Genomic DNA, 57,671 nt, shown 5'->3' on the forward strand with positions numbered 1-57,671 from the left:
CCGGCCGCCGGGGGGGGGGGGGGGGGGGGGGGGCCCGGCGGGGGGGGGGGGGGGGGGGGGGGGGGGGGGGGGGGGGGGGGGGGCCCCCCCCCCCCACCGCCTGGTCAGTCCCCGGCATTGAGCACCTTGCCGGCCGTCGTGTCGAAGGTGCCCGCGGCCTGCTTCGGCGAACGCGAACCGGAGGCGACGGACGAGAAGACCTTGTCGATGTCCTTGTTGCCCTCGAGCTGCGCCCAGTTCGCCGAGGCCGGCGTCGCCTTCGAGCGCAGCGCCGCGTCGAAGAAGGGGCGCAGCAGCGGATCGGCCTTCTCCCCGGCCGCCTTGACCGCGCCCTCGCTGTTCGGGATCCAGCCGTCGCGGCCCGCGACCCACTCCGTCTGCACCGCGGGATCCGTGGCGATCTTCACCCACTGCAGCGCCAGATCCTGGTGCGCGCTCTTGGCCGCGACGCCCCAGTCGGAGCCGCCCAGCATGACCGGCTGAGACTCTCCCGACGCGCCCGGGAGCGGGAAGGTCCCGAGATCCGCGTCCTTGATCTTCGGGTTCGCCTTCTTGATGAGGTCGATCGTCACGTTCGTCGCGCTGATCGCCGACGCCCTGCCGTCCGCGAAGACCCGCGTCTGGTCCGGGTTCAGCGTGTCGATCGTGCGCGTCGACGGCGCCGAGAACTCGTTCTGGAACGCCTTGTACTCGGCAAGCCCCTTCTGCGCCGCGCCGGAGCCGAGCGCCCCCTTCCACGCCTTGCCGTCCTGCGCGGCCACGTCACCGCCCGCGTCCCACACCCACTGCACGCCCGTGTGCCAGTACTTGCCCGGCAGGTAGAAGGGGGAGAAGTCCCGCGCGGGGTGCGCCTCGCGGACCTTGCGCAGCGCCTTCTTCAGCTCGTCGTACGTGGTCGGGGCGGCCTTCACCCCGGCCGCGTCCCAGAGCTTCTTGTTGTAGATCACGGCGCGGGCGCCCGCGAAGGACGGCGCCGCGTACAGCCGCCCGTCCACCGTCGCCGGCTCCTCCAGACCGTCCAGCCACTCCTGGCCCTGGCGCAGGTCCTTCGCGTACGGGGTCAGGTCCATCAGGCCGCCGCTCGCCGCGAAGCTCGCCACCTGGGTGTTGCCGATGTCGATGACGTCCGGCGGCGTCGACGTGGCGAGCGCGGTGGTGATCTTGGTGGTGATGCCGTCCCAGTTCTGCACCTCGATCTTCACGTCGGCGCCGGTCTGCTGCGTGAAGCGGTCCTTCATCGCCTTGCGCGTGGCCTCGGAGTAGTCGCCGTCCATCACCCACACGGTGAGCGTCTTGCCCTTCGCCTTCACGACGGGCACCGCGCGCTGCTTGCCGTCGCCGCCCCCGTCGCGTCCCGCCGATCCGGAGCAGGCGGTCGCCGTGAGCGAGGCGGCCACGACCACCGCGATCGTCCCGCCGAGCGGTACGCGCCTCGCGCGCGTCGTCCTACGGGTCGTACGGGCCGTACGTGTCATGGGAACTCCTGGAAGAGGTCAGGACGGGAAGTCTTCGTGCCGCGGTGCGTTCACCACACGCCGAGCTCGCCCGCGAGGACGAGGCCGGCGGCGCCGAGCAGGATCAGATCGGAGTCGCCGGCCAGCGACCGCATGGTCAGCGCGGCCCCTATCGGCGCGTACGTACGGGCCCGGACGGTCGCGGCGGCGGACTCCAGGAAGGGGCCCTCCACGAGGTCGGGCGGGCCGAGCAGGGCGATCTCGTTGAGGTTGAGCACGCTGCTGATCGGGGCGAGCGCGATGCCGAGGGCGCGTCCGGCGGCGGTGAGGACCTCGGTGCGCCCGGCCGCGTCCCGGCCCGCCAGCCGTTCACGCAGTCGCGCCGCGTCGATGAGGGGCTCCAGGCAGCCGCGGTGTCCGCAGACGCAGGGCTCGCCGTCCTCGACGACCGTCACGTGCCCGATCTCACCGGCCGCGAACTGCTCGCCCTCGACCAGCTCGCCGCCCACGACCAGGCCCGCGCCCACCCCGTGCTCGATGGTGATCGCCATCAGGTTCTGGGTCTTGGCCTCGCGGAAGCGCAGCACGGCGAGGGCCGCGACGTTGACGTCGTTGCCGACGTACGCGGGGACACCGAAGCGTTCGGAGAGCCGTGCGGCGAGCGGGAGTTCACGCCAGTCGAAGTGGCCCGCGAAGTGGACCAGGCCGTCCACGCCGATGATGCCCGGGGACCCGACCCCGATGCCGAGCACCCGGCCCGGTGCCAGCTCCGCCAACTCCTCGACGAGGCGCGTCACGCGCTCGGCCGCGGCCTCTCCGACGGCGTCGTCGTAGGGCGTGCGGGCGCGGGCGACGACCTTGCCGCGCAGATCCAGGACGGCACCTTCGAACTGGCCGTCGGCGGACAGGTCGAGCGCCAGGACGTGCGCCGCGGCGTCGTCGATCGCCATCAGGTTCGCGGGCTTGCCGAGCCGGTTGCCCTTGCGGGGGCCGATGTCGGTGAGCAGGCCGTCGCCCTCCAGGTCGGCGACCAGGGCCGACACGGTGGGCGCGGTGAGCCCCACCGTGCGGGCGATCTCCGACCGGCTCATGGCGCCCCGGTGATAGAGCGTCGACAGCACGAGCGCGCGGTTGTGGACCCGGCTGTCCGCGGCGCTCGCCTTGGTGCGCTCGGCCGGACGGCGGCGCGGGACGGTCACGTGTGCTCGCCTCCGATTAAGTAAATGGCCTTTAGTTAAAGGAGTTTGGATATCGTCGGGGTGGCCCGACGCGATCGTCAAGAGCCGTGCACGGACGGATCCGTGAAACCTCCGAACTCTGGCGCGCCGCACATGTCACGAACAGAACATCCCTACGCAATACGCCGGTTGGGTGTTTGACCACGCGCGGATGTGTTCAATGACTCCCCGTCAAGCATCAGTTGTTTCTGCGGTTCTGTTGGTTCTGTTTGATTTCGGAGGTGTGCTGTGTCTCGTGAACCTCGTGTGTCCCGGGTCTGGAGCAGATGCGCGGTGCTCGCCGCGGTGGCGCTCACGGCGGTCGGGGTGGCCCCGGCGGCGGGTGCCGCGCCGGTGCCGAGCCGTGATGTCACGGTCCTGACGTTCAACATCCATCACGGCGCCGACCCGGCCGACGCTCTCGATCTCGCCCGCACGGCGAAGGTGATCGCCGACTCCGGCGCCGACGTGATCGGACTCCAGGAGGTGGACCGGCACTGGTCCGGACGCAGCGACTTCGCCGACCAGGCCCAGTGGCTCGCCGACCGCCTGGACCTGCACGTCACCTACGGCGCCAACCTGGACGAGGACCCGGCCGAGCCCGGCGACCCGCGGCGCCAGTACGGCACGGCGATCCTGTCCCGCTTCCCGATCCTGAGCGCGCACAACACGCTGCTGCCGCGCTCGGCGACGGGCGAGCAGCGCGGGCTCCTGGAGGCCGACGTCATGGTGCGGGGCACGACCCTGCGCTTCCTCAACACCCACCTGGAGCACACCTCCCAGGCGGAGCGCCTCTCCCAGGTCAAGGCCATCGACGACATCGTGAAGACGTCGACCCGGCCCACCGTCCTGGTCGGCGACCTCAACGCCACTCCCGACACCCCGGAGGTCGTCGCCCTGACGGAGCGACTCAAGGACACCTGGCCGGAGGCCGGCCAGGGCGACGGCTTCACGTACGACGCCCTGAACCCGACGGAACGCATCGACTACGTCCTGGCCTCACCCGGCATCCGGCCCCGCGCGGCCGAAGTCCTCCCCGAAACGGCCTCGGACCACCGCCCACTCCGCGTGGAGCTGCGCCTGCCGTGACGGTCCGGGTACGCGGACGCCCTCGGGATGTCATTCGCGTACGTCTCATGGACTGGCCGCGATCGAAAGGGATCGATTGCGGTCAGTACCGGGAAGGTGGGTGTCTCGTGGCCGGGATTGTTCGTTCATGGATGCCATGAAGGACGTGAGAAGAATCGTTTCCGCCGAATCGGGTGCGCCGCCCCCTCCGGCCGCCGCCGGTGGATCGGAGGGCACGCCGGGCGGCGTCGCCTCCGACACACCGATCTACGACGCGCTCCTCGCCGAGTGGAAGCAGGAACGCAAGCACGCGCCCGGCGGCGCCCCGCCCGGAGGGCTGGGACGCCCGCAAAGGACCGCGCCCGCCCCGAGCCGGCCCCCGGCCCCGTACGTGCCGCAGCGCCGCGCCGCGTCCTGAGACCGGGGTGCCGGGCCCGCACGGCGGCCCCGCATGATCACTCGGACGGGTGGTTAAGGAGCCCGCGCGGCCCGTTACGCCCTGCCGCGCCGTCCGGGCGGACGATCATGCTCCGGTGAACCTGAACCCTCGAAGTTCCGTACGCCTCTGGGCCGTTCCGGCAGCCGCCGCCGCGCTGGCGGTCCTCTCGCCGCTGGCCGCGGGCCCCGCCGACGCACGGCCCGCCGACGCGAAGCCGGCCTGGTCCGCACCGCGGCCCGCGACCGCCGCCGAGGCACGCACGGACGCCTACCTCACCTCGCTCCGCGACAGCCCCGACCGGCTCCGCTCCTTCTTCCGGGCCCTGCCCAAGGGCGGTGACCTGCACAACCACCTGTCGGGCGCTGTCTCCACCGAGTACCTCATCGAGCTCGCCGCGCAGGACGGGCTCTGCATCGACTCCACGATGACCGCCGTGCCCCCGCCCTGCGGCCCCGGCACCCGCCCCGCCGCCGACGCCCGCACCGACCGCGCCTTCCACGACGACCTCGTGCGCGCCTGGTCCATGCAGGACTTCCCGGCGGACCAGAACGGCCACGACCACTTCTTCGACACCTTCGGCAAGTTCGGCGAGGTCACCTGGCGCAACCGCGGCAAGCTGCTCTCCCAGGTCGCCGACGAGTCCGTACGGCAGAACCAGTTCTATCTGGAGACCATGGTCAGCCCGGCGTCCGACGGCGCCAAGAAGCTCGCGAACGAGGTGGGCTGGGACGCCGACCTCGCCGCGCTGCACCGCAAGCTCCTGGCCGGCGGCCGACTCGACGCGCTCGTCGCCGAGTCCCGCAAGGAGGCGGACGACGGCGACGCCGAGTTCCGCACCACCTCGCACTGCGGCACGGCGCAGGCCCGCCCCGGCTGCGACCTCACCGTGCGCTGGATCTCCCAGGTCTCGCGCGGCAGTTCACCCGAGCGCGTCTTCACGCAGATGGCGCTCGGGATGCGGCTCGCCGAGCGCGACGGCCGCTTCGTCGCCGTGAACCTCGTACAGCCCGAGGACTGGGACAGCTCGCTGGAGAACTACAGCCTCCAGATGCGCATGCTGAAGTACCTGCGCGAGGTCTACCCGAAGGCCCATGTCACCCTGCACGCGGGCGAGTTGTGGCCGGGGCTCGTCAAGCCCGAGGACCTGAAGTTCCACATCCAGGAAGCCGTCGACGTGGCCCGCACCGAGCGCGTCGGTCACGGCGTCGACCTGGTCCACGAGAACAACTGGCAGCGCACCGCCCGCCGGATGGCCGACCGCGAGACCGCCGTCGAGGTCCCCTTCACCAGCAACGCCCAGATCCTCGGGGTCAAGGGCGCCGAGCACCCCTTCGAGACGTACCGCTCCTACGGGGTGCCGATCGTCCTGTCCACGGACGACCAGGGCATCTCGCGCATCGACATCACGCACGAGTACCAGTACGCCGCGAAGACCTACGCCCTGTCGTACCCGGAGCTGAAGGACCTGGCCCGCGCCTCCCTGGAGTACGCGTTCCTGCCCGGCACCAGCGTGTGGCGCGGGAACCCGACCGCCGACGGGTACCGGGCGGTCCCGGCCTGTCAGGGTGAGCGCCCCGGCCTGCCGGTGCGGACGCGGTCCTGCCGCGCACTGCTCGCCGACAGCCCGAAGGCGCGCACCGAGTGGCGTCAGGAAGCCGCGTTCGCCGCGTTCGAGCGGAACGCCGGGAGCTGATCCGGCGCCGGTGCGGACCCGGATCCGTCCGGGTCCGCACCGGCATCCCCGGCCGTGCCGGGGGAGGGGAAGTGCGGCAGGACCGTCTCGGCGAGCTCGTGGAGGACCTCCTCGACGGGCCGGTCACCGGGGCGGAGGTTGAACGAGACGTGGGCGACGCCCAGTTCGCCCATCGCGGCCAGATGCTCGACGAGAGCATGAGCGCCGGCCCGCAGGCCGAGCCGGATCGGCGTCGCGGCGGCGTCCGGGTCCCGGGCGAGATCCAGTTGCATGGGCGTCAGGTACGGCTTGGCCGTGTCGTTCCCCGTCAGCTCCCGCCACTCCCGCGTCTTGAGGCGCAAGGCCCCGAGCGGGCGCGGGTAGTTGAGCGAGGCGTCCGCGTTCCGGGCGATCCACTCGGCGGACTGCTGGGCGTGCCCGGCGACGGCGATCGGCACGCTCGCGCCGGTCGGCTTCGGCAGGACGTCGAGACGGCGGTCGGCGCCGAGCCCCAGCTCCGGCAGCTCCATCCCGGAACCTTCGGCGTGCCGTGCCCACGCGGCGCGCAGCGTCTCGACGCCCTGGCGGAACGTGGCACCGCGCGCGTGGAAGTCCTCGCCGAACAAGGGGTACTCGACGGGCCGGTCACCGCTCGCGAGACCCAGTACGAAACGGCCGCCCGACAGCACGTCCACGGTGGCCGCGGCCTTGGCGACGAGGATCGGACGGCGCAGCGGCAGCACGACGGCAGCGGTGCCGAGCACGGCCCGCCGGGTCACGGCCGCCAGATGCCCGAGGTGCGTGAACGTCTCGAAGACGGAGCCGGCGTCACCGAAGTGCTCCGGGTCGTACAGCGGAACGTCCCGCACCCACAGCCCTGCGAAACCCGACTCGTCGGCAAGGCGGGCCAGTTCGGCGTGGCGGGTGAGGTCGGGGACGCCGAACGGGGCGCCGGAGGTCTGGGCGGCGCGCAGCCGGGTCGGGCCCCAGTCGTTGTCGAGGGGCAGTTCGAGACCCAGGGTCGGCAGGCCCTCGGGGTTCACGAGCCGGTTCAGGGCGGTGGGGGCGGCAGACATCACACGTACGGCTTTCGGGAGTGAGGGGAAATGGTGCGGCCCGGGCGGGGCGGCGTCTGCTCCTGCGTGAGGGGTGCGCCGCCCCGTCCGGGCCGGGTGGGTCAGTTCAGCTCGTCGGGGTGCGGGCCGGTGCGCAGGTCGCGGTCGAGGCCGGAGATCGCGGTCATCTCGTCGTCGGTGAGGGTGAAGTCGAAGACGTCGAGGTTCTCGCGGATGCGGGCGGGCGTCACCGACTTGGGGATCACGACGTTGCCGAGCTGGAGGTGCCAGCGCAGGACGACCTGGGCCGGGGACTTGCCGTGACGGGCGGCGATCGTGGTGATCGCTTCGTCCTTGAGGACGGCGCCCTGGGCGAGCGGGCTCCAGGCCTCGGTGGCGATGCCGAGCGCGGTGTGCTTCGCGCGCAGCTCGCTCTGCTGGAGGCCGGGGTGCAGCTCGATCTGGTTGACGGCCGGGACCAGCTCGGAGCCCTCGATCAGGCGGTCGAGGTGCGCGGGCTGGAAGTTGGAGACACCGGCGGCGCGGACGCGGCCGTCGGCGACCAGCTTCTCGATGGCCTTCCACGTCTCGCGGTACAGGTCGCGGGCCGGGGTCGGCCAGTGGATCAGGTACAGGTCGACGTAGTCGAGGCCGAGCTTGGCGAGGCTGGCGTCGAAGGCGTCGAGCGTGGCCTGGTAGCCCTGGTCGGCGTTCCACAGCTTCGTGGTGACGCACAGGTCCTCGCGGGCGATGCCGGACTCGGCGAGGGCCTTGCCGACGCCCGCCTCGTTGCCGTAGATCGCGGCGGTGTCGATGGAGCGGTAGCCGGCCTCGAGGGCGGCGGCGACCGCGGCGGTGGTCTCGGCGTCGGGGACCTGGAAGACGCCGAAGCCGAGCTGGGGGATCTCGACGCCGTTGTTCAGGGTGACGGTGGGGATGCTGACGGGTGCCATGGTGCGTGGGGCCTTTCAGGCGGTGCGGGTGGTGAGGGTGTAGCGGACGGTCTGGGCGCTGATGAGTCCGTCGCGGAAGACGAACGTGTCGACGCCGTCGGTGACCTCGTGGGTGCCGGTGGTGGCGGTCCACTGGAGGAACAGCACGTTCCCGGCGAAGGTCGGGGTCAGCTGCCAGTCGGCGTCCGGGAGATCGGCCAGGAGGCGGCCGATGCCCCGCTGGACTCCGGCGCGTCCGGTGAGGACCCCGTCGGGGGTGACGAAGACGGCGTCCTCGGTGTAGTTCCGGCTGACGAGGTCGAGGTCGCCGGTGCCCAGGCGGGCGCCGTGGTCGGCGAAGACCTCCTGCGGGGTGCGGCTGGTCATCGGGCGAGCTCGGCGAGCGCGGTGCCGGCGAAGCCGTGGTCCTGGTCCGGGGTGCCGCCGCCGACGCCGATCGCGCCGATCAGACGGCCGTCGCGGTGCAGGGGGAGGCCGCCGGCGATGAACAGGAGCGGCTTGTCGAGGGCGGTGGGCAGGGAGTGGAACGGGCCCTCGGGCTTGACCAGGTCCACCAGGTCGGCCGTGGGGGCGTCGAGCTGGAGGGCGGTGTAGGCCTTGCGGGTGCTGGTCTCGCCGGAGATCAGCACGGCCCGGTCGTCGCGGCGGAAGGCGAGGAGGTGGCCGCCGGCGTCGAGGACGGTGACGCTGACAGCGACCCCGGCGTCCTCGGCGGCCCGGCGGGCTGCGGAGACGAGGCTCTCGGCCTCGGTGGTGGTGAGGGGGGTGACGGTGGGGGCGGTGGTGCTCATGGGTGCGGGTCCTTCTGGATTGGTGCGGGGTGTTGTGGTGCGGGTGCCGGCGACAGTGACCGGCCCCTGCGACGGGTCAGCGGGATGCCGGGACCTGGATGGGGGCCGGCTGGGCGGCACCCGTGATGAGGCGGCTCGACGCGCGGCGGGACCGGCGGTCGAGGTAGGCGGCGACGAAGGCGAGGATCAGGGCCGTCGCGGAGAGGATGGCACCGACCCAGTTCGGGGAGGTGTAGCCGAGGCCCGCGGTGATGACGATGCCGCCGAGCCAGGCCGCCAGCGCGTTGCCGAGGTTGAAGGCGCCGATGTTGGCGGCGGAGGCCAGGGTCGGGGCGGCCGAGGCCTGGTCGAGCACCCACTTCTGGAGCGGCGGCACGGTGGCGAAACCGAGGGCGCCGATCAGGGACAGGGTGATCGCGGCGAGGACCTTGTTGTGGGCGGTCGCCGTGAAGAGGAGCAGGGCGGCGCTCAGCCCGGCGAGGGCGGTGAACAGCATCGGCATCAGGCGCCGGTCGGCGAACTTGCCGCCCAGCAGGTTGCCGAGGAACATGCCGATCCCGAACAGGACGAGCAGCCAGGTCACGGCACCCTCGGTGAAGCCGGCGACCTCGGTCATCATCGGGGTGATGTAGGTGATGGCGGCGAACACACCGCCGTAGCCGAGGACGGTCATCGCCATGGCGAGCCAGACCTGGACGTTCTTGAAGGCGGCGAACTCGCGGCGCACGCTGACCGATTCGGGCCGGCCGGTCTCGGGGACCAGCTTGGCGACGCCGAGGAAGCCGATGATGCCGAGCGCGGCGACGATGAGGAACGTGACGCGCCAGCCCGCGGCCTGCCCGATGTACGTGCCGCCGGGGACGCCGACGATGTTGGCCACGGTCAGGCCCATGAACATCAGGGAGATCGCCGAGGCCTTCTTCTGCGGGGCGACGAGGTCGGCGGCGACGACGGAGCCGATGCCGAAGAACGCGCCGTGCGCGAGGGAGGCGACGACCCGGCCGGCGAGCATGAGGCCGAAGGTCGGGGCGAGAGCGGAGAGCGTGTTCCCGACGACGAAGAGCGCCATGAGGGCCATGAGCATCTTCTTGCGGGACACCTTGGTGCCGAGGACGGTCAGCAGCGGGGCGCCGATGACGACGCCGAGCGCGTAGCCGGAGACGAGCCAGCCGGCGGTGGGGATGGTGACGCCGAAGTCTCCCGCGACCTGGGGCAGCACGCCCATGATCACGAATTCGGTGGTGCCGATCCCGAAGGCCCCGATGGCCAGGGCCAAGAGCGCGAGAGGCATGGAGACAACCTTCCAAGTGATTGCGTGGAGCGCTTACGTTGGAAGACAATAATTGCATGCGCGGGATAAATTCAAGTGCACGAAGCTCTGGATGTATGTAGTCCGCGTGTGCAACTATTGGAGCAGAAGGAGGTCATCATGACCGCAACCGCCCCCGCACTCACCGCCCTCGCCCAGGGCTGGTGCGCCCTCTCCCTGCTCCACGGGAGGATCGAGGCCCACATCGAGCGCGCCCTGCAGTCCCGCCACGACCTCAGCGTGCGCGAGTACTCCCTGCTGGACGTCCTCAGCCGCCAGCACGACGGAGAGGGCGGCCACCTCCAGATGAAGCAGGTCGCCGACGCCGTCGTCCTCAGCCAGAGCGCCACCACCCGCCTCGTCACCCGCCTCGAGGACCGCGGCCTGCTCATGCGCTACCTGTGCCCCACCGACCGGCGCGGCATCTACACCAACGTCTCCGACCAGGGCCTCCAGCTCCTCGCCGAAGCCCGCCCCACCAACGAGGCGGCCCTTCGTGAAGCCCTCGCGGAGGCGGCCGGGGACGAGCGGCTCGCGCCGCTGGTGCGTGCCGTCGAAGGCGGACCGGTACTCGCCGCCTGAGGCGGCGCCCCGGCTCAGGCAGGCGTGAGCCACGTCCGGCACAGCCACCACGCCGTCATCGCGCCGAACGGGTCCGCCGGGTCGATCCCGGTGAGGTCGGCGAAGCGCTGGACGCGGTTGCGGACCGTGTTGGGGTGGACGAAGAGCCGCTCGGCGGCCGCCGTGACGTCGCGGCCGCACTCCAGCCAGGCCCGCACCGCCGAGGCCACCGGCTCCGCGTGCGCGCCGAGCGCCGTCCACGCCGCCCGGTGCCGGTCCGTGAGCATCGCCGCGAGGTCGGCCCGGTCGGCGACCGCGGCGAGCACGGCGACGTCCGCCACGTGCACCACTCCCGCACGCCCCGTCGACTCGGCCGCCGTGAGCGCGGCCAGCGCCAGCCGCCGTACCGTCCCCAGCTCCTCGGCCTCCGCCGGACCCGCGAGCCCCGCCCGGCCGTCGCCGCGCACCGCCCGCGCCCCCGGACGGCGCGCGAAGACGCCGACGAGGAGCCCGTCCACGTGCGCGAGCAGCGCCGGACCCTGATCCCGCACCGCCTGCTCGACCGCGCTGTCGTCGGGGCGCGCCACCAGGACCCACAGGCCGCCGCCCGCCGGCAGGCCCGCCTCGGCCGCCGCCAGCGTCGCCGCCGAACCCCCTTCGAGGAGCCGCCGCAGCACCGCCAGGTCCCGGCCGCCCGCCGTGTGCCGCCCGGTGTCGGCGGCCCGGTGCGCCGCGATCAGCCGGCCCCGCACCGCCTGGGCCCAGTCGTCGTACAGCTCCCGCGCGTCGAGCAGCACCCCGTCCTCGATGCCGCACGCGGCCGCCGACTCCCGGGCCCGCGACCAGATGGCCCGCTCGGCGACGTGGATCGCCCCGAGCACCGCCTCGATCGGCACCCCCTGCCGGGCCCGCGTCGAACCCAGCTCCTCCACGAACGACAGCTCCGCCTCCGTCGGCCCGCGCCGCGCGGCCAGCGCCCGCGTCGCCGCCACGAGCAGCGCCCGGGTGTGCCCCGCGATGTCCGCCGCGGGCAGCACCGCCGCCTCCCGCACCGTGCTGCGCACCCCCGTCACCACGGAGGGCAGCAGATCGTCCTCGCCGACGACCCGCTCGACGCGGGCGCGTACACCGGGGTCTGGACGGCGACCGAGGCGACCGGCACCGCCGTCGGTCCCTACGTGTACGCGGCCGTCCTCGCCGCGGCGGGCTTCGTCTCCACCGCCGAGGGCACGGCCGTCGCCCAGACGGACCCCGCGCTCCGGGCCCTGCTGTGGGGGTTCACGGCGCTGCCCGCCGTCCTCATGGGCGCCGCGCTGCTCTTCCAGCAGCGGTACGGTCTCGACCGCGCCGCCGGCCGGATCAGCGCGCCGTCCCGAACACCTGCGTCCACCACGGGCCGCCCGAGCCCTGATGGACACCGACGCCTGTCTCCTTGAACGCGCAGTTGAGGATGTTCGCCCGGTGCCCCGGGCTGTTCATCCACCCGTCCATGACCTGCTGGGGCGTCTGCTGCCCGCGAGCGATGTTCTCGCCGTACGTGGACCAGGTGTAGCCCGCGGCCGTGATCCGGTCGCCGGGGTCGTTGCCGTCCGGGTCGGTGTGGTCGAAGTAGTTCCGCGCGGCCATGTCCTCGGAGTGTCCGAGGGCCGCCTTGTCGAGCGTGCTGTTCTGCCGCACGGGCGCGCAGCCGTTCTTCGCCCGCTCGGTGTTGACCAGTGCGGTGACCTGCTGGCCGAAGGTGCCGGACGGCGCCTTCGGCGGGGCGGGGGGCGCGGGGCGCCGCGTCGTCGGGGTGGGCTCGGGGCGCGGTGGCGCCGAGGTCTTCTTCCTGTCCCGCGTCGGCCGGGCCGAACTGCGCGTCGGGGAGGCCTTGGGCGAGGCGGAGCGGGACACGGACGCGGAGGGGGACGCGCTGCTCGGCTCCGGTGTCTCGGACGGCACGGGCGCGGCCTGCGTCCGCACGGTGTCCGCCCCTTCGTCCGGGCCGAGGTGGGTGAGCACGCCGACCGCGCCGCCGCCCGCGACGAGCACCGCGACACCGAGCAGCGCGGTGCGCCGCCGCCGGGCCCGACGCTCGTGCCGGGTGCGGCTGCGGGGCGTCGTGCGTATCTCCCCGGTGCCGCCGCCGCTCGGCGTCTCGCTGTACGCGGCGGCGGCGAACGGGTCGGGTCCGGGGCTGTACGGCTCTGCGTGCAGGGGGAGGCCGAGCGTGTCCGGGGACGAGCCGTGCGCCGCGAGACCTGTCGCCGGGTCCGGCACGGCTCCGTAGGCGAGGGCGGAGGCGACCGGGACCAGGCCCAGGCCCGCGAGAAGACCCTCGGCCGGGACCAGGCCCGCGCCGAAGCGGGAGCAGACCGTGCAGGACCGGGCGTGCCGGACCAGCCGCTTGCGCCACAGCGGCGACGGCGTCCCGTCCCATGCGCCGAGCGTCTCGTCCAGAAGGGCGCAGCGCGGATCGCGGGACATCGCCCGCACGATCACCCGCGCGTTCTCCAGGTGCTCCTTCATGCGCTGGACGCGGACGGCCGTGTGCGCCTGCGACAGTTCCAGCGCCGCGGCCACCTCCGCGCGGGTCAGCTCGCCGGCCGCCTCGAGCCACCACAGCGACAGCAGCTCACGGTCCGCGGGCTCCAGCCAGCGGGTCGCCTCCGCCACCTCGCGGCGCTGCCCCGACAGGCCCATGCGCACGATCGTCAGGTTCACGAAGTCCGACGCCGGGTCCGCCAGCTCGTGGGCCTCGCCCAGCTCCCCGTAGGAAGGGGCCGCCTGCCGGGCCTGCCAGCGGTTGCGCACCTGGTTCATGGCGATGGCCACGAGCCAGGACCGGAACTGCTCGGGAGCGCGCAGCGACGGCAGCCCGGACAGGGCGCGGATCATCGTCTCCTGCACGACGTCGTCCACGTCCGCGTGCCCGTGCAGCGCCCGGCCCACCACGTTGTAGACGAGCGGGAGGTACGCGGCGACCACCTCGTCCTGCGCCCGCTGGTCCCCGCCCTGCGCCGCCCGGATCATCACGGTGTGCCGTTCGCTGTCCATGCCCTGTCCACTCTCCGCCCCGCAGGCCCACGCGGCCTGAGTTTCGTCCGACATCATGGAGACCCTGCGGCGATGACGTAATAACGAAAATCTCAGTCCGCGTGACGAAGTGGTCTCGGCGGGGTGCACAGCGGTCAGGGAACGACCGGAACCGTCCACTTCTGATTTGAAGTGCCCTGACAGTCCCAGATGATGACTTGTGTTCCGTTGGTGGTGTTGCTGCCCGGAATGTCCAGGCAGCGGCCGGAGGCGGGGTTGCGCAGGGTCCCGTTCTCGGCGCGCCACTGCTGGTTGGCACCGCCCGTGCAGGTCCACATGATCGCCGGGGTCCCGTTCGTCTGCGCCCCGCCCTTCACGTCGAGGCACAGGCCCTGGCCCATCAGGTGCAGGGCGCCGTCCTTGCCGAGCACCCACGCCTGCTCGGCCGCGCCGGTCGGGCCGGTGACGACCGCGGGCGAGCCGGACGTGTTCTGCGCCCCGGCGAGGGCCTTGCCGCCGAGTCCGGTGACCGGGCCGCGCACCGAGTTGCCGATCCCGTTCGTCTGCACCGAGCCGCCGGAGACCGTGTCGACGCGTGAGTACGCGGCGCAGGACGAGCTGACCTGGGTGGAGGAGACGCTCGCGGTCACCGCGCCGCCGTTCCCGACCGGCACGCCGAAGCGGGCCTGCGAGTACGGCTGGTCGTCGCAGGAAGCCTTCGGGTTGTTCCACTCGAAGTACTCCGCCCAGTCCACCATCCCGTTCGGCGAGATCTGCGTGGAGCCGGCGCGGATGCTGCCGAGCTTGAAGGAGGCTCCGGTCGTCTCGTTCGTGACCGTCACGCCGAACCAGCGGTCGCCCTCGTGCGCCACCCGGGTGCGGAAGGTGTCGCCCTCCTTCCAGTCGGTCTTCAGGCGGCAGCTCTTGCCGACGCCCTCACCGCCGAAGTCCAGGCAGTAGCTCCCGGCCGAGCCGGTCCTCGCCTCGGTGGCGTCCCACACGGAGAACAGGAACGTGCGGGTCTGGCCCGGGCCGTTGGACTGCATGCCGGTGTACGCGCCGTTGCCCGCGGTGAAGCCGAACTGGTGGCTCCAGAAGATGTTCGACGCGGGGCCCGCGTCCTTGGTGACGGTCGTCCGGAACGTCACGTCGGCCAGTCCGGCCGTCCCGGAGGGAAAGCCGTAATGCGTGTACGAGCCCGGCGTGTCCGAGGCCGCGGCAGGGGTGGCCGTGGCCAGGCCGGTCCCGGCGGCGAGCGCCAGCACGCCCGCGGCCGCGAGCACGCCGCGACCCCGTCTTCCGGACGGGCGCGGGAACGTGGTGGGGGACGTGCGTGATGTGGGGGAGCGCATGTCGGGTCCTCTCGTGTCCGTGCACGCTTCATGTCCGACGGCCGGAGGTGCCGAACGCCGGAAGTGCCTTGCGGAGGAGGAACGGCCGTAATCGTCCACCCGACCGGCTTGGGTGACAAGACCTGCGTGGAGTGTGCGGAAATCCGTCAACTCCGAGCACGAGACGGCTCGGAGTGATCGAACGGGCCCTGCTCGATGGTCAATTGATCGGAATCCGATCGAACGCTAGAAGCGTATTGACTCGATCAGGGGCCCGCCCTAGTTTCTGGCGCACTTCCAGCAGAGAGGTGCACCCATGAGGGTCATGCGTTCTCCGGGCCGAGCACTCCTGGCGGTCGCGCTCGCCGGTGCCGGCCTGGTCGCGCTCCAGGACACCCCGGCCGCCGCGGCCGGGGTCACGACGTACGTCGACTGCTCGGCCGCCACCCCCGGCACCGGCACATCGAGCAGCCCGTACAACAGCCTTGCCCAGGCCAACGCGAAGACGTACGCGCCGGGCGACACCCTCGCCCTCGCCGCCGGGACCACCTGCACCGGCACTTTGGCGCCGCGCGGCAGCGGCACCGCCGCCGCGCCGATCACCGTCACCGCCTACGGCACCGGCACCCCGCCCACCGTCGACGGCGCCGGCGCGGCGGACGCCATGCGCCTCACCGACCAGGACCACTGGACGGTCCGCGACATCAAGCTCACCAACCCCGCCGGCACCCTCGCCCGCCGCACCGGACTGCGCGTGTCCGCCACCGACGGCAAGGCCCACACCGGCTTCGACCTCGGCAACCTCGTGATCGACCGCGTCGCCGGGCAGACCAACAAGAACTCCCCGACGACCGACGACTACGTGCAGTCCGCGGGCATCGTCACGGGCGCGAGCGGCACCGGATCGACGCTCAACGACGTCCACGTGCACGACAACAAGATCAGCAACACCGGGGGCGGCGGCCTCAAGATCCGCGTCGGCGCCATGGCCACCAAGGGCAACGGCGTCCTCGTCGAGCGCAACACCGTGACCGACGTCGGCGGCGACGCCGTCATCGCCAGCTACGCCGAGTCCCCGATGATCCAGTACAACGTGGCCTCCGGCACCGGCAACGGCGTCTACCCGTTCTCCGGCGGCAACTTCGCCGGCATCTGGGTCCTCGGCGACCACAACCCGACCATCCAGAAGAACGTCGTCCACAGCACCACCCGGATGTCCGTCGCCGACAGCCAGGCCTTCGACTGCGACTGGGGCAACACCGGTTACTGCACCGTCCAGTACAACTACAGCCGCGACAACATCGGCGGCTTCTTCCTCGACTGCGACGGCTGCGGCACCAGCGGCGCCGCCAAGGAGATCGTCCGCTACAACATCTCCGAGAACGACTGCCGCATGAGCAGCGGCGGCAGCGGCCGCTCCGCTCTGCACCTCTACAACAACGTCATCTACTGCACGGACAAGAAGCTCTCCATCACCCTGCCGGGCACCAGCGTCGTCGAGAACAACATCTGGGTCGGCACCACCGACTCCCGGCTGCCCACCGGCTCCGGCATCTCCTATCTGTGGAACGTCTACCAGGGCGTGCCCCGGCCCACCGCCAACGGCATCACCGGCGACCCCGGCTTCGTGAACCCCGGCACCGGCGGCTCCACCCTCGACTCCGTCGACGGGTACAAGCTCACATCCACCTCGCCGGCCCTGAACAACGGCTCGGTCATCACCGACAACGGCGGCCGCGACTACTGGGGCAACCCCGTCTCCACGACCGTCAAGCCGCACCGCGGCGCCTACAACGGCCCCGGCCTGTAAGCACCGTTCCCCCTCGTGCCGTACCCGATCACATGACCGGAAGTGATCGGGTACGGTGCGTCGGGAGGCCGCCGGACCACCGGCGGGCCGGAGCCGGGGGAGGGGCCCATGACCGTGTCCGCGCAAGCGCGCCGCACCCGCATCCTGGAAGCACTGCGCGGGACCGGCGCCGTCCGCGTCGTCGACCTCGCCGACCGCCTCGGCATCCCCGCGGTCACCCTGCGCCGCGACGTCGCCGCCCTCGCCGACGAGGGACGGCTCAGCCGCACCCACGGCTCCGTCGAACTCCTCACCGACGACCGGGCGGAACCGGGCCGCGACCGCGTGATCGGCATGCTCGTGCCCACCGTCGGCCAGTACTTCGACGAGGTCGTCGCCGGCGCCCGCGCGGCCGCGGCCGCCGCCGGGGCCCGCCTCGTCCTCGGCATCGCCCCCTACGGCGCGGACAGCGACCGCGTCCAGGTCCAGCGCCTGCTGGAGTCCGAGGTCGACGGACTGCTCCTCGCCCCCGACTGGCACCCCGGACGGGCCGGCCGCGACACCGAGTGGCTCGGCGAACTCCCCGTGCCCGCCGTCCTGGTGGAGCGCCGCGCCGAGTTCGGCAGCCCCGCCGCCGAACTCGACGCCGTCTGCTCCCACCACCGTCACGGCGTCCTCCTCGCCCTGCGGCACCTCGCCGGGCTCGGCCACCGCGCCGTGCTGCTCGCCGCCCGCGACGACACGTACACCGCCCGCGACGTGCGCCGCGGCTACCAGGAGGCCGTCGACCTCCTCGGCCTCGACGTCCTGCCGGTCACCGACGTGCCCGGCCCCGGCGACCCCGCCGCCCTGGCCACCCGCCTCGCCGAGGCCGCGGCCTCCGGCGTCCGGGCCGCCCTCGTCCACAACGACCAGGACGCCCTCCAACTCCCGGCGCTCCTGCGCACCCACGGCCTCGGCGTCCCCGCCGACCTCGCCCTCGTCGCGTACGACGACGTGTACGCGGCGCTCGCCGACCCGCCGCTCACCGCGGTCGCCCCGCCGAAGCGCGCCGTGGGCGCCGAGGCCCTGCACCTGCTGCTGCGCCGGCTGACGGATGGCGACACACTGCCGACCCAACAGACCGAGCTTCTCCCGACCTTGAAGATCCGTCAGTCCTGCGGGCAGCGAGTGCCCGGCTGAGCACCGGACGGGCACGCCGAAGGGGCCGGCTCCGCGGGAAGCCGGCCCCTTCGGAACTCCTGGCGTCCGGTCAGCGGCGCAGGGCCGCCGCCCCGGCGCGGGCGAACTTCTCGTCCAGGTCGCCCGACGGGGCGCCGGCCACGCCGATGCCCGCGATCGGGGAGCCCTTGGCCGTCACCGGCACGCCGCCCGCGAGGAACAGCGTGCCCGGGATGTCCTTGAGGGTCGGCTGCTGCTGAAGACGCCCGACCAGCACCGACGTCGGGGCGTTGAACGACACCGCCGTGTACGCCTTGCGGATGGCGGACTCGTAGGACTGCGGGCCCGCGCCGTCGCCGCGCAGCGTCACCAGCGTGTTGCCGTTGCGGTCCACGACGGCGACCGAGACGCGCTGGCCCTCCGCCACGGCCGCGTCCATCGCGGCTTCGGCGGCCTTCGCGGCGGCACGGATCGTCAGGTGCGTCGACTCGGTGAGGTACTTGTGCGCCACGTCGCCCGGCGTGGCCGTGGCGTGCGCCGCCGGCGCCGCGACGGCGGCCGAGGCCGCGCCCGCGCCGCCGACCGTGACGACCGCGGCGGCGAGGAGACCGCCCGTGAGGGCCCGGGCGGTGCGGGCGAAGGGGCTGGCGGTGAGCTTCATGGTCCGGTGACTCCTGGGAGTGGGGGAACGTGCCACTGACGTGTCACCGATATGTGTCCCGAACCGGCCCCCGCGCAGCCCGGCTCACCCCGACATCACCCGGCCGCCGTACGCAACCGGCCCGCACCGCGGCGCGTCCCTCGTCGTACAAGATCGACACCGGCGGGCATGTCTGTGCGGCGGGGAACGAGGAGGCGCATGTGAGGCGAGGTACGGCGACGCGGTACCTGTACGTGGTCCGGCACGGCCAGGCCGAGGGGGAGGAGGACGCGCCGCTGACCGAGACCGGGCGGCGGCAGGCGACCCTGCTCGGCGAACGACTGCGCGACGTCCCTTTCGCCGCCGTCCACCACGGACCGCTCCCGCGTGCCACGCAGACCGCCCGCCTGATAGGTGAACAGCTCGGCGCCCACGTGCCGCTGCACGCCAGCGACGTCGCCGGCGACTACGTGCCTCATCTGCCCGAGCGGCACGAACTCCCCGAGGACTGCGCCGACTTCTTCCTCGACCACCTCTCCGGCGTCGACAAGGAGGAGGCCGCGGAGGGCGCCAGGCTGGCCCAGGAGGCCCTCGACCGGTTCACCGGGCCCGTGACCGACGGCGCCGAGGACCGTCACGAGCTGCTCGTGACGCACAGCTTCCTCGTCGCCTGGCTCGTGCGGGACGCGCTCGACGCCCCCGCCTGGCGCTGGCTCGGCCTGAACCCCGGCAACGCCGCCTTGACCGTCATCCGCTACGCCCCCGGACGCCCCGCCGGCGTGCTCGTCCTGAACGACGTGAGCCATCTCCCCGACGAACTGCGCTGGACGGACTTCCCCGACGCCCTGCGCGTCTGACGGGCCGCTCAGCGAGCGACGGGCTGCGCCCGCTCGCCCACCGAGTCGAGGAAGAGCAGGGCCGTGAGCAGGGCGCCGCTGGAGGCGGGGCAGATTCCGTAACGGGTCATCTCCTCGTCCAGCGCGTCCAGGAGCCGTGCCCCCTCCTCGGAACCGGTACCGCCGGCGTCAAGGACCGCCGTGGCGTCCTGCTGGATCATGCGCAGCGCCAGGGGCCCCTTCTCGCGCACCACACGCCCGTCGTCGACGGCGGTGATCAGCGCGAGCAGCGCGTCCAGCTGCGCGGTCTCCTCCGGGACGCCCCGGGCGCGGGCCGCGCGGATCGAGGTCAGCGCGTCCTCGACGACGCCGACGGCCTCCTGTTTGTCGGTGCCGGACATCGCGCGGTAGCTGTCGTGGAAGGGGCCGGACGGCTCGATCAGCTCATCGAGCCCGAGGGCCGTGCGGCAGGCCTGGCCGGGGCTCGTGGCGCCCTGCGCGTAGGCCGCCGAGAGCAGACACAGCAGACGGGCGGCGACGTCGAGGCCGTTGAGGGACGCGACGTACGGCACCCGCTCCTGCGCGAGGCGGCACGCGGCGGCCAGCCGGTCCAGGTCCGGGCCGGCGCCCGCGGCCGCGTGGAAGGCACCGTGCAGGCCGACACCGGCGTCGATGAGCGAGGAGAACACCGAGTTCGCGGGCAGCCGCGCCGTGCGGCAGTCGGGAAGGCCCGGCTTGGGCGTCAGGAACACCTCGCGGGTGAACGCCGCCACGGCGAGATCCGCGACGTCGTCCGCGCGAGCGCCGAAGGGCAGTCCGGTCGTACGGGGGGAACGGTGGTCGAGCATGAGCAAGGTCTTCCTGAAGGGGCGGGCACCTCGGCGCGGTCGTCCGTCTCCCGGCGTACGGAGGCACCGTCACGCGACACCGGGACCCCCGGGTTCTGCCCGCCCCGACCGCGCGGGGAATCGGGACCAAGGTCCCGGAGTGCGGGTCCGAGTGGCCCGGGCCCGCACTCCGGGACCGCAGGCCCCCGCGCACCGGATCACCGCGGCGGCAGCACCCCCTCCAAGGCCTCCAGCGTGGGCTCCCGGCGGATGTCGATGTGCGCGTACGAGAGCGCCTCGGCCAGTTGCGCCTTGCCCGCGTACACCGCCGTGCAGATGCGCTTGTGCTCCTCGCAGTGCAGGCGGGGGCCGACGTCCGTCGAGGTGAGGCGGAACAGCCAGTGCATCAGGCCGAGCGAGGGCTGCAGCGAGGCCTGCAGGAGGCGGTTGCCGGTCATGGTGATGATCTCGGCGTGGAAATCGGTGTTCGCGGCGGCGATGTCGGCTTGCGAGTTGCGCCGGGTCGCGTCCTCGGCCTCGTCCATGATCCGCTGCAGCGCGGGGTGCTCGTACCCCTGCGCACTGCGCTCCGCCGCCCGGCCCGCCGCGAACACCTCGAGGCTGAGCCGCAGGTCGAACAGCTCGTTCACATCGCGCAGGGTCAGCCGGCGCACCGTGGCACCGCGCCGCGGCGACGTCAGCACGAGGCCCTCCTGCGCGAGCCGCACCAGCGCCTCGCGCACCGGGATCCGCGAGATGCCCAGCGTCTCGGACAGCTCCCGCTCGCGCAGCCGGCCGCCCTGCGGATAGGCGCCCGAGTGGATCCCGGCCCGGATGAAGGCCTCGGCCCGGTCCACGTGGGACACCGCGCCCGGCCCGCCCCGGCGGGGGGCGGGTGCCTCGTCCGGGGCCTCGGCGAGGGCCCCGGCGGCGGCCGTCACGACCGGTCCCGGAACGGCGGGAACGTCGGCGGGAACAGGGTCTCGGGGTCGCGGCCCAGCAGGTCGCGCTCGCCGTACGCCGCCCGCATCTTGTCGAACAGGCGCTGCGCCTCCTGCTGGAGACCGGCGAGGTCGACGCCGGGCAGCTCACGGTCGACCAGGACCGGCCGCCCAGCGACGACGGACTGGGTCGCCTGCCGCGCGGTGCCGTTGAGGAGGAACGTGCGGACCGGGTCGTCCAGGACGCCGTCGCGGATGTCGCCGAGGTCGAACGCGACGAGGTCGGCCTGGGCGCCGGGCTCGAGCCGGCCCAGGTCGGACCGGCCCAGGGCGCGGGCGCCGCCCAGCGTGGCCGCCTCCACGTACTGCTCGACCGGCGCCGCGTCGAGCCGCCCGTCGACGATCTTGGCGAGGTGCACGCCGGCGTCCATGCCGCGGATCAGGTCCGGCGGGAAGGAGTCGGTGCCGAGGCAGAGGTTGACCCCGGCCTCCCGGTAGGCGCGGAAGGAGTGCAGTGCCTCCCCGTACCGCATGGAGGTCTGCGGGCAGTGGATGACCGAGACGCCGGAGCGGACGAGCGTGTCCAGGTCGCCGCGGTCCTCGCCGAACAGGGTGGGGTGGCGGTCGATGACCACGGAGTGCGGGATGAGCAGCCTGGCCTCGAACAGGCCGGACTCCTCGATGAGTTGAAGAGGCGTCAGGCCGTGCCGGCGCTGGGTGATCTCGCGTTCCGTGGTGCCCTGCAGGGCGTGCAGGCGGACCAGGACGTCACGGCTGCGGGCCGTCTCCGCAGTGGCGCGCAGCAGCTCCGCGGAGAGGGTCTCGATGCGGCAGGGGAGCAGCACCCCGGTCAGCAGCGGGTCGTCCAGCTTGGCGAGGTGGTCGAGGAAGCGGACGGCGTCCGCGAGGCCCGCCCGGCCGAGCTCCTCGCGGAAGGCCACGTCACGGCCGCCGTCGGCCGTCGCGACGTTCACGCCCGAGCGGTACGCGGGCCCGAGGTAGCCGCGCAGTCCGATCTGTCGCGAGGTCTCGGCCATGGCGACGAGTTCGTCGTAGGGCTCGGCCCAGGAGCTGTGCACCTCGGAGGCGATCGGCATGTAGGTGGTGATGCCGTGCAGGGCGAGCTGCGCGAGGGCGTACGCGCGGACCGTGGCGCGCTCCTCGGGCGTGAAGACGTCACGGCGGCGGCGGTCGAAGTAGTCCTGGGACCACTGGAGTCCGCGCCCGTGCTCGGGGCTGTGCCACGAGTCGATGACGAGGTGGTCGATGTCGGTGAGGGCGTCCAGGTCGATGAGACCTGGCATGACGAGGGTGTCGCCGAGGTCGCGGTCGACGTCGACCGGGCCTTCGTAGTGCGGGCCGACGTAGACGATGACGTCGTCCTCCCACACCACCTCGCCGTCCCGCAGAAGAGCGTGCCCACCGTCCTGGTGGGCGAGTACGTGACGGGCGCGCCAGCGCGTGCGCATGGGACCTCCTGAGGAACGTCGGAGGTCGACAGCCTAGAAACTGGCATACCAAAAGGGAAGTTGTTCGGGGACTTCTCTTCGGAAGGGGTCTCCGAGGGGGTCCCCGGTCTCAAATAGTGAGGCGCCGAAAAAGAATTTCCGGTGATCGATCAAGTGTCTCGATGGCGTTTACAGATACCTGTACATGCGCGTCCACCTGGACTTATGTGAGGCCTACAGATGCAGGTCGGGAGGGTTGTGCGGCCCGGGTAAGGGCTCCGGCGCCAGTTCGGATGTTTCGGCGGTCGACAGGGCTCTGGTGGGCGGGCCACTTCTTGGTATACCGTCCGGCCATTCCTGCCCCCGAGCACGGAGGAACCGACGTGTCGGATCCGCAAGTGTCGCCTCGTCGGACGCCCCGCGCCAGCACGCCGGAGCCCGCCGACGGACAGGTGGCCACCCTGCCCCCACCCCCTGAGAAGGCCGCCGCGGCCCCGTCCGCGGAGCCGGCCGCCGCCCGGTCCCTCCTGGCCACCGCCTGGCTGCGCATCCGGCGCAGCCGCATCGCCGTCGGCGCGCTGATCGTCGTGGCCCTGATCCTGCTCTTCGCGATCCTGGCCCCGCTGCTCACGCACCTCGAGGGCCAGGACCCGTACCGCTCGCTGACCGGGCCCGACTACCTCGACGAGTTCGACACCCCGGGCCTGCCGCTCGAGTACTACCGCTACCCGTCCACCGATCACTGGCTCGGCCTCGAACCGGGCCTGGGCCGCGACATCTTCGCGCGCATGGCCTACGGCGCCCGGATCTCGCTGATCATCGCCCTGCTGTCGACCGCCGTCTCGGTCGTCCTCGGCACCGTGATCGGCGCGGCGGCCGGCTACTTCGGCGGCAAGGTCGACATGGTCATCAGCCGGATCATGGACCTCTTCCTCGCCTTCCCGCACCTGCTGCTCGTCCTGTCGCTGACCCCGATCATGCAGTCCCGCCTCGGCGGCACCGCACTGGACCAGGGCAGCCTGCTGCCGGTCGCCTCACTGGTGATCATCCTCGGCTTCTTCGGCTGGGCCTACCTCGCCCGCGTCGTGCGCGGCCAGGTGCTGTCCATCCGCGAGCAGGAGTTCGTCGAGGCCGCCCGCGCCTACGGCGCCTCGCGCCGCAGCATCATCTTCCGGCAGATCATCCCCAACGTGATGGGCGTCGTCCTGGTCTACGCGACCATGCTCATCCCCACCAACATCACCGCGGAAGCCGCCCTCTCCTTCCTCGGTGTCGGCGTCAAGGACCCCACTCCCTCGTGGGGCCAGATGCTCAACGCCGCCCAGTCCGGCAACTGGTACCTGTCCGACCCGTGGTTCCTCGCGGTCCCCGCCGGCGCCCTCGTCATCACGGTGCTCGCCTTCAACCTCCTCGGCGACGCGGTCCGCGACGCCCTGGACCCCAAGTCCTCCCGCAACTGAACTCCCGCTGGAACACCGCTCCTCACCCTCTTCAAGGAGACGCAGTGACTCGACGTACAGCAGCCGCGATCGCGATCGTGCTCAGCAGCGCGATGGCCCTCACCGCGTGCAGCGGCAGCAAGCCCGCCCCCGGCTCCGGCTCCCGCGCGAACGCCGACGCCTTCGACCCCGTCCAGGTCGGCAAGGACTTCAAGACCAAGGGCGGCAACGTCAACGTCCTGATGTCCGCGGACTTCCAGACCCTGGACCCGGGCAACAGCAACTACGTGCAGACCGCCAACGTGGGCCAGCTCTACTACCGCACCCTCGTCATGGCCAAGGAGACCGCCGGGCAGCCGCCCACGATGGTCCCCGACCTCGCCACCGACCTGGGCAAGGCCTCCAAGGACGGCCTCACCTGGACGTACACCCTGAAGAAGGGCCTGAAGTTCGAGGACGGCAAGCCGATCACGTCCCAGGACATCAAGTACGGCGTCGAGCGCACCTACGCCCGTGACGTCTACACCCAGGCGCCGCAGGAGCTGAACGCCGCGCTCACCGACGACACGTACAAGGGCCCCTACAAGGGCGGCGACTTCAAGGCCATCGACACCCCGGACGACCACACCATCGTCTTCCACCTGAAGCAGCCCTTCGCCGAGTTCCCCGCCCTGGTCTCGCGCTCCAACACGGCGCCGGTGCCCAAGTCGAAGGACACCAAGCTCGACTACACCAACCACCCGGTCTCCTCCGGCCCGTACAAGATCAAGTCGTACGAGCGCGGGCGCACCATGAAGCTGGTCCGCAACGACCAGTGGGACGCGGCGACCGACCCCAACCGGCCCGCCCTGCCCGACACGTTCACCTTCAGCCTCTCCACGGCGCAGGCGACCATCAGTCAGCAGCTGCTCGCCGACTCCGACCCGACGGCGGTCACCCTCGACAGCCAGGGCGGCCTCCAGGCCTCCGACGCCTCGAAGCTGAACCAGCCCGACGTGAAGAAGCGCACCGCCGCCGGCCTCCTCGGCTGCACCGACGTGCTGAACCTCAACACCGAGACCATCAAGGACCCGCAGGTCCGCAAGGCCATCGCGATAGCGATCGACCGCAAGGCGATCCAGGTCCAGTACGGCGGCAACCGCTTCGGCCAGCTCGCCCAGTCGTACATCAACGACGCGCAGCGCGGCTACGTCGAGCAGCACACCGCCCTCGACCCGGCCGGCAAGCCGAACCCGGAGGAGGCCAAGAAGCTCCTCAAGGGCAAGAAGTTCCCGAAGAAGCTCGTGTACGGCTACGCCGACGCCACCCCGCGCTACAAGAGCATGGGCAACACCCTCCAGCAGAACCTGAAGGCCATCGGCATCGACCTCCAGCTGCGGCCCATCCCGGCGGCGAACTACTACACGATCCTCGCCGGTGAACAGATGCCCGACATCGCCCGCAGCGGCTGGTGCGGCGGCGCCGACAGCGGTTCGGTCCGCACCACGATCGACCCCAACATCGGCCCGAGCATCGACGGCAAGACCTACGGGTTCTCCAACATCCCGCGCTACTACGACAAGAAGCTCTCCAAGGAGCTGTACGAGCTGCGCGGCGCCAACGGCACCAGCGAGGAGCTGGGCAAGAAGTGGGCGACCCTCTACGACCGGATCATGCAGGACTACCCGCTGGTCCCGCTGACCCGCTCCTTCACCAACAGCGTCGTCGGCTCCAAGATCCGCAGCGCGCAGGTCGGCTACTTCTTCGGCTCGATCGACCTGTCGACCGTCGGCGTCGAGAAGTGACGAACTGACGAGCTGACGAACCGACGAGCGAACTGACGAGACCATGACCAGATTCCTGCTGCGGCGCTTCGCCGCGATGATCGCCCTGCTGATCGTCATCAGTTTCGTGACCTTCAGCCTGTTCCAGCTCGGTCCGGCGGACCCGGCCGCGGCGGCCTGCGGTCAGGAGTGCACCCCTGAGCGTGTCGCCCAGGCCCGCGTCGCCCTCGGGATGGACCAGCCGTTCCTGTCCCAGTACGTCGACTACATGACGGGCCTGCTGCACGGCCGGTGGGTCGGTGCCCCCGGCAGTCAGACCCTGTGCGAATGGCCCTGCCTCGGAAAGTCGTTCCAGACCAACGAGAACGTCACCGCGATCATCGCGCGAGCCCTGCCGTACACCCTGTCCGTGGCCGTCGGCGCGATCGTCCTGTGGACCGTCGTCGGCGTCGGCCTCGGCCTGCTCGCCGCGCTGCGCAAGGGGAAGTTCGCCGACAAGGTCATCGTCGGTGCCGCCTCCGTCGGCGTGTCCCTGCCCATCCCGGTGACCGGCCTGCTGCTCCTGCTGTTCTTCGTCAGCACGCTGCACGTCCTGCCGTTCACCACCAACGAGATCACCTCGCCGTTCGGGCCCGCCGGGCCCGGCGGCTGGATCCTCAACTACCTGCTGCCGTGGGTGGCGCTCGCCGTCCTGTTCAGCGCCCAGTACATCCGCGTCACCCGCAGCAACATGCTGGAGACCTTCGGCGAGGACTTCATGCGCACCGCCCGCGCCAAGGGCCTGTCCCGGCCCAAGATCGTCTTCCGGCACGGCGCCCGCGCCGGCATCACGCCCGTCGTCACCATGCTCGGCCTCGACATCGGCCTGCTGCTCGGCGGCGCCGTCCTCACCGAGCAGATCTTCTCCGTCCCCGGCATCGGATTCACCGCGGTGCACGCCGCCCAGTCCGGCGACCTGCCCGTGACCATGGCCATCACCATGATGGCCGCCTTCTTCATCATCGTCGCCAACGTCGTGGTCGACGCCGCCTACGCGGTCATCGACCCGCGAGTGAGGGTCAACTGATGACCACGACACCCACCCCCATGCTGGAGATCCGCGACCTGCGCGTCACCTTCCCGACCGACGACGGCCTCGTGCACGCCGTCAACGGGATGGACCTCACCCTGGCCCGTGGCGAGACCGTCGGCATCGTCGGCGAGTCCGGCTCCGGCAAGACCGTCACGAGCCAGGCCCTGATGGGCCTGCTCAAGGACACCTCCGCCCGGGTCAGCGGGCAGGTCCTGCTCGACGGCACGGACCTCAACCCGCTGACCGAGGCGCAGATGCGCGCCTACCGCGGCAAGAAGATCGCCATGATCTTCCAGGACCCGCTCTCCGCGATGCACCCCTTCTACCCGGTCGGGACGCAGATCGCCGAGGCCTACCGGGTGCACAACCAGGTCTCGAAGAAGGCCGCGGCCGCCGTCGCCGTCGACATGCTCGGCCGCGTCGGCATCCCCGACCCGAAGAAGCGCTACTCCTCCTACCCGCACGAGTTCTCCGGCGGCATGCGCCAGCGCGCCATGATCGCGATGGCCCTGGTGTGCGAGCCGGAACTCCTCATCGCGGACGAGCCCACCACCGCCCTCGACGTCACCGTGCAGGCCCAGATCCTGGACCTGCTCGCCGAACTCCAGTCGGAGACCGGCACCTCGGTGATCATGGTGACCCACGACCTCGGCGTCGTCGCCGAGGTCTGCCACCAGGTCGTCGTCATGTACGGCGGCGAGTGCGTGGAGCGCGCCACCGTCTCCGACCTCTTCAAGGACCCCCAACACCCCTACACGCAGGGCCTGCTGGCGTCCATGCCGTCCCTCACCGGGCAGTCCGAGCGGCTGCGGCCCATCCCGGGCTTCCCGCCCTCGCTGCTCGCCCTGCCCGAGGGCTGCCTGTTCGCCGACCGCTGCCCCGAGGCGCACCGCGTGCCCGACGCGGCCTGCGCCACCAGCCGCCCGGCGCTGACCGGGCCCGACAACCACCCGTCGCGCTGCCACCTGACCGTCGCGGCACCCGCCCGAGAGGTGGCCCGATGACCCCGACCCCGCTGCTCCAGGTCACCGACCTGACCAAGCACTTCCCGACCCGCACCAGCGCCTTCCGATCGGGCGGCGTCGTCAAGGCCGTCGACAACGTCAGCTTCTCCGTCGGCGCCGGCCAGACCCTCGGCCTGGTGGGGGAGTCCGGCTGCGGCAAGTCCACCACCGGACGCCTCCTGATGCGGCTGCTCGAACCCACCTCCGGCAGCATCAAGCTCGACGGCCGCGAGATATCCGAGCTGCGCCGCGGCGACCTCCAGGACTACCGCCGGCGCGTCCAGATGGTGTTCCAGAACCCGTCCTCCTCGCTCAACCCGCGCCAGTCCGTCGGCAGCGCCATCGCCGCGCCGCTGCTCGCCCAGCGCATCAACCCGCCCAGCGGCGTCAAGGCCACCGTCCGCGACCTGATGGACCGCGTCGGCCTGCGCCCCGACCACTACAACCGCTTCCCGCACGAGTTCTCCGGAGGCCAGAAGCAGCGCGTGGGCATCGCCCGCGCCCTCGCCCTGGACCCGAAGCTGATCATCTGCGACGAGCCGGTCTCCGCGCTCGACGTGTCCGTCCAGGCCCAGGTCATCAACCTGCTCGAGGACATCCAGAAGGACACGGGCGTCGCGTACCTGTTCATCGCCCACGACCTGTCCGTGGTCAAGCACTTCGCGCACCGCGTCGCCGTCATGTACCTCGGCAGGATCATGGAGCACGGCGACACGCGCGAGGTCTTCGACAACCCTCGCCACCCGTACACGCAGGCCCTGCTGTCCGCCGTGCCGCAAGCCGACCCGGACGCCGACCGCAGCGGACGCGTCCGGCTCGCCGGCGACCTGCCGAGCCCCGCGAACCCGCCGTCGGGCTGCGTCTTCCGCTCGCGCTGCCCGCTGCGCCTCACCCTCGACGAGAAGAGCGCGAGCCGCTGCGCCGACGAGGTGCCGACCGGCAGCCCCGCCTGCCACCACATCGACATCGACATCGAAGAAAGGTGACCTCCGTGCTGATCCGTGACGTCCGCCCCTGGGGCGGCGAGCGCAGCGACGTCGAGCTGTCCGGCACCCGCATCGCCGCGATCCGCCCCCACGACCCCGCGGCCGCCCCGGCCGGCGAGGTCGTCGAGGGCCGCGGCCGGCTCCTGCTGCCCTCCTTCAGCGATGTGCACGTCCACCTGGACTCCACCCGCGTCGGCCTCCCGTTCCGCCCGCACACCGGCGGGCCCGGCGTGTGGACGATGACGATGAACGACCGGGAGAACTGGCGCACGGCGGAGGTCCCGCTGCCCGAGCGGGTCGCCGGGACCCTGGAGCGCATGATCGCCCGCGGCACCACCCGGGTGCGCTCGTACGCGCAGGTCGACGTGGACTGCAAGCTGGAGAAGTTCGACGCGGTCGTGGCCGCGAAGGAGAAGTTCGCGGGCCGCGCCGACGTCCAGATCATGACGTTCCCGCAGGCCGGCATCCTGCGCGAGAAGGGCACCGTCGACCACCTGGAGGCCTCGCTGAAGGCGGGCGCCGACGTCATGGGCGGCATCGACCCCTGCTCCCTGGACAAGGACCCCAAGCAGCACCTCGACATCGTCTTCGGCCTCGCCGAGAAGTACCAGGTCGAGGTCGACATCCACCTCCACGAGCCCGGCCACCTCGGCGTGTTCTCCACCGACCTCATCCTGGAGCGCACCCGCGCCCTCGGCATGCAGGGCAAGGTCACCCTCTCGCACGCCTACGAGCTCGGCTCGATCAGCGAGTCCGTGAGCCGCCGCCTCATCGACGCGTTCGCCGAACTCGACGTCGCCATGGCCACCGTGGCGCCCTCGGTGAGCAACCAGCTGTCCCTCGCTGACCTCACCGAGGCGGGCGTCCGCGTCGGCCTCGGCGAGGACGGCCAGCGCGACTACTGGAGCCCGTACGGCAACTGCGACATGCTCGACCGCACCTGGCAGCTCGCCTTCACCAACAACTACCGGCGCGACGAGCTCATCGAGATGTCGCTGGCCGTCGCCACCCTCGGCGGCGCCTCGATCATGGACCACGACGTGCCCCGCCTGAAGGGGATCGCCGACCGGCCCGGACTCGCGGTGGGCGACCGCGCCGACCTCCTCCTGGTCGACGGCGAGACCCCGAGCAGCGCCGTCATGGACCGCGGCACCGACCGCACCGTCCTGCACGACGGCGTGGTCGTCGCCGACCAGCTGGCGGTCATCGGGGTCTGACAAGGCCCGACACCTGGTTCCGCTTCCGCGCGGGGCGGCTCCGTGACGACGGCGCCGCCCCGCCGGACGCGTGTGCCGGGCGGCCCTGCGGACAGGGCGCCGGAACAGCCGGTTCCGGCGCTCGGGCTTGTTCCCGCACGGCTCTTGACGCCCCGGAACCCGAGGCCCCACAGTCGGGCAGTAGCCCTGCCCGGTCGCAGCGACGCCAGGATCTCCGGCGTCCCGGGCGGGGCCAGTGACGCCCTCGCCGAAGCGTCCGGCCGGCCCACCCTCGCCCGCCGGGACCCTTCGGCCTGCCGGCCCACCATCCCCGCGCGCGGCCTTCGGCCCTCACCCGCGTCCCCGGGCGCCCGGCGCCGGCCCGCGCGCACTCCTCCCTTCCGCTTCCCCGGAGAGTCCCCGGAGCGTTCCGCGGAATGATCCGCGGAGAAAAGGTGGTAGCAGGGCATGGCCGAGCAAGCATCGAACTCCCGCACCGCACCGCTGGACCCGCAGCACCGTGACCGCGTCCTCCGCCGGGTCGTCCTGCGGACTGTCCCCTTCATCACGCTCGTCTACGTCATCGCCTGGATGGACCGCGTCAACGTCGGCTTCGCGAAGCTGACCATGCTGGACGACCTGTCCTGGAGCGAGGCCGTCTACGGCGCCGGCGCCGGCATCTTCTTCCTCGGCTACTTCCTGTGCGAGGTGCCGAGCAACCTGCTGCTGGAGAAGATCGGCGCCCGCAGGACCATCATGCGCATCGCCATCGGCTGGGGCGTCGTCTCCGTGGCCATGGCCTGGGTCACCGCGCCCTGGCACTTCTACGCGCTGCGCTTCCTGCAGGGCGCGTTCGAGGCCGGACTGCATCCCGGCATCATCCTGTACCTGACGTACTGGCTCCCCGCGCACCGCCGCGGCAAGGCCGTCGCCGTCTGCATGTCGGCCTCGCCGCTCGCCATGCTCATCGGCAGCCCGCTGGCCGGATTCATCATGGAGCACACCGACGGCCTGCTCGGCCACGCCGACTGGCAGTGGCTCTTCATCATCGAGGGCGTGCCGTCCGTGCTCCTCGGCCTGCTCGCCTTCTTCCTCCTGACCGACCGCCCGCGCGAGGCCAAGTGGCTCACACCGGACGAACGCTCCTTCGTGGAGCGGGAGCTGAGCCGCGAGGCCGAGGCGGGCGCCGACCGGGAGCATTCGCTGCGCGGGCTCCTGCGGCTCCCCACGACGTGGGTGCTGATCCTGACCCTGTTCTGCGTCATCACCAGCAACGCCACGCTGTCCTTCTACGGTCCGAGCCTCGTCGCCGACGCCGGATTCACCGACCTCGCCACCCTCGGCTGGATCATGTCGAGCGTCTTCGCGCTCGGCTGGGTCGGCATGCTCGTCAACGGCTGGTGGTCCGACCGGCGGCGCGAGGCGCGCCGGCACACGGCCTGGGCCGCCGCGACCGGCGCGGTCGGGCTCGTCCTGGCCGCCGTGGCCCAGGAGGCGGGCAGTTCGCTCGGCGTGCTCGCCGCGCTGGCCCTCTCCGCCTGCGGCACGATGGGCGCGATCCCGGTCTTCTGGAGCCTCCCGCCGCGCTACATGTCCGGCACCGCGCTCGCCGCGGGCGTCGCCCTCATCAACTCCTGTGCCAACCTCGCCGGTTACTTCGCGCCCCAGTTCCTCGGCGGCATGAAGGCGAGCACCGCTCCTACTCGCTGGGCCTGCTGGTCATCGCGGGGGTGGAGCTGGTCGGCGTGGTGCTCGTCTTCCTGTTCATCCGCAAGGAGCCAGCGGCGCGGGACGGCGCACCCTCAACTCCCGCGATTCAACAGTTTGTTGAGTGATCGCCAGGAGGTCTCACCTCGTCGCACTTGGGATCCAGAAAATGGGATCCCAAGTGTTGACCCCGGGGAATTCCCGCGAGCACTATGGGATCCCAAGCGGGACCGGAATGCTGCTTCCAGACCGCGGGACGGTCGTGTCAGACGCGTCGGGCAACCCCCGGCCGCTCCACGCCGGAACCCACCCCTCGATGCTCCGGTTCCCCGCCGGAGCCCCAGGTTCACGACACGCCCCCGTGCCCGGAGCTCAAAGGAGCCCGCGATGACGCACTTCCGCTCGGAACCAGAACCGCCCCTGAACCTCGCCGCACCCGCACCCGCACCCGCACCCGAAGCCGCCCCCGCACCGTCCGGCGCCGACGACCAGCGCCGGGCCCAGCACCTGCTGGCCCAGGCGATGGACCGGATCGGCACCAACCGCTGCCACAAGGTGATCCTCTCGATCGTCGTGTTCGGAGCCTTCTTCGACGTCATCGAGCAGAACACCGTCGGGATCGTCGCCCCCTTCCTCAAGGAGCAGTGGGGCGTCAGCTCGACCGGCATCGGCTTCCTCGCCTCCGCCACCTTCGGCGCGATGTACGTGGGAGCCGCGCTCGCCGGCTGGCTCAGCGACCTCAAGGGCCGCAAGACCATGTTCAACTTCAACCTTGCGCTCTACAGCCTGGGCGCCCTGATCTGCGCCCTCGCCCCGAACTTCGAGGTCCTCGTCGCCGGACGCATCGTCGTCGGGCTGGGCCTCGGCGGCGAGTTCGTCGTCGGCCTCACCCTGCTCGCCGAGATGACCTCCACCCAGTTCCGCGGCACCGCCATCTCGCTGCTCCAGGTCGGCGCGGGCGGCCTCGGCAACCCGGCCGCGTACCTCTTCGGCCTGCTCACCGTCGGCTGGATCGGCCCGCACCTGCCGGCCCTCCTCGGCGGCCCCGAGGCCGGCTGGCGCTGGGTGTTCGTCCTGCTCTGCCTCCCGGCCCTGCTCGTCCTCTACACCCGGCGCCACATGCCGGAGACCCCGCGCTACCTCATCTCCAAGGCCCGTACCGCCGACGCCAACCGGGCGCTGAGCGTCCTCGCCTCCGGCAAGATGAACCCGCGCGGCCTCGCCGTCACCAGCTACCTGCCCGAGGGTCTCAGGCTGAGCGAGGAGAAGGCTCAGTGGACCGAGATCCTGCGCGGCCGCCTCGGGCGCAACTCCGCGGTCCTCGGCTCCTGCACCGCCGCCCTGTTCGGCGCCCAGTTCGTCCTGCTCACCTTCTGGCCGACGCTCCTCGTGGACCGGGGCTACCCCGTGGCCACCAGCCTGACCTTCTCCATGATCATCTTCATGGGCGCGGTCATGGGCACCCTCTTCGCCACCTACCTCAACACCCGCTTCCGGCGTAAGCCCACCATCGCCGTCGCCGCCGCCCTCTCCTGCGCCTCCGCCCTCGCCTTCCCGTTCCTGGCCGACGGGGCGACGGAGATCCTGATCCTCGGCTTCCTCTTCGAGTTCTTCTCCTGGTGGGCCAACTGCTCCATCTCCACCTGGTGCCCCGAGCTCTACCCGACCCGCGTCCGCGCCTTCGGCATCGGCGTCATCTCCAACCTCGGCATGATCGGCGGCGCGCTCCTGCCGCCCGTCGCCGGCGCCCTGCTCGGCTCCATGGGCCCCACCGCACTCCTCGGCCTCGTCGCCGTCATGTGCGCCGTCGTCCTCGTCGCCGTGCCCTTCGGCCCCGAGACCTTCGGCCGCTCCCTCGAGGAACTCCACGACGAGAACTGACACCACCCACGACACCCCTTCGACGACCCAAGGATTGGACACGGCCGTGCGCATCGGAATCGACGGGCTGAAGATCCCCGAGTCCGCCAAACGAGGACCCGGTGGAACCCTCGCCCACGCCAGAGAACTGGGCCTCGACGGAGTCTTCTTCCGCTCGGTCCTGGACCTGAGCCCCACCCTCGACGCCGCCGAGCTCCGCAACCTGCGGGCCCGGGCCGACGACCTCGGCCTCTACCTGGAGACCGGCCTCGGCAAGGTCAACCCCTTCGCCATCCCCGAGGCCCCCGAACTGCGGGCGATCGGCGACGGCGACACCCTTCTCGGCTTTCGTCGCATGATGGAGGCCGCGGCCGCCATCGGCTGCCGCGAACTGTGGGGCTCCACCGCCCTCGTCAAACCCCAGTACCACGGCCGGCTCGCCTGGGACCGCTTCCGCACCGACGTCACCTGGGACGAGCAGCTGACCGCCACCGAGCGCTTCCTCGGCCGGCTCGCCCCCTACGCCCGTGACCTCGGCATCCACATCAACCTGGAGACCCACGAGGAGATCACCTCCTTCGAACTGGTCCGCCTCGCCGAGGCCGTCGGACCCGACGTCGTCGGCATCGTCTACGACACGGCCAACGCCCTGCACCGCGTCGAACACCCCGTGTGGACGGCCCGCCGCGTCGCGCCCTACGTCCGCCAGACCCACATCAAGGACGCCCACCTCGCCCACGGCGACGAGGGCCTCTGGTACCAGCTGCGCCCCTGCGGAACCGGCGTCGTCGACTTCACCCAGGTCGTCCCGATCCTCATGGCGGCCAACCCCGGACTGAACCTGACCCTGGAGACCTACGAGTCGTACGAGGACCGCCCGCGCAGCCCCGAGAAGTGGCTCCTGGAGATCTACGACGAGGAGTTCCTCCGGGCCCACCCCGACCTGACCACCGCCGAGTTCGCCGACTACCTCAAGACCGTCCGCGCCTACGAACAGCGCATCGCCGCCGGTGAACTGCCGGACCTGGAGACCTACGCGGCACAGCCCTTCGGCTACACCGAGGCCGTGAGCCAGATCCGCGACAGCGCCGCCCACATCCGTGCCATCTGTGAGGAGAACGCCAAGTGACCGCTCTGTACGAGACCTCCGAAGAACGCTCCATGGACCTGCCCGACGAGCTGATCCGCGGCGTCAGCGACGTCCACGTCCACGCCGGCCCGTGGCTCAAGTCCTGCCCCGGCCGCCTCGACCCCTTCGCCATCGCCGAGCAGGCGCGGGACGCCGGCATGAAGTCCCTCGTCTACTACGACCACACCATGGGCATCAGCAACGGCACGTCGATGCTGGTGAAGCGCCAGGTCCCCGGGATCGAGATCTTCGGCGGCATCATCATGACCTCCGTCCTCGGCGGCCTGAACCCGCGCGCCGTCAAGACCGCCCTGCACTACGGCGCCGGCGCCAAGTTCGTCCACTTCGGCGCGCACTGCACCCACTTCATGGCCAGCCACGAAGGCTCCTACGTCGACGGCAAGCCCGTCCCGTTCAAGGACCAGTACCCCAAGTTCGCCGAGCAGGAGCTGTCCCGCGCCATCCGCATCCCGCTGGAGGGGCCCGTCCCCGGGGACCTCGAGGAGATCCTCGGCCTGATCGCCGAGCGGCCCGACGTCCACCTCAACACCGGGCACCTCTCCGTCCCGGAGGCCTTCCGGCTCGTCGAGCTCGCGCAGGCCGCCGGCATCCGCAAGATCGTCGTGGCGCACCCGTGCCGCGGCCGCATGACGACCGAGCAGCAGAAGGAACTCGCCGCCAAGGGCGTCTTCCTCGAGGGCGCCGTCTCCGACTGGATGTTCCACCGCGGCCTGCCCCGCACCAACTACTACGTCGAGCGCGAGTGGGCCGACGAGATCGCCGGCATAGCCAACGCCCCCGAGTTCACCGGCATCATGCCCTGGGCCCGGCAGATCCGCGAGATCGGCATCGAGCACTTCATCCTCGGCACCGACTACGGCATCCGCTCCGGCCCGACGCCCGTCGAGGGCATGCGCACCCTGATCAGCTCGCTCCTCGACCTGGAGTTCAAGCCCGACGAGATCATCACCATGATCAAGGGCAACCCGGACAGCCTGCTCGACCTCGGCGAGTAGCCCGCGCGCCGCACGGGGAGGCCGGGCCCGCCCGGCCTCCCCGCCGCCGGCGCCGTCATCATGGGACGCTCACGTCACCCCACGCCCGAGCCCGCTCGGGCGCCCAACGAAAGGGCCCCTCCGTTGCCCCCGCACACCGGAACCCGGACCGTCCTGCTCGTCAACCCCAACACCAACCGGGGCACGACCTCGATGATGGCCGAGCTGGCCCGGACCCGCCTGGCCCCCGCGGGACTCACGGTGGAGAGCCGCACCGTCGGGCAGGGCCCCGCGATGATCACCGACCCGATCACCCTCAAGGAGTCCGCCCAGCACGTCGTCGACACCGTCCGCGACCGGCTCGCCGACACCGCCGCCCCGCCCGTCGCCGCCGTGATCGTCGCCGCCATCGGCGACCCCGCCCGCGACCGCCTCGCCGAGGAGATCGACGTCCCCGTCATCGGCATCGGCCAGGCCTCCGTCCACGCGGCCGCCGCCGGGGGCCGCACCTTCGGCATGGCGACCAGCACCCCGCTGCTCGTCGACTCGCTCACCGAGCTCGTCGCCCGGCACGGCCACGCCGCCGCCTTCACCGGCGTCCGCCTCACCCCCTCCGACCCGCTCCTGCTCGCCGCCTCCGCCGACCAGCAGTACGAGGAGCTCGCCGGCGCCGTCCGCGCCTGCGTCGACCGGGACGGCGCCGAGGCCGTGATCATCGCGGGCGGTCCGCTCAGCGACGCCGCCCGCCGGCTCGCCGCACTGGACCTCGTCGACATCGTCGAGCCCGTCCCCAGCGCCGCCGCCCTCGTCCTCGACCTGCTCGGAGCGCCCGCCGGCGGCTGAACCGAGCCCGCACAGCGCCCCCGGCCTGGCGAAGACAGGCCCGTCAGGCCCAGACTGGCACCCCCGGTCCGTCGAACGAGTGTGAGCAGAGACCCGTGACGACTTCGTCCTCATCGTCCTCGAAGCTGTACCGCAACAAGAAGCCGCTGCGCGACATCGTCCGCGAACACCTGCGCAACAGCATCTACGACGGCACCCTGCCGCCCGGCACCCGCCTCGTCGAGCAGGAACTCGCCCAGCAGTTCAAGGTGTCCCGGCTGCCGGTCCGCGAGGCGCTGCGCATCCTGCACCACGAGGGCCTGGTCGAGCACCTGCCCACCCGGGGCGTGGTCGTGCGCACCCTCGACCGCCGCCAGGTCTCCGAGCTGTACGACCTGCGCGAGGCCCTGGAGGTGCTCGCCGCGCGGCAGGCCGCCGAGCGGGTCGCCGAAGGCGCGCCGACCCGGCTCTCCGCCGCGACCGAACGGGCCGGGGACGCGGCCGGCGCCGGGGACGCCTCCGCCGTGCACGACGCGAACTCCAGCCTCCACGAGGAGATCACCGCCCTCGCCGGGAACAAGCTGCTGGCCGAGACCCTGGAGCCGATCGTCGGCCGCGTCGACTGGCTGCGCCGCAAGGTCGAGGACTTCGGCATGATCCAGGCCGAGCACGAGGCACTGGCCGCAGCCATCGTCGCCGGCGACCCCGAGGCCGCCGCCACCGCGGCCCGCGACCACGTACGCGCCTCCCGCGAGCGCACCCTCAAGGGCCTCTTCGACAGCTGACCGGCGCGGCCGACGGCGCAGTCGGTCCCGGCCGCCGGGACGCGGCGATGGAAAAGTGCGGCGTGGCGTGCTGTCATGCCGTGCCGCACTCCGTCTCCGCCCAACTCGCCTGACCTGTCAGGAGGTTGACCCCATGCCCGAGCCCCGCCCGCACCAGGCACCCGATCCGCTCGCGCCCGCCCGCCTCGGCCCCCTCACCCTGCGCAACCGCGTCATCAAGGCCGCCACCTTCGAAGGCATGACCCCCGACGCGCTCGTCACCGACGACCTCGTCGACTTCCACCGCCGGCACGCCGCCGGCGGCATCGCCATGACGACCGTCGCCTACTGCGCCGTCGCCCCCGAAGGCCGCACCGAACGCCGCCAGATCTGGATGCGCCCGGAAGCCGTCCCCGGACTGCGCCGCCTCACCGACGCCGTGCACTCCGAGGGCGCCGCCGCCTGCGCCCAGCTCGGCCACGCCGGGCCCGTAGCCGACACCTCCTCCACCGGGCTGCCCGCCCTCGCCCCCCAGCGCCGCTTCAGCCCCGTCAGCCTGCGCCGCACCAGGGCGGCGACCGCCGAGGACATCGCCCGCGTCACCCGGGCCCACGCGGACGCCGCACGGATCGCCGTCGAGTCCGGCTTCGACGCCGTCGAACTCCACTTCGGCCACAACTACCTGGCCAGCGCCTTCCTCAGCCCCAAGCTCAACCGCCGCACCGACCGCTACGGCGGCAGCCTCGCCCACCGCGCCGAGGTCACCCGGGGCATCGCCCGCGCCGTCCGCGACGCCGTCGGCGACCGCATCGCCATCACCGCCAAACTCAACATGAAGGACGGCGTGCCCGGCGGCCTCGGCGTGGACGAGTCCCTCCAGGTCGCCCGCTGGCTCCAGGACGACGGCGGCCTCGACGCCCTCCAGCTCACCGCGGGCAGCTCCCTGCTCAACCCCATGTACCTGTTCCGCGGCGACGCCCCGCTGAAGGAGTTCGCCGCCCAGTTCCCCGCCCCGCAGCGACTCGGCATCCGCCTCTTCGGGGACCGCTTCCTGCGCACGTACCCGTACGAGGACGCGTACCTCCTGGAACCCGCGCGCCGCTTCCGGGCCGCCCTCGACCTGCCGCTCACCCTGCTCGGCGGCGTCACCGGCCTCGACACCATGGAGCTGGCCATGAAGGAGGGCTTCCAGTTCGTCGCCATGGCCCGCGCCCTGCTGCGCGAACCGGACCTCGTCGAACGCATCGGCCGCGACCGCACGACCCCCTCCCTGTGCATCCACTGCAACCGCTGCATGCCGACCATCTACCGCGGCACCCACTGCCCGGAGAAGACCGAGAAGGCCCGGGAGACGAGACAGGGGCGGTGACACCGGGGGAGTCCCGGCGTCACCGCCCCTGCGAAGCAGGACGGTCCGGAGGATCAGCCGTCGCGCTCCGCGGAGGGGAGGAACGCGCCGGGCACGTCCTGCGGTGCGTACAGCTTGCTCTCACCCGGGTACGGCTTCTTCCACCCGTGCGTCTCGTACCACGTGAAGTGGTTCATCTGCGCGGGGTTCGCGAAGTCCGGGGTGGCGTTCGGGCCGGTCAGCCGCTGCTTCGCCTTCCAGCGGTCCCAGGTCGCCGCCAGCTCCCGCCGCTCGGCGGGCACCTTCAGCGTGGGCACGGCCGCCGCCGACGGGTTCTGCGCGGCCGGGGTGTCCAGACCGCAGGACGGCGGCGTCTTCAGACCGTCGGTGAGCGGCGTCCGGTTCGGCAGCGCGGTGAACGGCGTGACGTCCGGGTGCTGGGTGAACGCCCCGCGCATCGGCGTGGCCGCGCTGTCCTTCTGGTTCATCGGGTGGACCCCGAGGATCTGCTCGATCGTGCGGATCATCGTGATCTGCGTGTAGTAGCGGCTGTCGACGACACCGCGCCGCGCGTACGGGCTGATGATCTGCACCGGAGCCCGGTGCCCGTCGACATGGTCCAGGCCCGCCTGGGAGTCGTCCTCGACCACGAAGATCGCGGAGTCCTTCCAGTACTTGCTGTGCGAGATCGTGTCGACGATCCGGCCCGTCGCCAGGTCGTTGTCCGCGACCTGCGCCGCCGCCCCCGCGGGCCCGCCGGTGTGGTCGCTGGACAGCCAGAACATGTTGAGGTTCTTCGGCCCGTTCTTCTCGAAGTCACGCTTCCAGATCTCGGCCCGGTAGATGTCCGGCACGGCCGTGTCGAACTTCGCGAAGCCGTGCTCCGAGACCTCGTCGAGCGACGGGATCGGCGAGGACGACACCAGGTCGTACGCGGTGTCCGCGCCCGTGGACCGCATGTTCTTCGCGTCGCAGTACAGGTTCTGCCAGCTCGCGTCGGCCGGCTTCGTCAGGAACTGCTGGAACTCGCCGTAGTTGCGCACCGACTTGCCGGCCGCCTGCGCCCCGGTCCAGATGAACCCGGTCCGCTGGTGCCCGAGCGCGTCGTCCTCGGTGTCGTAACTGCGCTTGTACGCACCGGCCGAGGACTCCGTGTACTCCGGATTGTCCGCCTGCATCAGCCAGTTGTGGCCCTCGGCCGAGTTCGTGCCGATGTCGTACGTGTTGTCGTACAGGCCGAACTGCTCCGCCAGGGCGTGCTGGTTCGGCGTGACGTTCTCGCCGAACTGGGCGAGCGCGGGATCGCCCTCACCCTTCTCGACGTCGCCGAAGACCTGGTCGTAGGTCCGGTTCTCCTTCACGATCAGGAACACGTGCTTGATCGTCGACGGGTCACCGAGCCGCGCCGGGACCGGCACCGGCTTCGGGGTGCGGCCCTCGGTCGCCTTGCTGACGGCGCCGCGCGTCCAGCCGTTCTGCCGGAACACCTTGCCCGTCAGCGACTTGATCGTCCTGTCGCTCGGCAGCTCGAACCGGGTGAGGCTCGACGTCGTGTCGTGCGTGCCGTGACCGGCCGCCTTGGTGGGACGCCGGGCGTCGACACCGCGCGTGTTGGAGACGACGACCTGGTCGCCGACGGTCGTGATCTCGGACGGGAAGTAGTCCGTCGGGATCAGACCCACGTAGTCGACCGGCTCCTGCGCGCTCTTGTACCGGTAGACGGCGACCGCGTTCGCCCGGCCCAGGGTCACGAGGAGGTGCCCGTCGTCGGTGAGCGTCACCGCGTCCGGCTCGTAGCCGACCGAGGCCTCCGGCCACGGCTGGGTGGCGATCGTCTGCACGACCTCGTCCTTCGCCGTGTCGATGACCGACACGTCGTTGGTGGCCGTGTTCGTGACGAACAGCGCGCCCTTCTTCGCGTACAGCGCCGTCGGGTGCAGCCCCACGTCGATGCTCGCGACGTCCGAGGACGGGTGCGCCAGGTCGATGACGCTGACCGTGCCGGTCGTCGTCGCGGCGGTCCGCTGGTCGGCGGGCACCTGGGTGCCGTACGAGTTGATGGTGCTCTCACCGGGCTTGGCGGGGCGCCCGCCCTCGTTGCCGACGTACAGCTTGTCGCCGACCTGGATCAGGTCGCGAGGGGCGTTGCCCACGGCCCAGGACTGCTTGATCGCGCCGGTGGCGGCGTCGAGGGCGACGACCTTGTTCTGCCCGTTGACCGCCGCGTACACGGTGGCGCCGTCGGCCGAGAACACCGGCTCGCCGACCAGCGCCCGCTTCGCCCCGTCCGCCGGGAGCTTGACGGTCTTCGGGTCGGTGACCGAACCATCGGCGTTCACGGTGAACCGTGTGTAGCCGTCGGTCTGGCCGAGCCACAGCTGCTTCCCGTCCGGCGAGTACGTGGGCCCTTCCTGGCCCACCTCGTTGGACGCGATCCGCGGCTGCGACGCGGCGCCGCTGCCCACGAGCTGGCGCACCTTCCAGCCGTCGAGGTCGACGATGCCGAGCGCGGAGCCGCCGTCGGCGAGGGAGGCGGCGAGGTGCTTGCCGTCCGGGCTGACCGTCGACGACATGATCTTGCCGTTGTCGATGACGAGCCGCTCGCCGTACGGGTCGATGTACTGGTCGGCGGAGACGACCTGGCCGCGGTCGGTGACCTGGCCGACCCGGTCCTCGCCGAACTGGGTGGTGGAGGCCAGCGCGGTGCCGGTCGCTGCGAGGGCGAGCGCGCAGATGCCCGCGAGGACCAAGGGGGTGCGACGGCCGGCGGGTCTGCGCAGGAGACCGGACCGGCCTCTCTCCACAGCCCGACGACGACGTGTCACCTGCATGGTTGTCCCTTCAGAGGGTCGAGGGGTGTGGGAGGTGGCTGGTTCGGGGGCGGCGCGGACGGCCGGATCAAGCGGACGGCCGGATCATGGGGTGGCGGCTGGCAGTTCGACGTTGCCGTCGAACTGCCACAGCGGATTGGCGGCGTCGCCCTCGGCGGTGCGCACGAGGAAGTAGCCGTTCACTTCCTTCGGCCCGTCGCCGTCCGCCACGTACCGTCCGTCCGGCGTGACGTCGAGCTGGTAGATCGCCGATCCGGTGGCCCGCAGCCCGGGCAGGTGCCAGGTGACGACGCACCGCCAGTCGTTGCCCGCACCCTCGGCGCCGTCCCGCACGTCGCCCTTGGAGCACGCGGCGGACGTCTTCAACTGCGCCTCGGTGACGGCGGGCCGGTGCAGCTGCTCCGTCTGCATCCGGTACAGATGGCCGAACGCCACGGCGACCGACCGCTCGACCTTCGGCTGCGTGATCCCCGAGCCCGAGGCCGGGCTCGCCGCGCCGACGACCGCCACCGAGCCGGCGAGCAGCCCGGCCAGGGGCAGCGCGCCCAGCGTGATCGCGCGGCGTCCCGCACCGTCGTAGCTCAGGTCCGTGAAGTCCCGCCGCACGAACAGGACGTACGCGAGCGCGGTCGCCGCCACCGCCCAGATCAGGGCGACGACGACGCCGGTGAGGACCGGGGCGAGCTGGACGGGCGCGGCGAACAGGCCGTTCCAGGAGATGAAGGCGTAGCCGGGCAGCGCCGCGCGCACGGCGACCGGCACCGGCAGCATCTGCGCGAGCTGCATCACGAGGGCGACCAGTGCGGGCAGCAGGAGGCCCATGGGGGAGCGGCCGAGGGCCACGGAGCCGAGGAGTCCGACCCCGGCGAGGGCGAGCGTCGGCGCGAGGGCGCAGAGCCAGGCGAGCAGCACCCGGAACGCGGCGTCGCCGGGGGCGAGCTGGTGTCCGTCCAGGCCCACCAGCGGGTGGTTCCCGACGGCGAGGAGGCCGCCGATCACGCTGGAACAGGCCAGTCCCGCCACGAGCAGCAGCAGTACGCCGAGGCTCGCGAGCGCCTTCGCCGCGAAGATCCGCCGCGGCGAGCGCACCGCGACGAGCAGATGCCGCCAGGTGCCGAGCCGGTCCTCGGCGGCGAAGACGTCACCGGCCACCAGGGAGGTCAGCAGCGGCAGCGCCCACGACCCGGCGAACCCGAGGATCACCAGCGGGCCTGCCCAGCCGGAGGCGTGCATCCAGCGGCCGAACAGGGTGTCCGTGGGCAGGGTGCCCTGCGCGGAGACGGCCGCGACGAACAGCGCCGGGGCGATCCAGCAGGCCAGGAGCAGCAGCCGGATGCGCCACTGGGAGAGGAGTTTGACCCACTCGAAGCGCAGGCCCCGTAGGAACAGGGCGGGTCGGGGCGGTGCGGCAACGTTGTCGGGGGCGAGCGCGACGGCACTCATCGGCCGGCCTCCTCGGTCGGGGCGGTCACCGGTCCGCTGTCCGGTTCGCCGTTCGCTTCGGTCGTGGTGAGGGCGAGGAAGGCCGCCTCCAGCGGGGAGACGACGGGCGCGAGTTCCCGTACGGCGACGCCGTCGCGCACACAACGGGCGACGAGCTCGTCGAGGGCCTCCGTCCGTGCGCCGAGGACGAGGACCTCGGGGTCCTGGCCGGCGTGCTCACCGGTGTGCAGCCGGACGCCGGGAACCTCGGCGGCGTGCGCGCGGGCCCGCGCCGGATCCGGGGTGCGCAACCGGTAGTCGAGCTCGTGGTTCTCGGCGGCCAGTTTGGCCAGGGGGCCGGTGAACACGACGCGTCCGGCCGCGAGGATCGTCACCTCGGAGCAGAGCGCCTCCAGGTCGTCCATGCGGTGGCTGGACAGCACCACGGCGACCCCTTCGCGGGCCAGCCGCTTCAGCACGCCGTGCACCTGGCGCTTGCCGGCCGGGTCGAGGCCGTTCGCGGGCTCGTCGAGGACGAGGAGCCGGGGGCGGGTCAGCAACGCGGCGGCCAGGCCGAGCCGTTGCCGCATCCCGAGTGAGAAGCCGCGCGTGCGGTCGTCGGCGACGTCCGTCAGGCCGACCTCCGCGAGCACGTCGTCGATCTCCGCGGGCCGGGCGGGGCCGCCGCGCAGGGCCGCCAGGGCGCGGAGGTTCTGGCGCGCGGTCAGTGACGGGTACAGGCCGGGCCCGTCCACGAACCCGGCGACGCCGTCGCCCACGGCGAGCGTCCGTCCGACGGGCACGCCGAGGATCTCCAGGTGTCCGTCGTCGGCGAGCGCGAGCCCGAGCAACAGCCCGAGCAGCGTGGTCTTGCCCGCGCCGTTGGGCCCCACGAGCCCGTGGATCCGCCCGCGGGCCACGTCCAGATCGACGCCGTCGAGGGCGACCACGTCGCCGAACGTCTTGGTGATGCCGCGGGCCCGTATCGCCGCCGCGTCCGCCTCCGGAGTGTCCATCGCCTCAGGTGTGTCCATGAGTCCCTTCCTGACAAGCCCTCAAGGACCCTAGGGACGGCACCCGGCGGCGTCAGGGACGGCGCGGAGAACTCTCATGGAACAGGAAATGGATGGCCCTTCAAGCCATCGTCAAATCACCCGGGCGCGATGACACTTGGGCGGCCTCGTTACGCTGCGCCTCAGCACACGCGACGGCGCGCGGCACACGGCAGGACAGTCAAGGGGCGGCAACCGGCACATGAACACGGACACACTCGTACTCGGCAGCCGGGACCTGACCCTGCGCCCCTGGGCGGCGGCCGACGCCGCCGTGCTGCCCGCCCTGATGGACGAGGACGCGCTGCGCCGCTGGACGACGCACCGCGTCACCGACACGGCGGGCGCGCAGCGCTGGATCGCCGAACAGAACGCGTCACAGGGGACGGGGGAGCGGTTCTGCTTCGCCGTCGTCGCGGACGGCGAGGTGGCCGGCCACCTGGTCCTCAAGCGCCCCGGGGGAACCGGCCCGGTGGCCGAGGTCGGCTACTGGATCGGCGCACCGGCCCGAGGGCGCGGTCTGGCCGCCCGAGCCGTCACTCTCCTCACGGACTGGGCGTTCACGACGCCCGCCCTGACCCGCGTCGAGCTGATCCACAACGTGGGCAACCCGGCGTCCTGCCGCGTCGCGGAGAAGGCGGGCTTTGCCCTGACGGAGATCCTCCCCCCGCTCCCGGGGAAGCCGGGGGAGGGCCACCTCCACGTACGCGAGCGCGTGGACCCTCAGGGCACCAGCGCCCACGCCTCCACCTCGAGCAGCAGCTCGGGCCGGAACAGCGCCGCCACCTGAACCGCCGTACTGGCCGGCGGCCGTTCCACGTCCACGTACGCGTCGCGCGCCACCCGCACCGCCGGCAGATGCGCCACGTCCGTGACGTAGAAGGTGAGCTTGACGACGTCGTCGAAGCTCGCACCGGCCGCGGCCAGACAGCGACTCAGGTTCTCGAAGACCTGACGGGCCTGCGCCCCGGCGTCCCCCTCACCGACCAGCTCCCCCTTCTCGTCCACGGAGATCTGCCCCGAGACCGCGATCAATCTCCCCGTACCGCTGACGACTTGGCTGTATCCCGTCCCCGGCGCGACGCCCTCCGGCGCGGCGACGTGCGTGAGCCGGGCCTGCTTCTGCTTCTCGTTCTCTGCGTGCTTCTCGTCCACGCCAAGATCCTCACCCGGCGACGCCCCGTCGCACCAGCGCGTATCGCGCAGGTGTGCCATGCGCACCCGGCATGCCTGCCGGATGCTCCGTCGTTCTCCCCCTGCTGTTCCCGGCCCGCTACGACGCCGGGTTCGGCCGCACCGGATGCTTGCTCAGGATCGAGACGCGGTTGAACGCGTTGATGGTGATGGCGACCCAGACCACGGCGGAGAGTTCGTCGTCCGTGAAGACCGCGCGGGCCTGCGCGTAGGCGGCGTCCTGCGCGGCGCCGTCCGCCGGGGACGTCGTCGCCTCGGCAAGGGCCAGTGCCACCCGCTCGCGCTCCGTGAACACCTCGGTGTCACGCCATGCGGCCAGGACTCCGAGACGCTGCGTGGTCTCGCCGGCCCGCAGCGCCGCACGGGTGTGGACGTGGAGGCAGTACGCGCAGCCGTTGATCTGCGACACGCGCAGATTCACCAGCTCGACCAGAATGCGGTCGAGCCCCGCGTCCGCCGCCGTCGTGCGGACGGCGTCCGACGTCTGGACCAGCGCGTGATAGGCCTTGGGGCTCTGCTTGTCGACGAAGACACGCGCGTCGGGTCCGGCTGCCGTATCGCTCAATTTGCTCTCCTGTCGGGTGAGTCGGGCACCTGCCCGTCGTCGCTGGCGCCGGTGGGTGCCGCGTCGTATGATCAAGCATAATTGTTGAACATGAAACTAGCTAGGGTGGGAGGGCGAGGATGAGCGTCGCAGACGGCACGGACACGGATCCTGGCGCGCCGCGGGCCGAGGTCATCACCGCGCGGGACGTGCCCCTGGGCGGGCCGCGCGCCATGAACGTACGCCGGACGTTGCCGCAGCGGGCCCGGACGCTGATCGGGGCCTGGTGCTTCATCGACCACTACGGTCCCGACGACGTCGGCGACACCGGTGGGATGGTCGTCGCCCCGCATCCGCACACCGGACTGCAGACGGTGAGCTGGCTGTTCAGCGGCGAGATCGAGCACCGCGACAGCCTCGGCACGCACGCCATGGTCCGTCCCGGCGAGCTGAACCTGATGACCAGCGGCCACGGCATCAGCCACTCCGAGGTCTCCACCCCCGCCACCACCGTGCTGCACGGCGTCCAGCTGTGGGTCGCCCTGCCGGACCGGCACCGGAACACCGACCCCGCCTTCCAGCACCACGCCCCCGAGCGCGTCCGGATCGACGGCGCCGATGTCAGCGTCTTCCTCGGCACCCTCGCCGGTTCCACCTCGCCCGTGCGGACCTACAGCCCGCTGCTCGGCGCGGAGTTGCTGCTCGACCCGGGCGCGAGCGTGACGCTCGACGTGGACCCGGCCTTCGAGCACGGACTCCTCGTCGACGAGGGCGCGGTCACCTTCGCCGGGACGCCCCTGAAGCGCGCCGAGTTGGGCTACCTGGAGCCCGGCGCCGCCACGGTGACCCTCACCAACGACACCGACGACACCGCCCGGTCGATCCTGATCGGCGGCCCGCCCTTCGGGGAGGAGATCGTGATGTGGTGGAATTTCGTGGGGCGCACGGACGAGGACGTCCGCCAGGCGCGGGAGGACTGGATGTCGGGCACCCGCTTCGGCGAGGTGAAGGGCTACGACGGAGACCGGCTGCCCGCCCCGGAGGTGCCGGCGACCCGGCTCAAGGCGCGGGGGCAGGCGCACTGACCTGGACCTTTCGCGGTCGGGCCCAGGCTCTGGTGGGCTGTGCGCGCTCCACGTACGGTGTGGTCGATCACCCTGCCTGCCGACGGAGGCCCCGCATGCCCCATTTCGACCTCCCTCTCGACGAACTCCGCGCGTATCGGAGCGACTCGGTCGCCCCCGAGGACTTCGACGCCTTCTGGGCCAAGACGCTTCAGGAGGCACGTGAGTTCGACCTGGACGCCCGCTTCGAGCCGGTCGACGCGGGACTGTCGACCGTTCGGGTCTACGACGTGACGTTCGCCGGGTTCGGCGGTCACCCGGTGAAGGGTTGGCTGCGGCTGCCGGCCGAGGCCGAGGAACCGGTGCCGCTGGTCGTGGAGTTCATCGGGTACGGCGGCGGGCGCGGCCTTCCCCACGAGAACCTGCTGTGGGCGTCCAGCGGCCGGGCCCACTTCGTGATGGACACCCGGGGGCAGGGCAGCGTCTGGGGCGGCGGTGGCGGCACCGCCGACCCCGTGGGCAGCGCGGCGGCGTACCCCGGCTTCATGACCCGGGGCATCGACGCCCCGGAGAACTACTACTACCGGCGGGTGTTCACCGATGCCGTGCGTGCGGTCGAGGCGGCGCGCTCACACCCGCTCACGGATGCCTCACGGACCGTGGCGCTCGGCGGGAGCCAGGGCGGCGGCATCACCATCGCCGTGGGCGGTCTGGTGCCCGACCTGGCCGCGGTGGCGCCGGACGTGCCGTTCCTGTGCGACTTCCCCCGCGCCACGAGACTGACGGACCGGCACCCGTACCGAGAGATCGGTCTCTACCTCAGGACGCACCGCGGCCGCACCGTGGACGCCCTGGGCACGCTGTCGTACTTCGACGGCGTCCACTTCGCCGCCCGCGGTCGTGCGCCCGCGCTGTTCTCGGCGGCGCTGGAGGACGAGACCTGCCCGCCGTCGACCGTCTTCGCGGCGTTCAACGCCTGGGCGGGCTCCGACAAGGCCATCGAGGTCTACGACTTCAACGACCACGAGGGTGGCGGCCCGTACCACGAGGCGGCCAAGCTGCGCTGGCTGCGGTCGTACGCCTGACGCCGTCGGCGCTCACAGGAAAGCAGGGAGAGGGGAGGCGAACGTGGCGCGTCCCGCGGAAGACGTCCGCCCACCGACGATGGCCGATGTCGCACGAGAGGCGGGAGTCTCCCACCAGACCGTCTCCCGAGTGCTGAGCGGTCACCCCCACGTGCGCCCGGCCACCCGGGAACAGGTCACCCTGGCCATCGAGCGGCTGGGCTACCGCCCCAACTCCGCCGCACGCGCGCTGGTCACGCGCCGTACGAGGACCCTGGGCGTCATCGCCGTCAACACCGCCCTGTACGGGCCCGCCAGCACCCTGACCGGGCTGGAGGAGGCGGCCAGGGAGCAGGGCTATCTCGTCTCCACCGTCAGTCTGCCCACCGGAGAGGGGCAGGGGCTCAAGGACGCCGTCGACCACCTCGCGTCCTGGGGCGTGGAAGGCGTCGTCGCCATCACCCCGCAGCGCTCGCACATCCATGCCCTCGCCGAGCTGGACGCGCCCTTCCCCGTGGTCACCGTGGAGGGCAGCCATCAGCTCGACCTGCCCGGAGTCTCCCTCGACCAGGAGCGCGGCGCCCGCCTGGTCACGGAGCACCTGCTCGCCGCCGGGCACAGCACGGTCCGGCACGTGGCGGGGCCCGAGGACTGGATGGAGAGCGAGGCACGCACCGCGGGATGGCGGCGGGTCCTGGAGGAGAGCGGCATCCGGCCGCCGCGCGTCCTGACGGGGGACTGGAGCCCGCTGTCCGGGTACCGGGCGGGACAGGAACTCGCGGGACTTGCCCGGGCCCGCCGCGGGGCGGCACCGGTCACGGCCGTCTTCGTCGCCAACGACCAGATGGCGCTCGGCGTCCTGCGGGCGCTCCGCGAGGCCGGGATCCGCACCCCCGGTGAGGTGGCCGTCGCCGGTTTCGACGACATCCCCGAGGCCGAGTACTTCCCACCGCCGCTGACGACGGTCCGCCAGGACTTTGCCGCCATCGGGCGCCGGAGCATCGGACTCCTTGTGGACCACATCGAGGGCCGGGCCCGGAAGGCCGAGCACCTCCTCGTGGAACCGCAGCTCATCGTGCGCGCGAGCACGCGCCCTCCGCGCGAGACCTGACCGTGCAGGGGAGGGGAGCCGGGACCTGCCCGGCTCCCCTCGATCGTGCGGGGTGTCGCCGCAGCGGGTCAGGTACGGGTCCAGTGCTGGTTGCCGGCGTTGGAGCAGGAGTAGAGCTGGATCAGCGTGCCATTGGCGGTGCCGTTGCCGGCGGCGTCGAGGCAGCGGCCGGACTGGACGCCGACGATCGAACCGTCGGAGTTCAGGCGCCACTTCTGGTTGTCGCCACCCCAGCAGCTGTAGATCTGCACCTTGGCGCCGTCACCGGTACCGGCGGCGTCGAGACACTTGTCGCCGTAGACCTTGAGCTCACCCGCGGCGGTGTAGGTCCACTGCTGGTTGGTGCGGTTGTTGCAGTCCCACAGCTGGACCTGGGTGCCGTCGGTCGTGCTGGAGCCGGGCACGTCCAGGCAACGGCCCGAAGCGACGCCCTTGATCGGTCCGGAACCGGGCGTGGGGGTCGAAGTGGAGCCGCCGTTGAGGGCGTTGAGGACGGAGGTGTAGGCGGGCTTCTTGCTGCCGTCGCCGTTGAACAGCAGCGGCGTCTGGTCCGCTCGCCAGGAGTCGGTGTCGCGCACGCCCCAGACGGTGATGCCGAGGCAGCGCGCGACGGCCAGGCAGTCGTTGGTCACGTTCGCGTACGTCGTGGGCGAGGCGCCCTGGATGTCGAGCTCGGTGACGGCCACGTCGACGCCGAGGGCGGCGAAACTCTGCAGGGTGGTGCGGAAGTTGCTGTTGTACGGGCTGTCGTTGTTGAAGTGCGACTGGAAGCCGACGCAGTCGATGGGCACGCCGCGCTGCTTGAAGTCCTTGACCATGGCGTACACGGCCTGGGTCTTGGCCCACGTCCAGTTGTCGGTGTTGTAGTCGTTGTAGCAGAGCTTGGCGGCCGGGTCGGCGGCGCGCGCGGTGCGGAAGGCGACCTCGATCCAGTCGTTGCCGGTGCGCTGGAGGTTGGAGTCGCGCCGGGCGCCCGAAGTGCCGTCGGCGAAGGCCTCGTTGACGACGTCCCACTGGGCGATCTTGCCCTTGTAGTGGCCCATCACGCCGTTGATGTGGTTGATCATCGCCTGGCGCAGCGCGCTGCCGCTGAGGCTCTGCATCCAGGCGGGCTGCTGGGAGTGCCAGGCCAGAGTGTGTCCGCGCACCTTCTTGCCGTTCTGCACCGCCCAGTTGTAGACGCGGTCGCCGGCGGTGAAGTCGAACCGGCCCTGCTGGGGTTCGGTGGCGTCGATCTTCATCTCGTTCTCGGGCGTCACCATGGTGAACTCACGGTTCGCGATGGTCGTGTACGTCGTGTCGTTGAGCCTGCCCGAGGCGATGGCGGTGCCGAAGTACCGGCCGCTCTGCGCCGCCGCGCTGCCGAGCGTGCTCTCGGCGGCGTGCGCGGTCAGCGGCGCCCCCAGCACGGTGGCGAAGCCGAGGGCGCCGGCGATCAGCGCCGTGCGCAGGCCGCCGATTTTCCGACGCGCGCTGGACGAGGAAAGGGGGTGTAAGCGCATGAACGAACCTCCGGGACGGAAATCACGGATGGATGTGAGTGCGGCGGAAGAAGTCCGCGAAGGTCATGTCCGGGTCCATGAGAAAAGGAGAACTCGGAATAGACGCGGATCATCTACGCGCAAATGAATCGAGGCTGGTGCAGTGGCATGCAGACAAGGAGGGGGTTGCAGCCTCGGGATTCAGTCTGAAAACGGGGCGTGTGCATGTCAAGTATTTCGAAGATGTTTCGAGAGCTGGGTCCCGTATGGCCATTCGAAATGGTCCGTCAGGGAATTGTGGAAGCGTTCATGGCTAAGCGGTCCCTATCGAAAGTATTTCGACTGGGACCGCTTCCTCGATTTGCGAGCGATTTCCTCGGATCACATGTCGAGGCCGAACCACGTGAACTGGGCCTGATTGGTGGACGGGTGGCCGTTGGAGGTGGCGTAGAGGCCGAGTTGGACACTGGTGAACAGCGGGGTGAGGAAGGTGGCTTCGACGGTGGTCAGGTCCTGCCAGGCGCCGTCGAGCGCCCCGTAGGTGAACGTGTGACGGAAGCCGCGGATGCGGGCCCCCAGGCGGACGGGGCCCGGCGGGAAGACGGCGCCGGCCAGGACCTCGGACCCACGACGGAGGCTGAGCCCTTCCGTGGTGCGAACGAGGACGAGATGGGTGTCGTCGTCGATGACGACGGCGAGGCCTGCCTGTTCCTCCGGTGCGGTGGGGACGAAGTGCAGTTCGGTGGAGACGTCGCAGTCGGGCTGTTCCTGGGGGCGGACCAGGAGGGACGGGGTGGTGCGTTCGCCGAGGCGTTCGGGACGGAGCCGGAGACGGAGCCCGTCGCCGGTGGTCCAGAACGGCGCGCGCGGGGTGCGCAGGGTGCTCCAGTCGGCGGAGAGGGTGGCGAAGTCGTCGTGGAGACGGCGGCGGGGGCTCTTGTGGTCGAGGGCGGAGAAGGCCGGCCGGCCGTCGCTCCAGGTGACCTCGCTGAGGAAGGTCTCGCGTCCGATGGCGGAGCCCGGGCGGACGCCGAGGAGGACGGCCCGCCAGTCGCCGTCCGGGGTCTGGACCAGGTCGGCGTGTCCGGTGCAGGTGACCGGCCCCTTCGGGACGGCCGGCAGCACCGGATTGTCGGGGACGCCCTCGTACGGGCCGGTCACGCGGTCGGCGCGGGCGGCCACCACGGTGTGGTCCACGTCGGTGCCGCCCTCGGCGGTGACCAGGACATGGCTGCCGTCGACCTTGTAGAGGTGCGGGGCCTCGGACCAGCGGGCGCCCGGGCGGCTTCCCGACCACAGGACGAACTCGGGGCCCGTGAGCCGCCGTTCGCGGGGGAGGTATTCGCGCATCCAGATCTCGGTGTGGCCGGCCGCCTCGTCCAGCACACGGGCGGCGGTGAACCAGGCCCGGCCGTCGCCGTCCGGCCCGTCGTCGAAGAACAGCGACGGGTCGAAGCCCTCGCCCTCCAGCCAGTACGGCTCCGACCACGGCCCCGCCGGGTCGGTCGCCGTGACGACGAAATGGCCGGGGCCGTCCATCAGCGTGCAGACGAGATGGAAGACCCCGTCGTGGTGCCGGATCGTCGGTGCGAACAGGCCGCGCGAGGGCTCGCACTTGTCGAGGTCGAGCTGGGACGGCCGGTCGAGCGCGGAGCCGAGACGCCGCCAGTTCACGAGATCGCGGCTGTGGAAGACGGGGAGGCCCGGGAACCATTCGAAGCTGGACGTCACCAGGTAGTAGTCCGCCCCCACCCGGCACACGGACGGGTCGGGCCGGAACCCGGGCAGCACGGGATCACCGAAGGACGTGCTCATGAGACGGCCACGATCTCAACCGGCACGGACAGCACGCGGTCGGCCGCCGGGTGGCGTACGGGGCCGTGCAGGGTGAAGGACCCCTGGAGCGGAAGATCGCCGCTGGACCGTCCGACAGCCACGCCCACCTCTCCGGGCTCCACTCTTCGGCGCAGGTCGATCCCGGTGAACGAGGTCCGGTCGGCATGGACGGAGAAGGTGACCCGGGCGGCCGCGCCCGGCTCCAGCTCGACCCGGCCGAATCCGGCGAGCCATCTCTCCGGCCGGACGACGGACGCCTCGGGGTCCGAGAGGTACAGCTGCACCACCTCGGTCCCGGCCACCTCCCCGACGTTGCGTACGGTGACCGAGACGGTGACGACCCCGTCCGTCGCCGCGACGGGATCCACCGAGAGCTCCGAGTAGGCGAAGCTGGTCCAGCTCAGCCCGTGTCCGAAGGGGAACAGGGGAGTCGGGTCCACCGAGCTCCAGTCGGTGCGCCCGCCGAGCCTGGAGTGCAGGTACGTGCCCGGCTGGCCGCCGGCCTGGCGGGGGACGGAGACGGGCAGCCGCCCGGACGGTTCCGCGGCCCCGCTGATGATCCGGGCCAGCGCGGTGCCGCCCTCCTCGCCGGGGAAGAAGACCTGGATCACCGCCGACGCACGCTCGACCAGCGAGCCGAGCGCGTACGGCCGGCCGGAGACGACGACCAGGACGGTCGGCACTCCGGAGTCGAGGACGGCGGAGGCGAGCGCGGCCTGGTCGCCGGGCAGGTCGAGGGTCTCGGCGTCGCAGCCCTCTCCGGAGGTGCCCCGGCCGAACATGCCGGCCCGGTCGCCGAGCACCAGCACGTGCACATCCGGATCGTCCGCGGTGACCGTGAATCCGGCGGCGCCGAGCGCCTCGCCGAGCGTCGGGATCTCCAGGCCGGGGTCGCCGGGCAGCGCGACGTGATTGGGGAAGGAGTAGCAGCCGAGGAAGGACTGCGGGTCGTCGGCGTACGGCCCGCTGACCGAGACCCGGCACGGCCGCAGCGGCAGGATGCCGTCGTTGGCGAGCAGCACCGTGGACCGTTCGGCCAGGAGCCTGGCCAAGGCCCGGTTCTCCGGCGGGTCGAGGTCGACGGGCTCGGGCTTGACGGGTTCCCAGTCGGGGTCGAGCAGACCGAGTTCGGCCTTCTGGAGCAGGACGCGTTCCACCGCCCGGTCGACGAGCTCCTCGGACAGGCTTCCCGACCGCACGCGTTCGGTCAGCGGCTCGCCGTAGCAGCGGGCCGTCGGCAGCTCGACGTCGATCCCGGCGGTCAGCGCCAGCGCGCCGGCCGCGCCGCGTGATCCGGTGACGCCGTGCCGGGTCTCCAGGAAGGAGACCGCGTAGTAGTCGGCGACGACGACACCTTCGAATCCCAGCTCGTCCCGCAGCAGTCCGGTCAGCAGCCGCTCGTCGGCGGCGACCGGCACTCCGTCCACGTCCGTGTAACTGTTCATCACCGACCGGGCGCCGCCCTCGCGCAGGGCCCGTACGAACGGCTCGACCAGCACGTCGGCGAACTCGCGGGGCCCCGAGGCGACCGGGGCCATGTTCCGGCCGCCGCGCGAGGCCGAGTACCCGGCGAAGTGCTTGAGCGTCGCCACGATGCCGGCGCCCTCCAGGCCCTGCACGTAGGCGGTGCCGATCGCTCCGACGAGATAGGGGTCCTCGGCGATGCACTCCTCGGTCCTGCCCCACCGGTAGTCGCGGACCACGTCGAGCACCGGGGCCAGCCCCTGGTGGACGCCGACCCGTCGCATCCCGGCGCCGATGGTGGTGGCCATCCTGCGCACGAGCCCGGGATCGAAGGACGCGCCCCAGGCCAGCGGCCCCGGGAAGACCGTCGCTCCGAACGTCATGAATCCGGTCAGGCACTCCTCGTGGGCGATCGCCGGGATCCCGAACCGGCCGGATCCGGTCACCTGCCGCTGGAGCGAGGCGAGCCGCTCCATTCCGTCCTCCGCGGTGATCGGCGCGGTGCCGTACACCCGGGTGAGCTGGCCGAGCCCGTGGACGACGAGGTCGTCGAAGCCGGGCGCGGACTCGCCGGAATCGTCCTCCATCGGCGCGACAGGTGCTCCCGGATCCGAGGGCAGCGCCCAGAAGCCGGCGAGTTGTCCCGCCTTCTCCTCCAGCGTCATCCGCGCCAGGAGATCGGCCACGCGCGCGGACGCGGGCAGCAGAGGGTCACACCAGGGCTCGGTCAAGGGGTTCTCCTAGGAACGAGGCGGGGCGGTGGAGAGGCGGACCTTGAGCTCGGTCGAGAGCTCCATCCGAGGGCTGACCAGGGGCTGGTCCTCCAGAAGCTGGAACAGAGTGCGGGCGGCGACCCGGCCCATCTCCTCCAGCGGCTGACGCACCGTCGTCAGCGGCGGCGACAGCCAGTCGCACATCGGCAGGTCGTCGAAGCCCACCACGCTGAGGTCCTGAGGGATGCTCAGGCCTGCCTGCCGGGCGGCTTCGTAGACACCCATCGCCTGCTGGTCGCTGCCGGCGAAGACAGCCGTCGGCGGGTCGGGGAGAGCGAGCAGCTCCTGGGCGCACCGGAATCCGCCCTCGTGCTGGAAGTCGCCGAACCGGATCAGCTCGCGGTCGACCTCGATCCCGGCCCGCTCCAGCGCGGCCCGGTACCCGTCGATGCGGGCCTGGCTGCACAGCATCTCCTTGCGCCCCCCGATCGTGGCGATCCGGCGATGCCCCAGCTCCAGCAGGTGCTCGGTGGCGGCGAGGCCACCGGCCCAGTTGGTCGCCCCGACGCTCGGCACGCCGTTGCCCGGCAGGTCGATCGGGTCGATGACGACCAGTGCCACCCCGGCCCGTTCGACCTGGGCACGCTGGGCCTGGGTGACCGAAGCCGTGACGAGGATGACGCCGTCGCTGTGATGAAGGACCGGCAGCGCGGCCCAACTCGACGGCGTGGCCTCGCCCGGCGGGACGAGCGACACGACGGTGCCGACGCTGCGCTGGGCGCACTCGGCCTCGACGCCGCGCAGGATCTCCACCGCCCAGGCGCTGTCCAGACCGCCGATGATCAGATCCACGAGACCCGATCTGCGGGCTCTGCCCTGCCGGCCGGGCGGGAGGTAGTTGTGGGCTTGTAGCAGGCCCTCGATCCGCTCGCGTGTCGAGGGTGCGACATCGGAACGGCCGTTGATCACCTTGGACACAGTGGCCTGGGAGACCCCTGCCTCCGCGGCGATGACGGCCAGGGTCGGGCGCTGCTCGCTCAACTTCTCTCCTCTGCGGAGTTGCCTCCGCCTTCCGACAGATATCGCAAACTTTCGATGAGTCTCTGGGTGGCCAGACCTGCTTGTCAAGCCTGCCAACAACCGCTGTTCGCAGATTATTTGACGCGAGGTCTTGACCGGGAAGGCTCCTGTTTCTAGTTTGTGGCAGCGCAGAATTCGAGAGTATTTCGAAAAATTTTCGGGCGCATATCGGCGTTCCCGACCCCCGGAGGTCCCATGGCCAGCACCCTCCCGAGCCGACGAAGCTTCCTGGCGCTCTCGGGCTTGACCGCACTGTCCGTCTCCCTGACCGCGGCCTGCGGATCCGGTGGTTCCGGCGGCGCGTCGGCCGACGGCAAGGTCGCCCTGGAGTGGTGGAACATCGCCACCACGGAGCCGGGCAAGTCCCTCTTCCCGAAGATCTCCACGGCGTACACGAAGGCTCACCCGAAGGTCGCGATCAACACGACCTCTCTGGAGAACGAGGCGTTCAAGTCCAAGCTGACCGCCACCACGTCCTCGGGCAAGCTCCCCGACGTCTACCAGACCTGGGGCGGCGGCGTGCTCCAGCAGCAGGTCGACGCGGGGCTCGTCGAGGACCTCACCGACCTCATGGACTGGTCGTCGCGGCTCTCCCCGGTCTCGCTCTCGCCCTACAAGATCGACGGCCGCATCTACGGAGTCCCGTACGACATCGGCATGGTGGGCTTCTGGTACAACAAGAAGCTCTTCGCCAAGGCCGGCATCACCACTCCACCGGCCACGTGGACCGCCCTCCTCGACGACGTGAAGAAGCTCAAGGCCGCGGGCATCACCCCGATCGCCCTCGCCGGCAAGGAGAAGTGGCCCGGCCACTACTACTGGGCCTACCTCGCGATGCGTGTCGCCGGGCTCCCCGCACTCCAGAAGGCCGCGACCACCAAGGACTTCACCGCCCCCGGCTTCGTCGAGGCGGGCGAACACCTCAAGGAGCTCGTCGACCTCAAGCCGTTCCAGCAGGGCTTCCTCGGCGCCGGTTACGCGACCCCGGGCGGCCAGGCCGCGACCATGGGCAACGGCAAGGCCGCCATGGAGCTCATGGGGCAGTGGGGACCGTCGGTGCAGAAGGACGCGGGCGCCGACCTCGGAGCTGACCTGGGCTTCTTCCCCTTCCCGACGGTCGACGGCGGTGTGGGGCGGGCGACCGAGGTCTTCGGCGGTGGCGGCGGCTTCGCGCTGCGCAAGGGCGCCCCGAAGGAGGCCCTGGACTTCCTGAAGTACTTCGTCCTGGACAACGAGTCCAAGCTGCTGGCCTCCAACGGCTACCTGCCGGTGGTCAAGGGCGCGGAGAGTCAACTCACCGACGCCAACAAGAAGGTGGTCGCCGAGAGCCTCGTCAAGGCCACGGGCTTCCAGCTCTTCCTCGACCAGGCCTACCCGCCGGCGGTCGGCCAGGAGGTCAACGACAGTGTCGCCGACCTCATAGCGGGCAAGAAGACCCCCGAGCAGGTCACGGCGTCGATCACCGAGGCTGCGAAGAGTGCCTAGCTCCGTGTCCACCCTGACCGAGGAACGCACGGAGAAGTCCGTGGCGAAGACCGCGCCGCCGCCCGCCCGTTCCCGCCTGACCCGGTGGGGTGCCTGGGCGTCGGTCGCCTGGTTCCTCGTACCGGCCCTGGTCCTCTTCCTCGTCTTCGTCCTCGCCCCGATCGTCGTCGCGGTCTGGACCGGATTCTTCAAATGGGGCGGCATCGGCCCCATGGACGACTTCGTCGGCTTCGGGAACTACACCAGGCTCTTCGACGACCAGGTCTTCCTCGGCGACCTGGGGCGCGGGCTCTACCTGATTCTCATGTCGGTCCTGGTGCAGCTGCCGTTCGCCCTGTTCACCGCGGTCCTGCTCAACCAGAGGCTCCGCGGCCGGGCCGTCTACCGGATGCTGTTCTTCGCGCCGTACATCCTCTCCGAGGTCGTCACGGCCGTCCTCTTCACGATGATCTTCCTGCCCGGCGCCGGCATGGCCGACCACATCGTCGGCTTCTTCGGCCTCGAGGACCTCCAGGGCAAGTGGCTCGCCGATCCCTCGACGGTCATCCCGACCCTGTTCGTCGTCATGATCTGGAAGTACTTCGGCTTCCACATGATGCTGTTCCTCGCCGGGCTGCAGAGCATCCCGTCCGAGATTCTCGAAGCCGCCGCCATCGACGGAGCCGGCGCCTGGCAGCGCTTCCGGCACATCACGCTGCCGCTGCTCGGACCGACGATCCGGATCAGCGTCTTCCTGTC

Annotated in this window: 49 protein-coding genes (1 of these 49 cut by a window edge); 26 read left to right on the forward strand and 23 right to left on the reverse strand. The window is 71.6% G+C overall.

The genetic code is table 11. From position 1 onward, the window contains the following. Positions 1–104: 104 nt before the first annotated feature. The gene (locus ACIBTU_RS06800; RefSeq protein ID WP_399124853.1) at positions 105–1,475 is read right to left on the reverse strand and encodes an extracellular solute-binding protein; all 1,371 of its coding nucleotides are present in this window, start codon (positions 1,473–1,475) and stop codon (positions 105–107) included. A gap of 50 nt (positions 1,476–1,525) precedes the next feature. Further along, positions 1,526–2,653 (reverse strand): ROK family protein, encoded by a 1,128-nt coding sequence (locus ACIBTU_RS06805; RefSeq protein WP_399124855.1) that lies wholly within the window; start codon positions 2,651–2,653, stop codon positions 1,526–1,528. Positions 2,654–2,965: 312 nt separating this feature from the next. Between ACIBTU_RS06805 and ACIBTU_RS06810 the strand changes: the two genes are divergently transcribed. From ACIBTU_RS06810 to ACIBTU_RS06820, 3 genes are all read left to right on the forward strand, one after another. Further along, positions 2,966–3,760 carry an endonuclease/exonuclease/phosphatase family protein gene (locus ACIBTU_RS06810; protein ID WP_399124856.1) on the forward strand — a complete coding sequence of 265 codons (795 nt, stop codon included), beginning with the start codon at positions 2,966–2,968 and terminating at the stop codon, positions 3,758–3,760. 145 nt (positions 3,761–3,905) lie between these two features. Further along, complete coding sequence (locus ACIBTU_RS06815; RefSeq protein ID WP_399124857.1) at positions 3,906–4,157, forward strand: hypothetical protein; 252 nt, start codon at positions 3,906–3,908, stop codon at positions 4,155–4,157. A gap of 115 nt (positions 4,158–4,272) precedes the next feature. Continuing rightward, a complete protein-coding gene (locus tag ACIBTU_RS06820; protein ID WP_399124858.1) occupies positions 4,273–5,871 on the forward strand; it encodes an adenosine deaminase in 1,599 nt (532 codons plus the stop codon). Here the strand turns inward: ACIBTU_RS06820 and ACIBTU_RS06825 are convergent. The 5 genes from ACIBTU_RS06825 to ACIBTU_RS06845 all read right to left on the reverse strand — a co-directional run bounded on the left by ACIBTU_RS06825 (position 5,826) and on the right by ACIBTU_RS06845 (position 9,940). Further along, positions 5,826–6,926: a TIGR03571 family LLM class oxidoreductase gene (locus ACIBTU_RS06825; protein WP_399124859.1), complete on the reverse strand. Its 1,101-nt coding sequence runs from the start codon at positions 6,924–6,926 to the stop codon at positions 5,826–5,828. The genes ACIBTU_RS06820 and ACIBTU_RS06825 overlap by 46 nt on opposite strands. Positions 6,927–7,027: 101 nt before the next feature. Then, the gene (locus tag ACIBTU_RS06830) at positions 7,028–7,858 is read right to left on the reverse strand and encodes an aldo/keto reductase (RefSeq protein ID WP_399124860.1); all 831 of its coding nucleotides are present in this window, start codon (positions 7,856–7,858) and stop codon (positions 7,028–7,030) included. Positions 7,859–7,873: 15 nt separating this feature from the next. Next, positions 7,874–8,224, reverse strand: coding sequence for a nuclear transport factor 2 family protein (locus tag ACIBTU_RS06835; RefSeq protein WP_399124861.1), 351 nt, complete (start codon positions 8,222–8,224; stop codon positions 7,874–7,876). Then, complete coding sequence (locus ACIBTU_RS06840; RefSeq protein ID WP_399124863.1) at positions 8,221–8,649, reverse strand: heme-binding protein; 429 nt, start codon at positions 8,647–8,649, stop codon at positions 8,221–8,223. The genes ACIBTU_RS06835 and ACIBTU_RS06840 overlap by 4 nt, the downstream gene beginning before the upstream one ends. 76 nt (positions 8,650–8,725) lie before the next feature. Beyond that, positions 8,726–9,940 (reverse strand): MFS transporter, encoded by a 1,215-nt coding sequence (locus ACIBTU_RS06845; protein ID WP_399124864.1) that lies wholly within the window; start codon positions 9,938–9,940, stop codon positions 8,726–8,728. A gap of 138 nt (positions 9,941–10,078) precedes the next feature. On the opposite strand from ACIBTU_RS06845, the gene ACIBTU_RS06850 reads away from it, so the two are divergent. Continuing rightward, positions 10,079–10,540 carry a MarR family winged helix-turn-helix transcriptional regulator gene (locus tag ACIBTU_RS06850; RefSeq protein ID WP_399124865.1) on the forward strand — a complete coding sequence of 154 codons (462 nt, stop codon included), beginning with the start codon at positions 10,079–10,081 and terminating at the stop codon, positions 10,538–10,540. 14 nt (positions 10,541–10,554) lie between these two features. On the opposite strand, the gene ACIBTU_RS06855 is transcribed toward ACIBTU_RS06850, so the two are convergent. Beyond that, positions 10,555–11,556, reverse strand: coding sequence for a helix-turn-helix domain-containing protein (locus ACIBTU_RS06855; protein WP_399124866.1), 1,002 nt, complete (start codon positions 11,554–11,556; stop codon positions 10,555–10,557). On the opposite strand from ACIBTU_RS06855, the gene ACIBTU_RS06860 reads away from it, so the two are divergent. After that, a complete protein-coding gene (locus ACIBTU_RS06860) occupies positions 11,527–11,955 on the forward strand; it encodes an MFS transporter (RefSeq protein ID WP_399124867.1) in 429 nt (142 codons plus the stop codon). The two genes, ACIBTU_RS06855 and ACIBTU_RS06860, sit on opposite strands and share 30 nt — an antisense overlap. Here the strand turns inward: ACIBTU_RS06860 and ACIBTU_RS06865 are convergent. Both ACIBTU_RS06865 and ACIBTU_RS06870 read right to left on the reverse strand, forming a co-directional pair. Next, the gene (locus ACIBTU_RS06865) at positions 11,879–13,555 is read right to left on the reverse strand and encodes a sigma-70 family RNA polymerase sigma factor (protein WP_399125364.1); all 1,677 of its coding nucleotides are present in this window, start codon (positions 13,553–13,555) and stop codon (positions 11,879–11,881) included. The genes ACIBTU_RS06860 and ACIBTU_RS06865 overlap by 77 nt on opposite strands. Positions 13,556–13,689: 134 nt before the next feature. After that, positions 13,690–14,817: an RICIN domain-containing protein gene (locus tag ACIBTU_RS06870; RefSeq protein WP_399124868.1), complete on the reverse strand. Its 1,128-nt coding sequence runs from the start codon at positions 14,815–14,817 to the stop codon at positions 13,690–13,692. 373 nt (positions 14,818–15,190) lie between these two features. Here ACIBTU_RS06870 and ACIBTU_RS06875 point away from each other — a divergent pair, with 373 nt between their 5' ends. Together ACIBTU_RS06875 and ACIBTU_RS06880 are read left to right on the forward strand one after the other, a co-directional pair. Then, positions 15,191–16,675 carry a right-handed parallel beta-helix repeat-containing protein gene (locus ACIBTU_RS06875; protein ID WP_399124869.1) on the forward strand — a complete coding sequence of 495 codons (1,485 nt, stop codon included), beginning with the start codon at positions 15,191–15,193 and terminating at the stop codon, positions 16,673–16,675. 108 nt (positions 16,676–16,783) lie between these two features. Continuing rightward, entirely contained in the window at positions 16,784–17,836 is a 1,053-nt protein-coding gene (locus ACIBTU_RS06880) for a substrate-binding domain-containing protein (RefSeq protein WP_399124870.1), read from the forward strand. A gap of 70 nt (positions 17,837–17,906) precedes the next feature. Here the strand turns inward: ACIBTU_RS06880 and ACIBTU_RS06885 are convergent, their stop codons facing one another. Next, positions 17,907–18,476: a heme-binding protein gene (locus tag ACIBTU_RS06885; RefSeq protein ID WP_399124871.1), complete on the reverse strand. Its 570-nt coding sequence runs from the start codon at positions 18,474–18,476 to the stop codon at positions 17,907–17,909. A gap of 200 nt (positions 18,477–18,676) precedes the next feature. Here ACIBTU_RS06885 and ACIBTU_RS06890 point away from each other — a divergent pair, with 200 nt between their 5' ends. Next, on the forward strand, positions 18,677–19,312 hold the full coding sequence (locus ACIBTU_RS06890; RefSeq protein WP_399124872.1) for a histidine phosphatase family protein: 636 nt from the start codon (positions 18,677–18,679) through the stop codon (positions 19,310–19,312). A gap of 8 nt (positions 19,313–19,320) precedes the next feature. Here ACIBTU_RS06890 and ACIBTU_RS06895 read toward each other — a convergent pair whose 3' ends face one another. From ACIBTU_RS06895 to ACIBTU_RS06905, 3 genes are all read right to left on the reverse strand, one after another. Further along, entirely contained in the window at positions 19,321–20,139 is an 819-nt protein-coding gene (locus ACIBTU_RS06895) for a triphosphoribosyl-dephospho-CoA synthase (RefSeq protein WP_399124873.1), read from the reverse strand. Positions 20,140–20,336: 197 nt separating this feature from the next. After that, a complete protein-coding gene (locus ACIBTU_RS06900) occupies positions 20,337–20,984 on the reverse strand; it encodes a GntR family transcriptional regulator (protein WP_399125366.1) in 648 nt (215 codons plus the stop codon). A gap of 71 nt (positions 20,985–21,055) precedes the next feature. Continuing rightward, on the reverse strand, positions 21,056–22,528 hold the full coding sequence (locus tag ACIBTU_RS06905) for a chlorohydrolase family protein (RefSeq protein ID WP_399124874.1): 1,473 nt from the start codon (positions 22,526–22,528) through the stop codon (positions 21,056–21,058). Between the two features lie 440 nt (positions 22,529–22,968). Between ACIBTU_RS06905 and ACIBTU_RS06910 the strand changes: the two genes are divergently transcribed. From ACIBTU_RS06910 to ACIBTU_RS06965, 12 genes are all read left to right on the forward strand, one after another. Next, positions 22,969–23,967 carry an ABC transporter permease gene (locus tag ACIBTU_RS06910; protein ID WP_399125367.1) on the forward strand — a complete coding sequence of 333 codons (999 nt, stop codon included), beginning with the start codon at positions 22,969–22,971 and terminating at the stop codon, positions 23,965–23,967. Positions 23,968–24,011: 44 nt separating this feature from the next. Next, on the forward strand, positions 24,012–25,730 hold the full coding sequence (locus ACIBTU_RS06915) for an ABC transporter substrate-binding protein (RefSeq protein WP_399124875.1): 1,719 nt from the start codon (positions 24,012–24,014) through the stop codon (positions 25,728–25,730). Positions 25,731–25,773: 43 nt separating this feature from the next. Beyond that, complete coding sequence (locus ACIBTU_RS06920) at positions 25,774–26,775, forward strand: ABC transporter permease (RefSeq protein WP_399124876.1); 1,002 nt, start codon at positions 25,774–25,776, stop codon at positions 26,773–26,775. Continuing rightward, positions 26,775–27,785 (forward strand): ABC transporter ATP-binding protein, encoded by a 1,011-nt coding sequence (locus ACIBTU_RS06925; RefSeq protein ID WP_399124877.1) that lies wholly within the window; start codon positions 26,775–26,777, stop codon positions 27,783–27,785. The genes ACIBTU_RS06920 and ACIBTU_RS06925 overlap by 1 nt, the downstream gene beginning before the upstream one ends. After that, positions 27,782–28,771 (forward strand): ABC transporter ATP-binding protein, encoded by a 990-nt coding sequence (locus ACIBTU_RS06930; protein ID WP_399124878.1) that lies wholly within the window; start codon positions 27,782–27,784, stop codon positions 28,769–28,771. The genes ACIBTU_RS06925 and ACIBTU_RS06930 overlap by 4 nt, the downstream gene beginning before the upstream one ends. 5 nt (positions 28,772–28,776) lie before the next feature. Further along, positions 28,777–29,988: an amidohydrolase family protein gene (locus tag ACIBTU_RS06935; RefSeq protein WP_399124879.1), complete on the forward strand. Its 1,212-nt coding sequence runs from the start codon at positions 28,777–28,779 to the stop codon at positions 29,986–29,988. Between the two features lie 447 nt (positions 29,989–30,435). Further along, entirely contained in the window at positions 30,436–33,555 is a 3,120-nt protein-coding gene (locus ACIBTU_RS06940) for an MFS transporter (RefSeq protein WP_399124880.1), read from the forward strand. A 46-nt stretch (positions 33,556–33,601) separates the two neighbouring features. Continuing rightward, entirely contained in the window at positions 33,602–34,663 is a 1,062-nt protein-coding gene (locus ACIBTU_RS06945; protein WP_399124881.1) for a sugar phosphate isomerase/epimerase family protein, read from the forward strand. Further along, a complete protein-coding gene (locus ACIBTU_RS06950; protein WP_399124882.1) occupies positions 34,660–35,679 on the forward strand; it encodes a DUF6282 family protein in 1,020 nt (339 codons plus the stop codon). Before ACIBTU_RS06945 ends, ACIBTU_RS06950 begins: the two co-directional genes overlap by 4 nt. Positions 35,680–35,802: 123 nt before the next feature. After that, positions 35,803–36,501: an aspartate/glutamate racemase family protein gene (locus ACIBTU_RS06955; RefSeq protein WP_399124884.1), complete on the forward strand. Its 699-nt coding sequence runs from the start codon at positions 35,803–35,805 to the stop codon at positions 36,499–36,501. A gap of 95 nt (positions 36,502–36,596) precedes the next feature. After that, positions 36,597–37,265, forward strand: a complete 669-nt coding sequence (locus ACIBTU_RS06960) for a GntR family transcriptional regulator (RefSeq protein WP_188340733.1) — start codon at positions 36,597–36,599, stop codon at positions 37,263–37,265. Between the two features lie 133 nt (positions 37,266–37,398). Then, positions 37,399–38,613 carry an NADH:flavin oxidoreductase gene (locus ACIBTU_RS06965; protein WP_399124885.1) on the forward strand — a complete coding sequence of 405 codons (1,215 nt, stop codon included), beginning with the start codon at positions 37,399–37,401 and terminating at the stop codon, positions 38,611–38,613. Positions 38,614–38,666: 53 nt separating this feature from the next. Here the strand turns inward: ACIBTU_RS06965 and ACIBTU_RS06970 are convergent, their stop codons facing one another. From ACIBTU_RS06970 to ACIBTU_RS06980, 3 genes are all read right to left on the reverse strand, one after another. Then, positions 38,667–41,423, reverse strand: coding sequence for an alkaline phosphatase family protein (locus ACIBTU_RS06970; RefSeq protein ID WP_399124886.1), 2,757 nt, complete (start codon positions 41,421–41,423; stop codon positions 38,667–38,669). An 84-nt stretch (positions 41,424–41,507) separates the two neighbouring features. Next, positions 41,508–42,866, reverse strand: coding sequence for an ABC transporter permease (locus ACIBTU_RS06975; RefSeq protein ID WP_399124887.1), 1,359 nt, complete (start codon positions 42,864–42,866; stop codon positions 41,508–41,510). Further along, positions 42,863–43,879 carry an ABC transporter ATP-binding protein gene (locus ACIBTU_RS06980; protein WP_399124888.1) on the reverse strand — a complete coding sequence of 339 codons (1,017 nt, stop codon included), beginning with the start codon at positions 43,877–43,879 and terminating at the stop codon, positions 42,863–42,865. The genes ACIBTU_RS06975 and ACIBTU_RS06980 overlap by 4 nt, the downstream gene beginning before the upstream one ends. A gap of 220 nt (positions 43,880–44,099) precedes the next feature. Between ACIBTU_RS06980 and ACIBTU_RS06985 the strand changes: the two genes are divergently transcribed. After that, positions 44,100–44,687 (forward strand): GNAT family N-acetyltransferase, encoded by a 588-nt coding sequence (locus ACIBTU_RS06985; protein ID WP_399124889.1) that lies wholly within the window; start codon positions 44,100–44,102, stop codon positions 44,685–44,687. Here the strand turns inward: ACIBTU_RS06985 and ACIBTU_RS06990 are convergent. Further along, complete coding sequence (locus ACIBTU_RS06990; protein WP_399124890.1) at positions 44,621–45,052, reverse strand: RidA family protein; 432 nt, start codon at positions 45,050–45,052, stop codon at positions 44,621–44,623. The genes ACIBTU_RS06985 and ACIBTU_RS06990 overlap by 67 nt on opposite strands. Positions 45,053–45,170: 118 nt before the next feature. Continuing rightward, a complete protein-coding gene (locus ACIBTU_RS06995; protein WP_399124891.1) occupies positions 45,171–45,656 on the reverse strand; it encodes a carboxymuconolactone decarboxylase family protein in 486 nt (161 codons plus the stop codon). A 119-nt stretch (positions 45,657–45,775) separates the two neighbouring features. On the opposite strand from ACIBTU_RS06995, the gene ACIBTU_RS07000 reads away from it, so the two are divergent. The 3 genes from ACIBTU_RS07000 to ACIBTU_RS07010 all read left to right on the forward strand — a co-directional run bounded on the left by ACIBTU_RS07000 (position 45,776) and on the right by ACIBTU_RS07010 (position 48,874). Continuing rightward, a complete protein-coding gene (locus ACIBTU_RS07000) occupies positions 45,776–46,720 on the forward strand; it encodes a pirin family protein (protein WP_399124892.1) in 945 nt (314 codons plus the stop codon). 95 nt (positions 46,721–46,815) lie between these two features. Then, positions 46,816–47,784, forward strand: a complete 969-nt coding sequence (locus ACIBTU_RS07005; protein WP_399124893.1) for an acetylxylan esterase — start codon at positions 46,816–46,818, stop codon at positions 47,782–47,784. Positions 47,785–47,827: 43 nt separating this feature from the next. Beyond that, entirely contained in the window at positions 47,828–48,874 is a 1,047-nt protein-coding gene (locus ACIBTU_RS07010) for a LacI family DNA-binding transcriptional regulator (protein WP_399124894.1), read from the forward strand. 68 nt (positions 48,875–48,942) lie between these two features. Here the strand turns inward: ACIBTU_RS07010 and ACIBTU_RS07015 are convergent, their stop codons facing one another. The 4 genes from ACIBTU_RS07015 to ACIBTU_RS07030 all read right to left on the reverse strand — a co-directional run bounded on the left by ACIBTU_RS07015 (position 48,943) and on the right by ACIBTU_RS07030 (position 55,409). After that, on the reverse strand, positions 48,943–50,376 hold the full coding sequence (locus tag ACIBTU_RS07015; protein ID WP_399124895.1) for an endo-1,4-beta-xylanase: 1,434 nt from the start codon (positions 50,374–50,376) through the stop codon (positions 48,943–48,945). Positions 50,377–50,736: 360 nt separating this feature from the next. Continuing rightward, on the reverse strand, positions 50,737–52,170 hold the full coding sequence (locus tag ACIBTU_RS07020; protein ID WP_399124896.1) for a family 43 glycosylhydrolase: 1,434 nt from the start codon (positions 52,168–52,170) through the stop codon (positions 50,737–50,739). Beyond that, positions 52,167–54,386: a glycoside hydrolase family 3 N-terminal domain-containing protein gene (locus tag ACIBTU_RS07025; protein ID WP_399124897.1), complete on the reverse strand. Its 2,220-nt coding sequence runs from the start codon at positions 54,384–54,386 to the stop codon at positions 52,167–52,169. Before ACIBTU_RS07025 ends, ACIBTU_RS07020 begins: the two co-directional genes overlap by 4 nt. 9 nt (positions 54,387–54,395) lie before the next feature. Then, a complete protein-coding gene (locus tag ACIBTU_RS07030; RefSeq protein ID WP_399124898.1) occupies positions 54,396–55,409 on the reverse strand; it encodes a LacI family DNA-binding transcriptional regulator in 1,014 nt (337 codons plus the stop codon). A gap of 234 nt (positions 55,410–55,643) precedes the next feature. Here ACIBTU_RS07030 and ACIBTU_RS07035 point away from each other — a divergent pair, with 234 nt between their 5' ends. Together ACIBTU_RS07035 and ACIBTU_RS07040 are read left to right on the forward strand one after the other, a co-directional pair. Beyond that, positions 55,644–56,933, forward strand: a complete 1,290-nt coding sequence (locus ACIBTU_RS07035; RefSeq protein ID WP_399124899.1) for an extracellular solute-binding protein — start codon at positions 55,644–55,646, stop codon at positions 56,931–56,933. Positions 56,934–57,009: 76 nt separating this feature from the next. After that, positions 57,010–57,671 carry the 5' portion of a carbohydrate ABC transporter permease gene (locus tag ACIBTU_RS07040; RefSeq protein ID WP_399125368.1) on the forward strand. 244 nt of this gene lie beyond the right edge of the window, so only the first 662 of its 906 coding nucleotides appear in the window; it begins with the start codon at positions 57,010–57,012; its stop codon lies beyond the right edge, outside the window.

The organism is Streptomyces sp. NPDC050145 (genome assembly GCF_044460245.1).
Taxonomy (GTDB): domain Bacteria; phylum Actinomycetota; class Actinomycetes; order Streptomycetales; family Streptomycetaceae; genus Streptomyces.

Coding starts and splice junctions, on each gene's coding strand:
- ACIBTU_RS06965 (WP_399124885.1), top strand. CDS start 37,399: ATGCCCGAGCCCCGCCCGCACCAGGCACCCGATCCGCTCGCGCCCGCC.
- ACIBTU_RS07000 (WP_399124892.1), top strand. CDS start 45,776: ATGAGCGTCGCAGACGGCACGGACACGGATCCTGGCGCGCCGCGGGCC.
- ACIBTU_RS06875 (WP_399124869.1), top strand. CDS start 15,191: ATGCGTTCTCCGGGCCGAGCACTCCTGGCGGTCGCGCTCGCCGGTGCC.
- ACIBTU_RS06840 (WP_399124863.1), bottom strand. CDS start 8,649: ATGAGCACCACCGCCCCCACCGTCACCCCCCTCACCACCACCGAGGCC.
- ACIBTU_RS06800 (WP_399124853.1), bottom strand. CDS start 1,475: ATGACACGTACGGCCCGTACGACCCGTAGGACGACGCGCGCGAGGCGC.
- ACIBTU_RS06905 (WP_399124874.1), bottom strand. CDS start 22,528: ATGCGCACGCGCTGGCGCGCCCGTCACGTACTCGCCCACCAGGACGGT.
- ACIBTU_RS06940 (WP_399124880.1), top strand. CDS start 30,436: ATGGCCGAGCAAGCATCGAACTCCCGCACCGCACCGCTGGACCCGCAG.
- ACIBTU_RS06920 (WP_399124876.1), top strand. CDS start 25,774: ATGACCAGATTCCTGCTGCGGCGCTTCGCCGCGATGATCGCCCTGCTG.
- ACIBTU_RS06980 (WP_399124888.1), bottom strand. CDS start 43,879: ATGGACACACCTGAGGCGATGGACACTCCGGAGGCGGACGCGGCGGCG.
- ACIBTU_RS06895 (WP_399124873.1), bottom strand. CDS start 20,139: ATGCTCGACCACCGTTCCCCCCGTACGACCGGACTGCCCTTCGGCGCT.
- ACIBTU_RS07035 (WP_399124899.1), top strand. CDS start 55,644: ATGGCCAGCACCCTCCCGAGCCGACGAAGCTTCCTGGCGCTCTCGGGC.
- ACIBTU_RS07020 (WP_399124896.1), bottom strand. CDS start 52,170: ATGAGCACGTCCTTCGGTGATCCCGTGCTGCCCGGGTTCCGGCCCGAC.
- ACIBTU_RS06825 (WP_399124859.1), bottom strand. CDS start 6,926: ATGTCTGCCGCCCCCACCGCCCTGAACCGGCTCGTGAACCCCGAGGGC.
- ACIBTU_RS06925 (WP_399124877.1), top strand. CDS start 26,775: ATGACCACGACACCCACCCCCATGCTGGAGATCCGCGACCTGCGCGTC.
- ACIBTU_RS06970 (WP_399124886.1), bottom strand. CDS start 41,423: ATGCAGGTGACACGTCGTCGTCGGGCTGTGGAGAGAGGCCGGTCCGGT.
- ACIBTU_RS06930 (WP_399124878.1), top strand. CDS start 27,782: ATGACCCCGACCCCGCTGCTCCAGGTCACCGACCTGACCAAGCACTTC.
- ACIBTU_RS06975 (WP_399124887.1), bottom strand. CDS start 42,866: ATGAGTGCCGTCGCGCTCGCCCCCGACAACGTTGCCGCACCGCCCCGA.
- ACIBTU_RS07015 (WP_399124895.1), bottom strand. CDS start 50,376: ATGCGCTTACACCCCCTTTCCTCGTCCAGCGCGCGTCGGAAAATCGGC.
- ACIBTU_RS06835 (WP_399124861.1), bottom strand. CDS start 8,224: ATGACCAGCCGCACCCCGCAGGAGGTCTTCGCCGACCACGGCGCCCGC.
- ACIBTU_RS06845 (WP_399124864.1), bottom strand. CDS start 9,940: ATGCCTCTCGCGCTCTTGGCCCTGGCCATCGGGGCCTTCGGGATCGGC.
- ACIBTU_RS06850 (WP_399124865.1), top strand. CDS start 10,079: ATGACCGCAACCGCCCCCGCACTCACCGCCCTCGCCCAGGGCTGGTGC.
- ACIBTU_RS06885 (WP_399124871.1), bottom strand. CDS start 18,476: ATGAAGCTCACCGCCAGCCCCTTCGCCCGCACCGCCCGGGCCCTCACG.
- ACIBTU_RS06830 (WP_399124860.1), bottom strand. CDS start 7,858: ATGGCACCCGTCAGCATCCCCACCGTCACCCTGAACAACGGCGTCGAG.
- ACIBTU_RS07005 (WP_399124893.1), top strand. CDS start 46,816: ATGCCCCATTTCGACCTCCCTCTCGACGAACTCCGCGCGTATCGGAGC.
- ACIBTU_RS06880 (WP_399124870.1), top strand. CDS start 16,784: ATGACCGTGTCCGCGCAAGCGCGCCGCACCCGCATCCTGGAAGCACTG.
- ACIBTU_RS06865 (WP_399125364.1), bottom strand. CDS start 13,555: ATGGACAGCGAACGGCACACCGTGATGATCCGGGCGGCGCAGGGCGGG.
- ACIBTU_RS06985 (WP_399124889.1), top strand. CDS start 44,100: ATGAACACGGACACACTCGTACTCGGCAGCCGGGACCTGACCCTGCGC.